This is a genomic window from Pseudoxanthomonas sp. LARHCG66, from assembly GCF_052871755.1.
The window spans coordinates 54,866-110,286 of record NZ_JBIXJW010000003.1; the positions used below are offsets into that span (position 1 = coordinate 54,866).

Below are 55,421 nucleotides of genomic sequence, written 5' to 3' on the forward strand. Positions count from 1 at the left end.
CCCTGCCCTCGCCTCTGATCGGCAAGCCGTCACCGGCCTTCGACCTGCCACTGCTGCACGAGCCCGGCAAGCGCGTGACCAACGCCGACCTCAAGGGCCAGCCCTACGTGATGAACGTATGGGGCAGCTGGTGCCCGGAATGCCGCGTGGAGCATCCCATCCTGACGAAGTTCGCGCTGACCAAGCGCGTGCGCTTCATCGGCTACAACCTCAAGGACGAGCGCCAGGATGCGCTGCGCTGGCTGGAGCAGTTCGGCAATCCGTACATGATGGTCATCGCCGACATCGAAGGCCGCGCGGCGATCGACTGGGGCATCTACGGCGCGCCGGAAACCTTCCTCGTCGACGGCAACGGCGTGATCCGCTGGAAGCACGTCGGCGCCATCGACCAGGCCATCATTGACCACCAGTTGATCCCCGCGCTGGAAAAAATCGAAGCCGGCCGATGAACGCGTCTCCGATGCTCCTGCTGCGCGCTTTGCTGCTGGCCCTGCTGGTCGCCGTCGCCGCGCCCTCCTTCGCCCAGGCCAGCGACCCCACGCCGCTGCAGTTCCGGGATACCGCCGAGGAAGCCCGCTTCCACACGCTGACCGCCGAACTGCGCTGCGTGATGTGCCAGAACCAGTCGCTGGCCGATTCCAACGCACAGATCGCGCACGACCTGCGGCGTGAGGTGCTCGACCTGATGCGCCAGGGCAAGGACGACGCGCAGGTGAAGCAGTTCCTGGTCGATCGCTACGGCGAGTTCGTGCTGTACAAGCCGGAGATGGCACCGGGCACCTACGTGCTGTGGTTCGGGCCGCTGCTGCTGTTGCTGGCCGGCGGCGTGTGGGTCGGCCGGATCGTCGCCAAGCGCGCGAAGCAACCCGCGCCGACCACCGACGACGACAACCAGGAGTGGTGATGACCACCTTCGTGATCCTCTCCATCGTGCTTTCCGCCGCCGTGCTGCTGGCGGTGCTGTGGCCGCTGTGGCGCGATGCACGCGGGCTGGTGCTGGGTGGCGTCGCCGCGCTCGGCATCGCCACGTTCGCGCTGTACCGCGTGGTGGGCACGCCTGCCGCGCTGTCGCCGCAGGCCACCGCCACGATGCCCACGACGCTGGACGATGCCGTGACCCAGCTCGAAGCCGAGCTCGCGAAGCAGCCCAATGAACCGGAAGGCTGGCGCCTGCTGGGCAAGTCCTACGCGGCGCTGCAACGTTACGACGACGCGCAGAAAGCCTTCGAGCGTGCCGTGCAGCTGCTGCCCACCGACGCCGACCTGCTGGTCGAAACCGCGCAGTCGCGCCTGTTCAACAATGCCGAACGCAAGCTCGACGCGCAGTCGATGGCACTGCTGGACAAGGCCATCGCCATCAATCCCGATCACCAGCGCGCGCTGTGGTTCCTCGGCCTCGCGCAGCGACAGGAAGGCAAGCACGCCGAGGCGGCGAAGACCTGGGAACCCCTGCTGGCCAAGGTCGACCCCAACACGGCCGCCACCCTGCGCACGCAGATCAACGAAGCCCGTGCCGACGCCGGCCTGCCGCCGCTTGCCGACACTGCGCCTGTCGCCGACGCGGCACCTGCATTGCTCACCGTCACCGTTGAGCTGGCCCCGGCACTGAAGGACAAGCTGGCGCCGGGCGACACGCTGTTCGTGTTCGCCCGCCAGATGGGCGGCCCGCCGATGCCGGTCGCCGCCAGGCGCCTGCCGGTGGATACCTTCCCGGTGACCGTGCCGCTCGGCGACGGCGACAGCCCCATGCCCACGCTCAAGCTGTCGCAGCTGCCGCAGGTGCACCTGGTCGCCCGCATCGCAAAGGGCAGCGGCCCCGCCGCCCAGACCGGCGATCTGGAAGCCGCTGCCGTCACTGCCGACGTCAAGGCCGGCAACAGCTACACGCTGACGATTGATCGCGTGGTGCCGTAAGGCCACGCCATACCGCGCTGCCGCCTCACCTTCTCCCTGCGAAGCGGGGAGAAGGTGCCGAAGGCGGATGAGGGGCGCTCTTCGCGCGAACCCTCCGCCTCGCGTTATTGAGGCACGTTGACCGCTGATCGTAACGCCGGCATCCCACTCCGTTCGCCCCTCACCCGCCCGTTGGGCACCCTCTCCCCGCTGCGCAGGGCGAGGGATACGGATGCTGCGTTGCGACGTATCCGTGCCCTGCCTGCACCTGCATGACATGGCATCGATAAACCGCCTTCCCTACACTCTGGCGATGATCCATCTCCCGCTCACTGCATGAAGCGCGCACGCGTCGTGTCACGGCCAGCTCTCTGGCTCTCCGCACCTGCGCTGCTCGGACTGCTGCTCCCGCTGCAACGCGCATGGATGCCGGGCCAAGGATCCATTGGCTGGGCGCTGGACCTGTTCGCGCACTGGCAGCCGCTCTATGGCGCAGCCTGGCTGATCGCCTGCCTGCTCGGCGCCCTACGCGACAGGCGCTGGCTCCTCGGCCTGCCACTGCTTGCCATGCCATGGCTTACCGCAAGTCCCGTCGCGCCGCACTCGGACGAGCCTCCACATCTCCTGGTCGCGGTCGCCAACGTCAACATCCATCAGCGCGATCCCGGCGCGCTGCTCGCCTGGCTGCGACAGAAACCGGCCAATCTCGTGGTGCTGACCGAGTTGTCGCCCCACTACGCTGAGGCGCTGGAAGACCGGAAATACGGCGGATTCGCCCACCAAGCGCTGCATCCGCTCGCGTCGCCGCCGGGCCTTGGGGTGTTGTCCGACCGTCCTCTCCGCAACGTGCGCGTGCTGCCCGACGGACTGGGTGCGCTGCGAATGGAGGCCGATCTCGATATCGGCGGCCGCACCGTCCACTTTATCGCCGCGCATCCCAAGCCACCCATGGCCACGCGCAAGTACCACGCGCGTGATCAGTTGCTGCGGGAACTCGCCACGACTGCCGCCACGCGGCCGACAATCGTCGCCGGCGACCTCAATGCCACGCCATGGTCCAGCGCACTGCTGGGCAGCGACATGCGCTCGCTGCGACGCGCTACCGGCTGGACACCCACCTATCCCAGCGAGGGCGGCGGCATGTTCGGCATCGGTATCGACCATGTCCTGGTCTCACCAGAGTTCGCACGCACCTGGGCGGAACGCGGCCCCTATATCGGTTCTGACCACCTGCCCTTGCGTGCCGGGATGCGCTGGCAGGGCGAATAGCGTCGCCCGGATCGCTACACTTCACCCATGACCGAATTCATCCCCCCCGGCACGCGCTTCCATCCCCTGCCCTCGCCGTTCCGCATGAAGCGCGGCGGTGCGCTGCACGGGGCGCGGATGGCGTATGAAACCTGGGGCACCTTGAACGAGCGCCGCGACAACGCGGTGCTGATCGTCACCGGGCTGTCGCCGGACGCGCATGCGGCGCGCAATCCGGGCAACGAGGCTGAGGGCTGGTGGGAGGGGATGCTCGGCCCCGGCAAGCCGATCGACACCGACCGCTGGTTCGTGGTCTGCGTGAACTCGCTCGGCAGCTGCAAGGGCTCGACGGGCCCGGCCTCGGTGAATCCGGATACAGGCGGCCTCTACCGCCTCGACTTCCCCGAGCTGTCGGTGGAAGACGGCGCCAATGCGGCCTTCGACGTGGTGCGCGGGCTGGGCATCGAGCAGTTGGCCTGCATCATCGGCAACTCGATGGGCGGGATGACGGCACTGGCCTACCTGCTGCTGCACCCGGGCGCGGCGCGCACGCACATCAACATCTCGGGCAGTGCGCAGGCGCTGCCGTTCTCCATCGCCATCCGTTCGCTGCAGCGCGAGGCGATCCGGCTGGATCCGCAGTGGAACCAAGGCCAGTACGACGACGAGACCTATCCGGAATCCGGCATGCGGATGGCGCGCAAGCTGGGCGTGATCACCTACCGTTCGGCGCTGGAGTGGGATGGTCGCTTCGGTCGCGTGCGACTCGAATCGGACCGTCCGGACGAGGAGCCGTTCGGGCTCGAGTTCCAGGTGGAGAGTTACCTGGAAGGACATGCGCGCCGCTTCGTGCGCCGCTTCGATCCCAACTGCTATCTCTATCTCAGCCGGTCGATGGACTGGTTCGACCTGGCGGAATACGCCGGTGAGGACCGCGCCGATGGCGACGTGATGAAGGGGCTGGCCAGGATCCGCGTGCAGCGTGCGCTGGCGATCGGGGCGGCCACCGACATCCTGTTCCCGCTGCAACAGCAGCAGCAGATCGCCGAGGGGCTGGCGGCCGGTGGGGCGCAGGCGGAGTTCCTGCCGCTGGAATCGCCGCAGGGGCATGATGCCTTCCTGGTGGATTTCGAGCGGTTCGGACCCGCAGTGGCAGGGTTTCTGGCGGGGGTCTGAGCACCCGCTGTTCCCTTCTCCCCGCAAGGCGGGGAGAAGGTGCCGAAGGCGGATGAGGGGCGTGCGCGGCAAACACCCGAGCGCACACCTGTCCGGTCTCCGTTCGCCCCTCACCCGCCCGCTGGGCACCCTCTCCCCGCTGGGCGGGGTGAGGGGGAACGTCCAACCCATCCCGCACCGCACGACACCCTCCCAGCCCCGCGCGGCTAAAATGGGCCCACACTTCCACCGGGCTCGCCCCATGACCCTCGATTTCCCCGGCGCCGACAAGCTGATCGCGTCGCTGGACGCCGCCGTCGCCCTCGGCGACGACCGTGCCGTCACCGATGCGCTGCGCAAGTCGCTGTGCGAACTGATCTGCGACGAGGACGTGCATCTGCCGTCCTGCGTGCTGGAGCCGATCTCCGACCATTACGCGCGCCGCGAGCTGTACACCAGCCCTGAGCATGGTTACAGCGTGATCGCTATGACGTGGGGCCCGGGCCAGGGCACGAAGATCCATGATCATTCGGGTATGTGGTGCGTGGAGGGCGTGTGGCGCGGGCGGCTGGAGATCACGCAGTACGAGCTGGCGGAGCACGACGATGTGCGCTATCGCTTCGTGCCGGCGGGCACCATCGAGGCCGGTACGGGCTCGGCGGGCAGCCTGATCCCGCCGCACGAGTACCACACCATCCGCAATCCGAGCGACAAGGCGATCGCGGTCAGCCTGCACGTGTACCAGCGCACGATGGTCCGCTGCGGGATCTTCACACCGGAGGAAGAGGCCGGCACCGACGGCTGGCAGCGCCGGGGTGAGCGGTTGCTGGGGACGGACCAGGTCAACTGAGGCGCTGCGGGACCCTGCCCCTGTCGGTGGGGGGCTGGGCTCGGCTATACTTCGCGTCCGCGCCGAAGTGGCGGAATGGTAGACGCAGCGGACTCAAAATCCGCCGCCCTTAAAAGCGTGTGGGTTCGAGTCCCACCTTCGGCACCAAGATCAAACCCCGGGCTTCCGGGGTTTTTTCGTTTTGGTCGGGCGCAGCTCACAGGATGGGTTAGGCGAAGCACCCTTCTCAAAATTTCAGACGATTGAATTCGCAAGCTCACCCTAACCTATTGCCCTGCTTTTGCAGCAAACGAGTTCGCCAACTCAGCATTTCGTCGCATGCTCTTTGAAGGCAGGCATAGTATCCCGCTGACGATAGAGTGACATCAGATAGATCGAATAGCCCTCCATCACCATGACGGAACGCTATCAACCGAACGCACTCACCAATATCGAACTGCAGGATGACGCTTCCATCGTCGAATGCCTCATCACCGTCAGGAGCCCAAGGTATGCTCTTCTTGAAAAGACTATCCAGAAAAGCCTCCCGCTCCATCTTCTGCAGTGGAAGGACACTTTCGGAGCCGAAAACTGCCAACAGGTACGCCTTCGCTACGTCCTCGGCGGAGGACTCCGCGTACTCTGCGGTGTGTGATCCACGTGATCGCACCCTGCGTTCCATCTCATCTCTCGAACATGCCAGAAGCGTTGCGTCCTCGCCCTTGACTCCAAACCAGAGGCCATTCACTGCGACCTGAAATGAGCCCAAACCGAACGTGCCGGCCTCTGGAAAAGCTTTGGACATGAAGAACGCGATCGACAAGCCTCTCTCCTCTTCAATCAGGGTGCTTTCTTCTGTTGGGCTATTTGAGCTGCTTGAGGACTTCATTGGGGATGTTTCTCATTTGAATAGGTTTGTCGCCACCCGTTGAACCATTCCAGTGCGTCTCGCCATTGCTTGGACGAGAGAACCTGTGAATGGTGCCGTTCTCATCGCGCGCCCAACGTACGCCATTGCGATCCAGGATCGACTGGCGATATAGCTCACGGACATTCTTGGGTTCAGGACTCTGTGAGTTCTGATGATGTTTTGGATTGTGCGTTAACGAAGGATCATCGTCATCATTGCCGTCTCCTCCTTCTGGGGGAGGGGCGGAACTCGTTGATGTGATGGGCTGCCCATCGCGACCTCGTCTTACGCTATCCCGACTAGTCGGTCTGGCCGGTCTCGCATTGTCGGGGCGCCCGTTTCCATCTGAATCGGTCCCAGAGGGACCGGGATCGACGATCCCTTGCTCCTGCTCATTCTTCGCGGACGTAACTATTGGAATGATTCTGCCGAGCTCCCGAACGATGGAGCTTTGTCGTCCGTCGGGATCATTGAATCTATACGGATTATTGAACGCATATGCGTACGCATTGAACTGCCGACTATCTCCAGTTGTATACATACTCACGGGATCGACGCTTAAGAATGCACCGACTTGAGGATCGTAATAGCGCTGCTGCATATACGTCAGCCCGGTGGCCGCATCCTGCACATGCCCCGTGAACCCCGGCCCATCCTTCACCGGTCCCGCCACCTGCGCCCCATAGGGCTCGTACTCCGTGGTCTCGATGACCACCTTGTTGGCATCGGTCACCGCGATGGGCGTACCCAATGCATCCGTGTGGATGTACTCCACCGTCGTCTGCGCATGCGCCGCCAGGCTGATCCCCAGCCACAGCAGCGCCGCCATCATCCCTCTCATATACCGGCTCATTCGATTGGCCCTCCACCGCCACCACCGGTCGCATACGCCGGCGGAGACCAGACAGAACACCCCAGCGCGTTGCAGGCGCGGACCTCGTACGGGGACACGCACGTGGGCGGCGAGTAACGCGACAGCCACGTATTGGGACCCTGGTACACCAGCCCGCCTGTGTTCGGCGCAGGTCAATGCGCTAGTGCCCGACTTATCAGGGGATTCTCAGATCGGCTTCTAACCCGCCTTACAAGGGTGGGCATTTACGTTGCTGGACAAGACTTCAAAACCACATTTGCAATCTCTTCTGTACAATCCTTCAACGTGCCCTCGCACTCGTCCATGATGGAGTTTCCGCTCGCGTCGACTTCATAGCGAAACCGCCCAACCGAAGACTGCTCTCCATCAGGCAAACGATCCAACTGGGCACTCACTAACCTCAAAGTTACCGGGCCATGCTCCGGAGGATCAAGGAGATCGACATGCGAGTGCTTTGAAAGATGCCCCTCTAGCCTGACAACCAATTTCTGCATTGACCCAATTCCTGCCGCTTCATTTTTCAGCTGCACTCCACAAGTCGTTCGTTCACTGCACCCAGCGATCACGAACGCCAATACGACGCACACCAGTCGAAGCTGACCAACAGGAACATGCAAGCACCGAGAGTTCGTCATTTCGACAGCTCCTTATCCAACTTCTTTGAGTCAAGCCGGCTTTCCACCCTGAATACACCTCGAAATTCACTCAAATTCGTTTTTATCGTCGTATCGTTTCTGATGATGTTGTCAACATCCCCCCCAGAAAGCCTGGTGCCACTTCGATCCGCCATTATGTGATCGTTCGTGTAACCAGGCTTGGGAGCCGAGGTCCTTCCTCCTCGCCATCCTTCGTCCTCGTACCCTTCTTGGGCCCCTGCCAAGTGAAGCAGGTCATGGACTGCAGCTCCAACCCATCCTGATTTCGATGTATTGATGTGCGCGCGATTTCCGCCAAAATCATTCGCGCCCTCTCCAGCTTTCGGATAGTTCCTAAAATCGTCAACCGGCGCCAAGCTCATACGGTTCGTTCCGAAGCCGCCAGGTGATTGGAGAACCTGCAGCCTGACTTTCATCCCACCCCAATCAGATTGAACAGCCTTCATCAGGTTACTGATCGCTGAAATGTTATCGCCTGTGGCGCCTGTCCCCGAAAAATACACGGGAATGACCAGCACGCGCACGTCCTGGAAGTAAATCGCATCCTTACCGTCAGGGTCAGCAAATGTGTAAGGGTTGTTCCTCGCGTAACAATAGCGGCAGAAGTTCGCAAGCGGCTGCTGATGGGCCGTCACCGGATCCACGCTGAGCATCCTCCCAACATCGGGGTCGTAGTACCGCTGCTGCATATACGTCAGCCCGGTGGCCATATCCTGCACATGCCCGGTGTAACCCGGCCCGTCCTTCACCGGTCCCGCCACCTGCGCCCCATAGGGCTCGTACTCCGTGGTCTCGATGACCACCTTGTTGGCATCGGTCACCGCGATGGGCGTACCCAAGGCATCCGTGTGGATGTACTCCACCGTCGTCTGCGCATGCGCCGCCAGACTGATCCCCAGCCACAGCAGCGCCACCATTACCCTTCTCATATACCGGCTCATTGGATCGGCCCTCCACCACCACCGGTCGCATAGGCCGGTGGAGACCAGACAGAACACCCCAGCGCGTTGCAAGCGCGGACCTCGTACGGCGACACGCACGTGGGCGGCGAGTAACGCGACAGCCACGTATTGGGACCCTGGTATACCAAGCCGCCTGTATTGCGCAGTTCATAGCTGGTGGCACCGCCCGACGGACTCCACGCGATCTCGCACGAATGACTGTCCTGGTACGCGGTCAGTCCCTGCGGCACCGGCGGTGTCGACAGCGTGATCGACTTGACCGCCGACATTCCACCGCAACCCGCCGAGTTGCATGCCATCACCTGGTACTCGTAGGTCCCCGGAGGCTTGCCCGTGACCTGCGTCTGGTTGAACGCCGCGTTGTAGATTTCCGTCCAGCTCCCGCCCGCCGGACGCTCCTGCAGACGGTAGGACGTGGCAACCGGCACAGTGGTCCAGTTGATAACGTATCCCCCCGTCTCGCTGCTGGACGGCAACGTCAAGGTGGGCACGCCCGTTGGCGGCAGGGTCACCAGCACGCTTCCGGTGGCGGAATAAGGACCGCAGCCGGCCACATTGCACCCCCTCACCCGGTAGCCGTGTGTACCTGCCGCCCGTCGCGCCCGATACCCAAGAGAAAACCGAAATCGAAGCTGAGAGACTCGTCGCCTGACTGCCGCTACCGTCGGCCCAGTGTCGGGTAATTACTCAACTTGTACAATTACCTCTTCCCCGGCTTGTTCGTTTCTCGGCAAGAGCTAGCCTCTTAACCTCAACAGGGCTAAGACGCTCCTTAATCCGACCATACAACTCGACCACCTTCGAGTAGTCCCTTCTACGGAACGCCTCTTCAGCCTGCGGCCGCAGCTGGCTCTCGATAACGTCGAGAGCATATTCCTTCGCCCACTGCTTTCGCTGCCCTTCGAGCATGGAGAAGTATCGTGAGTCGCCTCGCAATGCCGTTGCACCGTAGCGCTGCATCAATGCACTCAGTTCTTCCAGGCCAGCAACAATACCCTCGTGCGTTGTTGCCACCATATTGCGATAGGTCTTCGCTACCTCTGGATCTCCCGCACGCACGACTTCTGACATCGCATAACGGGTTCCTGAGATGGAAATTCCAGCTCCAATTTCATACGACTGCCGCCCATGATAGACATCAACTTCAACGCCGCCTTTTTGATACCGCACCAGCGTCGGCAGCGCCTCGACTTCCGTAAAACCCTCGTTAGCAAGGAATGAGAACGCCTTACGAACCTTTGTCGTAAAGTGCAACTGCGAACGGTCTGGCATATTCATGGCGTCTCTCGTCATGGCGTTGGTGGCATCCAGAAGTTGGTCTGCGAATCGAACGTCCAGCCCCGATCCCTCAGCAAGTTGCGCTCGGCGTTAAGGAACTGACCCGCTGTATCGCCAGGTGACGCATCGCGAATAGGCCTCCCAAGGCGCATCTCTTCACGCAAAACACCCGCATTTTGCCGCCAATTCGCTCTAGGGTTTCCAAGATTTGGCAAACGGGAGAGCAGCGATCTTTCGCCAGAACCAAGTCTTTGCAGGTCCTTGACACGACCGATAACCGTCGTCTCTGCATTTCTTGCACCGCCAAGCACCCCTCCGCCGGCGACAAAAGAGATGAGTGCATGAACGAAGCTCTTATGTGTTTCCTGCGCAAGCTTCAGTGTTTCGGTGTCGCCCCCGACGCTCTTAATGAGGCGTTCTTGACTCTCTGGCGTCTTGTGCCGCCTAAACAACCCTGCTGTTGTACTTTTCCCGCCAAACCCAACGTCGCCGAATCTCCCTCCTGACTGCTGTCGGCACCAATCGAGGTTGCACGAATCACCAATCCGCGGGAACCGTCCATCCGGGTCGGTGAACTTGTACGGATTGTTGTTGGCATACCAATAGCGATTGAAGTTGCCACCACTACTGCCATCAGCTGTCACCGGATCAACGCTGAGGAACCTTCCGATGGTGGGGTCGTAGTACCGCTGCTGCATATACGTCAGCCCGGTGGCCGCATCCTGCACATGCCCGGTGTAACCCGGCCCATCCTTCACCGGTCCCGCCACCTGCGCCCCATAGGGCTCGTACTCGGTGGTCTCGATGACCACCTTGTTGGCATCGGTCACCGCGATCGGTGTACCCAAGGCATCCGTGTGGATGTACTCCACCGTCGTCTGTGCATGTGCCGCCAGACTGATCCCCAGCCACAGCAGCGCCGCCATCGCTCCTCTCATATACCGGCTCATTGGATCGGCCCTCCACCACCACCGGTCGCATACGCCGGTGGAGACCAGACAGAACACCCCAGCGCGTTGCAGGCGCGGACCTCGTACGGTGACACGCACGTGGGCGGCGAATAACGCGACAGCCACGTATTGGGACCCTGGTACACCAGCCCGCCTGTATTGCGCAGTTCATAGCTGGTGGCGCCGCCCGACGGACTCCACGCGATCTCGCAAGAATGAGTGTCCTGGTATGCGGTCAGTCCCTGCGGCACCGGCGGCGTCGCCAGCGTGATCGACTTAACCGCCGACATCCCACCGCAACCCGCCGAGTTGCATGCCATCACCTGGTACTCGTAGGTCCCCGGGGGCTTGCCGATGACCTGGGTCTGGTTGAATGCCTCGTTGTAGATTTCCGTCCAGCCTCCACCCGCCGGACGCTCCTGCAGGCGATACGACGTGGCAGCCGACACCGTGGTCCAATTGATTACGTACCCCCCCGTCTCGCTGCTGGACGGCAACGTCAAGGTGGGCACGCCCGTGGGCGGCAGAGTCACCAGCACGCTTCCGGTTGAGGAGTAAGGACCGCAACCAGCGGCATTGCAGGCCCGCACGCGATAACCATGGGTGCCGGCAGGTCGCCCACCCACGGCGCTGCCGCCGCCCGCCGCATTGTGGATCAACGTCCAGGCGGCGCCAGACAGGCTTTCTTCCAACTGGTAAGTCGTAGCCCCGGTCACGCCACTCCACGACACGGTGTAGCTGCCTGTGTGGCTGCTGGCAGGCACCGTCAACGACGGGGCCGCGCCCGGCGCCAAGGTCACCGCGACCACACTGGTTGCCGAATAGGGGCCGCAACCCGCCGCGTTGCACGCCATTGCCCGGTACTCATGACTCCCGCTGGCGCGGCCACTGACCGTCGTGCTGGTACCGGACGTATCATGGATCACCGTCCATGCCCCACCGGACGGGCGCTCTTCCAGCCTGTAGCTTGCTGCCGCCGCCACCGCCGTCCAACTGAGGCTGTAGCTGCCCGAATAGCTGCTGGCGGGTGCGGTCAGGGTGGGTGCGCTCGCGGGGGCATGCACGGACTGGGTGGTTCCTGTGCCGGACACCGGCCCGCATCCCGCGGGATTGCATGCCTTCACCCGGTACGCGTAAGCGCCCGCCGTCTTGCCGCTGTATGCCTTGCTCAGCGCACCCGTGTTCTGCTCGACCGTCCAGCCCCCCCCGTTCGCGCTCTGTTCCAGCGTGTAGTTCGTCGCGCCTGCAATGGACGTCCAGCTCACGGTGTAGTTGCCGTTGAGCGCCGTGGCCGGCACCGTCAGGCCGGGTGCCGACGCAGGCGCCAGTTCCACCGTCACCGTACCGGTGTTGCTCCAGTTGCTGCAGGTGCTGGCCTGGCAGGCACGGACGCGATAGGCATAGCTGCCACTGCCCTTGCCGGAATAGCCACGCTGCACGGCACTCCCCGTGTACGCGGCCTGCCAGCTGCCGCCGCCGACCGACTCCTGCAATTCGTAGCCGGTCGCCGTCGCCGTGGCCGACCACGAAACCGTGTAGCTGCCGTTGCTGCTGTACGTCGGCACGGACAGGCTCGGCGTACCCGGCGCCACGATGGTGGTGACCCGCGCCACCAGGCTTCCCGCCAGCATCACGTACTCATGGTGCTTGCCGGTGCGCGCATCCTCCTGTCGGCGCAACGCGCCCTCCTGACCATACATGGAGCGGATACGCCCCAATGTGGGCGACGTCGCTTCGACGCGCCGACCATGACCGTCGTAGCGATAGGTTTCCTTGCCGGTCGCCTCTCGCAAACGGTTGCCGTAGTCGAACTGGTACAACTGCCCGTTCTTGTTGGCCAGATTGCCTTGCTCGTCGTAACCGAATCCCACCACGGTCACGCCACCGGACTTGATGTTGCCCAGTCGCATGCTGGTGTCGTACACGTACTGGTGATTCCGCGTGTTGTTGCCACCCGTAACCACCACCGAGGTCAGATTGTCCAGCGCGTTGTAGCCGTAGCTTGCCGTGCCGAACATCGGCGACACTGCCTGGGTCAACCGGTCCAGTCCGTCGTAAGTCATGCTGCGGGTTTGCCTGGCCGCCGCAGTGTGGTCGGTGATGCCGCTGACATTGCCGACGCCGTCATACGCGTATCCCAGGTCCAACGGCTTGGTCCCGCCAATGGAATCCGTGCTGCGCGCCGGCAGTTGGCGGGCGTTCTGCGTGAGCGTGTGGACGATGCCGTTGCCGTAGGTGAACTGCTTGACGGCGCCGTTGGGGTAGTAGCTTGCCGCAGTAGCGTATGTCCCCGCCTGCGTGGGCTGGCCCAGCGCGTTGGGAGCCTGATTGACGACCAACCCCGAGGGATAGGTCAGGGTGGACAGATGTCCATGGGTCTCATACGCATAGCCTATGCTCCAGGTGTAATCAGGCTGCGCGACGGACTCGCCCGTCAACAGGCGACGGCGGTTGTAGGTGTAGGCATTGACCACCTGCGTGCCCAGGTTATCGGATGGCGCACTGTTGTAGGTCGTGATGCTGGCGGGAAGCCCATCACGCGTATAACTCCACGACTGGTCACCCTTGCCATCAGGGAACACGATCATCTGGAGTCTGTTGCGGGCGTCATACATGCGATCGACCCGTCGACTGATCACGCCCGCCTTCGTGTGTTCGCAAGGCCCTGAAGGCGACCATGACAGTCCTGCCGCGCTCCAGCTCAGATTCCCGGCACCATCGTAGCCATAGGCGCTGGTACCGGTCTCGTTTTCACTGCTCTTGCACAGCTGCTGATGCGCGTCATACGCGTAGTAGCGGCGCTGCCAGGCAATGTTGTCGTTGCTGCGCCGGGTCAGCGTGAGTGGCTTGCCGAACACGTCACGCTCGATCTCCGTACGTGTGTTTTCCGGATGCTGGATCACGGTCGCCTGCTCGTAGCTTGGCTGATCGAACATCTGGTACCACGTGCTGGTCTGCCGCTGATGCGGATCCGTCACGCGGGTGTACAACCCATTGGCGTCGCTGAGGTACTGGGTCTGGGTGACCAGCACGCTGGGCGACAACTCGCTGTCCTGCGAAACCGATGTCGTCCTCCCCAAGGCATCGTAGTCGGTCCACGTGCCGGTATTCAGCACATCCGTCGTGCCGGGGTAGGACGCGAACGTCGTCCTTCCCTCGTGGTCGTAGGCGAATCGCTGGAAGCGCCTGGTACCCACCTCGTTGGCGGCGTCGTACTCGCGCTTGACCTGGGGCCGCCACAACGCATCGAAGTAGGTGATCTTGCGGGCATTGCCGGTGCTGACGGTCTGTCGCCAGTGGCCGGCAGGAATGCCGTACTCGGCCGTTGCCACGGGCTCGAATACCTGGGTGGTGACCGCCCACTTGCTGTCGTCGCAGGCCCCTGCCGTGGTTTCGGATGGAAAGGTGACCTGGGATATGCGCCCCATGGCGTCATACGCGTAGCAGGTCTTGTAGCCATTCTCATCGATCACCGACGTGATCCATCCGCTGTCGTCCACGACGGCCGATTGCACCGCGCCGGTGGAAGCTTCCGGCGTGGCCGGATACTGGATGGTCTGGGGGATGCCGCGCTTCCAGTTACTGGCGGTCGTGACGTTGTTGTTGCCGTCCTTGACCGTGGCGACCGTGCCGTCGGTGTTGTAGGTCAAGGTCTGCATGATTTTGCCGTATGACTCGCTGATCGACGGTCGTGCCAAGGTGTCGAACGTCGATTCGGAGACCTCATGTCCATTCACGACAAGCTTCTGTGTCTGGCCCAGCACCCAGAGCGACTGGTTGTCGTGGTAGGTCGTGGTCTCGATCTTGGCCTGACTTCCTGCGGCGGAGTTGGTCCGGGTAACCACCACCGGCCTGGCAAGCGAATCGAAGGCGACCGAGTTCGTGAAGTCGATGCCGCCCCGACTGGTCTTCGAGGTCTGGCGTGGCCTGTGATACTCCGAGGTGAAGCCATCGAAGTTGTGGCGCAGGCTCATGCCGAAGCGCTCCGGATAGACCTGCGGCGCCATGCTGAGGTCGTAGGTGAACGTTTGCACTTCCATCAATGGATCTGTGACGCTTCCCCTCTCGATCCGCAACAGCTTGCCTTCGTTGTAGCGGAAGCTGTTGCCGTGGTAATACTTGGTCCGCTCATTGTCGGGACCCAGCACGATGGTTTCCGCACTGCGCGCACAGGCATCGGACGTACACAACGGCTCACCACATGTACTGCCAACAGGGCACGGCGTCATCATGTCGCCCCCCGGATAGAAGTCATAGCTGATGTTGGGCGTGTAGCTGTAGTTCCATTCGCTGACCGGCATGCCGGGACCCGACATGGTCTTTTTCTTCAACGAGTACAACTCATAGGAAATCGCCCATTCGTTGACATCGTCGCTGGTGTTCGTGCCCGAGGAACCACCCCAGTCGAAATTGTGGCAACTGACGGGTACGTTGCTGCGACCATGCAGAAGCCACTCCAGCTCGAAAGTCCCCACCGCTCCTGAAGGATGCTGGATGGTTCCCGTGACAAGGGTAGGGCCGATCGGCATGTTGAAGCGCCAGAAGCAATCCCGCGTGGGTTCTGGAAATGGCTGCGATGACGGCGGCGGATAGTGCAGCGATGCCGAGGTGAAGGCAGCGAAATTGATGCTCCAGCTGCTCGCGTCGGGCTGGATCACAGCCGACAGGCTTCGATTGGCGCCCGTCCCGACGTACTGGTAGGTCCACGTGCGACTGCCTTGCGTAACCGTGGAAACGTGCCCTTGTGCGTTGTAGGCGATGTTCAGGGCTCGGCCGTCGCTGCCCGTGATGCTCGTCAGCCGACCGGGCGCATTCCATGCATTGGTGTACTGGTACAGGACCGTGTTGCCGAAGCGGTCCTGCACCTTCGTGGCGTACAGCACATTCTTGCGACGAGCGATCTGGCTGCCGCCGTTGGCGCTGCTCATGTCCGGCTCGTGATACTGCGCCATCCAGTCGAACCAATATTTGGTGCCGTCCGGCGTGATGGCCAGGAAGCCCTCGCCCGTCGTGTTCTTGATGGAGCTCAGGCAGGACACGTAAGCCTGTCCGGTCGTCATCCAGTGGAACGGGCCGCCCGTCGATGGTTGATACGCGCCACTGAGAACCTGCAGAAGCTCGCCCCCTGCCCCACCCGGGATATTGAGCGTATTGCCTTGCCAGAAATCGCTCAAATTGATATCCCATACAGGGGCATTCGGCGTTGCTTGATGCGCGGGAGCCGAACAGCGACGTCCCGGATCACCCGGCACGCCTGCCGTCCAGTTTGGCGCGAACGTGCCACTGATGCTGGGGACTTCCAGGTCCCAATCGGCCAACATCTTGTCCATTACGCGTCCGTACTGGTTCTGCACCGCGTAGGAGCGGGAGAACGCGACGGACAGACTGTTGTTGCCCGGAATCGCGACATCCGTTGCCGAGAACGACAATGAACCATTGGCTAGACTGACTTGATCGCCGAAGAGGTCGGACTTCAAGCTGGCGACTTGTTGCGCCGACTCGATGCGCTTGTCATGTTCATCCCACGGATATCTGGCCGTGGCGGATTGGGCAGCGGCTTCTCCACCGACCCCCAGAACCACTGCAATCATCCATCCCGCTGCCCGCTTGCGCGCAGTATCCATGGCGTCCCCGACATTCGTCTCCTTGGCGGATCCCGTCATGGAATCCGCACCCCTGTCACCGAACATACCGTCGGCGTGCGATGGAAGAAAGTGGCGGCACCACGTAAATGCATGAAGTTGATGTCACGCCTGTAACAACGCCCCCCCATCACTACAACCAGGCCTTCGATACGGCCCAAAACAAATGGGGCCATACGGCCCCATTTGCTCTGCGCTTACGCAACAAACATCGGCAACCCTCACCCCGACCCCCGCTCTCCTCCTCTGGCTCCCCCCTCCTCCGGCTCCACCCTCGCCCGCTTGCCTTGAACCGTACCGACAGCTGCTTGCGCAACGAATCCCGACCTCCGCTCTTGCCCGCCAGCTTGAACAACTCATAGCCCTCCACGCTGCCCGACATGATGTCGCTGCCCAGCGCCATCTCGGTGGCCAGCATCCGCTGGTACAGGCGCATCACCAGTACCGTGCGTGCCCGAGGCGCCCCTGCCTGCTGGGCGTATGGCATCCCGAGTCGCAGCTTTTCGAGATGCGCCACTTCGTACCGAGGCAGCGGCTGCGGGCTAAGTTCACGAACATCAGGTTCATCGCCGCGGGGGATATCTCGCCCATCCCCATAGGGAAATGCCCCCGCCACACGTCTACCGTCATGGATAGGCGCTGTTCGCAGCCCGTGCACTGTCGAGCGATGATCAAAGACCACCCGAATCCGTACCTCCAGGCCTCGCTCCACGAGCTATCCGCTGCCCTGCATCGGTGTGCAGGCCAACTGCAGACGGCGAATGGGACCGTAGAGCGCCAGGACGTGGCACACCTGCTCCTCGCCGTCGCCAAGCGCCTCGCCCCCAAGGACAAGCGCCTGGGAGAGCCGGCCAATCGCGTGCGTGCGGGTGCAGACGTCCTTACAGAGTTCTGGCCACGCTACGAACTCGAGAAGCGCGCAATTCGCTGGCACCTGTTCCACCAAGCCGCAGAGGCCGCCGGACTCACGCCTGCGGACTTCGGTGCGTACTTCACACTGACAGGGCGGCCCCTGACGGACCGCGTCCTGGAAAGCGAAGATGGCTACCGCGAAGCCCTGGATTGGATTGAAGAAGCCCGTCGTGCAGGTGGCTGGGCCTCTCGCCAAGTTGAGTAGAACCCCAAGTTGGGCCAGGAAACTGGAGTCAGAGTGCAATTGCTTCCGGACGACCGGTGAACCTCGCGACGCCGTAGCACCGCGCATGCCGGGTGTCAGTCATCAGCCAAGCGCCCTCTAAGGCTCGCCCTGGAACACCAGCGTCACCTTGGGCCTCGCCGGGTCACCCGCGCTGTACTGCGTCTGTGGAAAGTCGGGATAGTCCGGGTAGCTCGCATGCAACGTGTCGTTGGACCGCCAACGCAGCTTCAGCGGTGCGTGGTCGAAGGGGGCATCGAACCCGGCAACGCCGGTGGAGGCCATGCACTCGGCCTTGCGCGAAGACTCCAGCACCGTCACCTGCGTGCGCCGGTAGGTGGTCAGGCTGCAGCCGCAATGGCGCAGCTCGGCCTTCAGCGTACCGTCGGGAGATGGCAGCGTGTCGACGTATTCGTCCACACAACCGCAGGCGGTCAGGCCGCATAGCAACACACACGAAACCACGACGCGCGACAGCTGCTTCATGACTGACCGACTCCCAAGCGACACGACATTCCCGTCCCCATCCTGCCAGCCATTCGCGCCATCGCAAAGCGCACAAAAAAGGGAGACGCGCTGCGCCTCCCACCCTCAATTTATATAACGCCCGGGGGCTTGCGGCAAGGCCCGCCGCGGGCTGCAGTATCGCCGGCCTGTCGATACGGCAGGCCACCGGAACACCACCCCCATGCGCGATACCGAGATCCATTACCACGGCACCAAGGCGAAACTGGCGCCCGGAGATCTGATCGTCGCGGGCTACACTTCAAACTTCGGAAAGCGCCGCATCGCCAGGTACGTCTACTTGACCGCGATGCTGGAAGCAGCCACATGGGGCGCAGAGCTTGCGGCCGGCGAAGGCCGCGGACACATCTACATCGTCGAGCCGAGCGGCCCGTTCGAGGACGATCCCAACCTCACCAACCAGCGCTTCCCGGGCAATCCCACCCGGTCATATCGGACGCGCGATCCGCTGCGTGTGGTCGCCGAAGTGAAGGGCTGGATCGGCCACACACCCGAGCAACTCACCACCATGCGCGATCGCCTGGCGGAACTGGATCGACAGGGCGTGGAAGCCATCGAGGACTGAGGGCGACTGCCTCCGCATAGTGCGCGGCTAGCGGAAAACACACGCCATAGCCTGTGCTGAACGAAGTGAAGCCCAACATCGCGCATCGTCCGACGCTCCGATGTTGGGCTTCGCAGGCTCAGCCCAACCTATCCCGCTGACCGCGCGCCCACCGCCTCACGACGCCGGATCGAACATGAACACCCGCAGCTCCTGCTCGCATCGGCACGCCTTCGCGATGCGCGCCGCCCAGGCGATGGCCTCCTCGCGGGATGGCAGTTCGAGTACGGTGAAGCCGCCGTTGAGCGGCGGCGCCCATGGGTATCCGCCTTCGGCGAAAGCGCCATCGCCCGACACGAGTACCGGCGACACACTCTCGTCGATGCCTCCGCCGAAGACGTACACCCCCGCGACTTTCGCCTGCTCGATCACCGCGCGCGAATCGCGGCCGGCCGCTTCAAGTTCGTCGCCGGATACGACCATCGCAGCACTGGGAAAGGAAATCAGATACTTCATCGTGCGTCCTCTGCTGGGCGGGGTGACGGAACCGGTCGCACGTCGATCTACCCGCTGCGTGCACCACTGCGGCGCTTGCCGAGATACGGCAACGCGAACAGGTACAGGCCCGTGAGCAGCAGCAACGCCAACGGCAGCAGCGTGAACAGGCCGACATACAGCGCGATCTTTTCCTGCCCCATGACCAGCAGGTTGGCGATGACAGCCAGGGTGAAAGTGATGGACAGCCAACGATGGAACTGACGGATCCAGGCGTTCCCGTTCATTGCGATCTCCTGTGCAAGCGACACGATGGCGTGGACGCTCAGTGCGCCGCGCGCCGGGACTCGATCATCTTCCAACCGTTCCCCGAGGGGTCGCGGAAGTTGGCATCTACATTGCCGTAGCGCGCTTCCGGCGCCTGGGTGAACTCCACGCCGTTGGCGCGCATGCGCTCGTACTCGGCGTGGCAGTCGTCCACGTTGAGCACCAGCGGCGGCATGGCGCCCTTGGCGACGATGGCGTTGACCGCCTGCGCAGTGGCGTCGTCCAGCACCGGCGCCTGTGCCTTGAACAGGCCGAGCTGGACGGATGGCTGGTCGGGATGCTGCACGGTCAGCCAGCGGTAGTCGCCGTTGCGTACGTCGGTATGCACGCGGAACCCGACCTTGCCGACATAGAACGCCAGTGCTTCATCCTGATCGCGGACATACACACCGACCACCCCGATACCCTGACTCATGGAACCTCCTGCCTGGTTGAGGGCGCTTTTGTATCACCGCCCTCCTGCCGCCGCTTCTCCGAAACTGCGGTGGTGAGGCCGGGCCGGTAGGCGGCGCTGACATAGCAATGCGGCACGCATTCCAGCGCGTGGCAGGCGGCCTGTTCGCGTGCACGTAGTTCACCCGGGCTTTCGCCGGTGATGTCGCGGAAGGTACGGCCGAACGTGCCCAGGCTGTTCCAGCCGGTCTGCAGGGCGATGTCGAGGACGGGCGTATCGGTGTCGCGCAGCAGCGCCTTGGCGCGCTCGATGCGGCGCGTCAGCAGGTAGCGGTGCGGTGGAATGCCGAAGGCTTCCTTGAACGAGCGCGCGAAGTGCGCTTCGGACACATGGCTCACGCGCGCGAGGCGTTGCACCGGCCACGCCTCGTGCGAGGCGGCATCCATCCGGTCCTTCGCGCGCAACAGGCGGCGCAGCAGATCGGGATCCTGGCCCGTGCGGCCTTGTACCGGCGTGCTCACGTGTCGTGTTCCATGGCTGGCGGTTCCCTTTCCGGCGTTTCCGGGCGCACGATACTCCACCCCGCGCCCTGCGCGCCCACCTGCCCAGGCGCCACGCCATGACCCGGCCCTCCACGCCCTACGCACCGATCAACTGCGAATTCCACGACGTGTTGGAAGCCACGGCGACCCGGCGCAGCACGGCCTCGATCCGGTTCGTGGATGAAGACGGCGCGCAGCAGCAACGCAATGCACGGATCATCGCGCTGTATGCGAACGGGGGCAGCGAATACGCCGAACTCGACACCGGCGAACGCATCCGCCTGGACCGGCTGGTCTCGGTGGATGGCGAAGTGCTGGCGGACTACACGCCGCCGACGTGAGCGGGAGCGCGCGTTCAGGCGCGCGGGGCTCAGGTGAAGCCCGCGTTCCTGTGCGGTGCTGCGTGCTCTGCGGTGTGCGTCGTCACGCGTCAGGAACGCCATTCATGCGAGGGTGACGCACACCTGAGGGGAAATCACCGTGTCCACGCGCATATCAGCACCTTTGCCGGATGGCTTCTCGTGGCGAGTGGAGGATCAACGACGAACCCTCGTCTGCCACGGCCAACCCATCGTCGAGATCGGCCCCGAACGACAGGGATGGATGGCCAGGATCCTGATCTCCGGCAAGGGCATTTCGCAGGAGCAGGTCGCGGTACGCTCGCTGGATGCCGGTTCGGGCTGGGCCGCACGCTGGATGCTGGAACGCCAGACCGCCCTGCTCCGTGCGGTCGCGGAACTGCCCCCCGCGTCCTGACGCCAGTGCTCGCCGGCCATGCCCGACACGTCGAAATCCGCTGCCCGAACCGATCAGCGCGAAGCTCCCGATTCCTATCGCGACTCCGCGCATATGGATCCCATGCCGGACAGCGGGACCGCTGACCAGCTTCCGGACATCGAAGAAAGGCAACTCAAGCGCCTGATCGATGGCGTCGTCGACTTCGCCATCTACATGCTGGACACCGAAGGGTATGTGCGCAGCTGGAATACCGGTGGCGAGCGCATCAAGGGCTACACCCGGGAGGAAGTCATCGGCACCCACTTCTCGCGCTTCTACACCCCGGATGACATCGCCAGTGGCGCACCCGCGCGGGGACTTCGCATCGCACGGGCGGAAGGACGCTTCACCGCGGAGGGCTGGCGCGTGCGCAAGGATGGCTCCGCGTTCCATGCCAGCGTGGTGATCGACCCCATCTGGCAGGACGACGTGCTGGTCGGCTACGCGAAGGTCACGCGCGACATCACCGACCGCCTCGAACACCAGGAACGGCTGGAGCAATCCCGCGATGCCCTCCTGCAGTCGCACAAGCTTGAAGCCATCGGCAAGCTGACGCTAGGTCTGGCGCATGACTTCAACAACCTGCTCAACATCATCATCAACAGCCTGGAACTCGTGGATCACTACACTATGCAACCCAAGGCGAAGAAGCATCTGCAGGGCGCGATGCGGGCGGCGGAGCGTGGCGCGCTGCTCACCCGGCAGTTGCTGACCTTCGGCACCGGACGCGTGCTGGTATCGGAACGGCATTCGGTGGCCACCGTCATCCACGATGCGATGGATACGTTGCGGCGCGCATGCCACGACGGCGTGACCCTGCATGCCCGCTTCGATGACGACCTGCCCGGGATCGATGTCGACCGCGAACAACTGGAAGCCGCCCTGCTCAACCTGGTGTCCAACAGCCGCGATGCGATGCCCGCCGGAGGTCACATCGCGATCACGGCGACGCTGCGAGACTGCGCGCTCCCGCACGCTGCGGATGCGCCACCCAGTCGCTTCATCTGCATCCAGGTCAGCGACAACGGCGAAGGCATTCCGGTGGAAGACCAGGCACGCGTGTTCGAGCCTTTCTACACCACGAAGGAGGTGGGCAAGGGCAGCGGGCTGGGCCTGAGCCAGGTGTTCGGGTTCGCGCGCCAGTCCGGCGGATTCGCGGAACTGAAAAGCGCTTCCGGCGAGGGCACCACCGTTTCCCTTTGCCTTCCCGTCCCACGAGATTCCGAATGACCGACGCCAGACGCCTGCTGCTGATCGACGACGAAGCCGACCTGCTCGACATCCTCTCGGATGCGTTCGAGATCGCCGGGTTCGAGGTCGTGACGGCCATCGATGGCCAGAAGGCCATGGCATGCCTGCATGACGGGACGCACTTCGATGTCGTGATCTCGGACGTGGCCATGCCGGGCCACATCTCCGGCATCGATGTGGCCCGGGAAGCCGCTGCCCTGCATCCCGATGCCCGCGTGATCCTTGCCTCGGGCCATCCGCGCGCGGAACTGCCGCCGCTGCCGGACCGCGTGCGCTACCTGCCCAAGCCCTACCGGGTCACCCAGCTGCTGCAGACGATCAACGCTGCGGACTGAACACCGGGTCGCGGAGGCGCGCCTGCACGCAGGCTTTCGTCCAACGTACGCCGGACTTGGTCGCCCGTGCCGTGCTTTCGTCGCGCGCGCATTGTCCGCCGCACCCTGCCCCGGCACGCTGTCCGCATGCCGCCCGTTGGTGGCGCGCCGACAGAAGGAGCCTCTCCATGAAGACCCTCATCGCCCTGCTCGCCTGGTGCCTGCTGTTCGTGCTGTGGTGGCCGCTCGCCCTGCTGGCGCTGGTGGCGTGGCCGCTGGTGTGGCTGCTGTCGCTGCCGTTCCGTCTGGTGGGCATCACCTTCTCCGCCCTGTTCTCGTTCCTGCACGCCGTGCTGATGCTGCCGGCGCGGCTGCTGGGCGGACGTCCGCGCGCACCGTTGGTGTCGGCATGAGCATCGTTCGGTCACGCATGGCGAAGGCCGCGCTGTCCGGCTCGATGGGCACCGTGCTGCTGTTCGGCGCGGTGGAATCCGCCGCTGCGGCCGAGCGCACGCCCGAACAGCTCACCCAGGTGATCGATGCACTGGATACGGCGGTGTTCGATACCTTCAATACCTGCGCCGACCCCGCGCAACTGGTGAAGCACGCCGGCTACTTCGACGAGGCGGTGGAGTTCTACCACGACAACGGCGGCGTCACCTGGACGCGCGAGGACATGATCGGCCGGACCCGCGACAACGTATGCGGCCACTATCGGCGCGAACGAGTGCCGGGCACGCTGGAGGTATTCCCGATCAAGGGCTTCGGCGCGATCGCACAAGGCACGCACCGGTTCTGCGCGCTGTCGTCCGGCACCTGCGAAGGCGAAGCCGACTTCGTGATGGTCTGGCGCGAACGCGACGGCCGCTGGCAGGTCACCCGGGTGCTCAGCTATGCGCACCGTGCGGCGGCGGCGCCCTGACTTCGCACTGGCTTCACACAGCCTCCGCCAGCTGCCCATCACCCCGGCCCAGCATGTCCCCGCGACCTCGACGGGGTCCCGGGAGACATGACGATGACAAGCGACACCCTGCCTGACGCGACACACTGGATCCGCCTGCTGCGCTCCCTGGCGTGGGGTGGTGCCGCTGCACTGTTGCTGCTGCCCTGGGTGGCGATGCAGTTCACCGCCGACGTCGTGTGGACGGCATTCGATTTCGCACTGTTCGGCGCCATGCTGCTGACCGCCTGCCTCGCCTTCGAAGCCATGGCGCGGGGCGCGCGCGTGCCGGCCTACCTGGCCGCGAGCGTGATCGCGATCGGTGCGGCGTTCCTGCTGGTGTGGGCGAACCTGGCCGTGGGCATCGTGGGTGAACCGGAGGACCCGGCGAACCTGCTGTTCATGGGGGTGCTGGTGATGGGGGGCGTGGGCGCTCTCCTGGTTCGCCTGCAACCACGAAGGATGGCGCGCCTGTTGGTGGCCATGGCCCTGGCGCAGATGGCGGTGGGCGCCATCGCACTACTGATGCAGGCGCATGAGTCCGCGGTCTCCGTGCTGGCGGTTACCGGCCTCTGCACGGCCATCTGGCTACTGTCGTCCACACTCTTCAGAAAGGCCGCGCGCTCGCCCATCGGCGCACCATGATCCCGGCCACCGGCATGGCGCGCGTGCTGATGGCCATTACGATGATGGCATGCATGGGATGTGGTCGGGATCCCGCCTACATCGAGTACCACCCTGATGCGAATGGCGACAAGCCGGACATCTTCGAGTTGGGCCATGTGCAGGTCTGCACGCTTGAACCGCGCGACCTCCCTGCCCTCTTCGATCAGGTTGACGCGTTCGCGCGGAGCCGATCGATGTACCTGCACGGGATCGCGGCCCCGGATGACCGTGTCCTCCTGGTCTACACGCGGGGTACGCCCATGCGGATCCACCTGATGGTCGAACGGCTCACGCAGGAACACTACCGGGTGGGAATCTCTTCGCACCTAGGCGCCGGATGCGACGACGTCTGCCACCATGCCGTGCGGCACGATCTCTGTCCCTCCAACGCATCACCGCGCACGCCCGTCATCAGCGCGGCTTCGAATGCCACAGCGCATTGACGATGATCCAGCGTCCATCGAACCGGCCCATGTGGAAGTGGTCCACGAACCACGGGGTCTCCAGGCGCACGGCGGCAGTCTCGGCGGTGACATCGAGCACGCGGCAGGTGCGGTTCCACGCATCCTTCGGCGTTTTCAGCACGCCCTGCCGGGTCAGGCTGACCAGTTCTTCCTTCGACATGCGGCGCAGGCCGAGGCGCTCGTCCGGCGTATCGCCGATCACGGCGCGCTTGGCCAGGTCCGGATGCAGCGCGCGCGCCACGCGCGCCGGATCACCTTCCAGTTGGCCGTCGACGTAGTCGAAGCAGGTCGCCTCGATGGCGGCGAGCGTGGCGGGATCGGCTGCAGGCGCGGCCGGGGCGGAAGCACTGGCGGCAGCCAGGACGAGGGACAGCAGTGACATGGCGTTCGCCTTCGGTCGCGTCATCGATGGAAGGCGATCATGGGGGAGGTCCGCGCGCGGGACACGTGCCGGAAGTCCACGGCGGGCCGGCACCTACAGGTACGACGGCGATGCCGGCGGATGGTCCCAGTCGTCGTGGCGCCCATCCTCGTACTGCACGGGGATGGCAGCGAACCGTGCATCGTCCATTCCGTCCAGGGTGGCGACGTTGACCGCGTGGAACCAGCCGTTGAAGGGCGCCATCTCCAGGTATCCCCTGCTGAAACCGCGCACGCCGCAATGGCGGCAGAAGTAGTGGTGCACATGGCCGGCGGGCCATTCGGAAGCGTGGGCCTGGTAATCCGACAGGGCGTCGGCGCCGTGGAGCAGGCGGAAGCCCTCGCCGAGGGCGAACACCTTCCACATGCGCGTCTTCAGGCAGAAGCTGCAGTTGCAGCGACGCGTGCCGGCGGCGAGGTCGAGCTCGCACTCGAAGCGCACGGCGCCGCAATGGCAACTGCCGGTGTAGGTCTGCATGGAGCTTCTCCTCCGGTCAGCCGGCGATGAGGGCGTCGGCGGGCGGTTCCTCGATGGGGCGCACTTCGCATTCGATATCCCATTCATCGCCATGCACGTCGAGGAAACGGCGGGTGTGGGCGATGGCGTCGTCGAGCGAATCGGCACGCAGGATGGCATAGCCGCCGATGACCTCCTTCGCCTCGGTGAACGGGCCGTCGGTGACCCGGATGTCGCCGAAGCGCGAGCGGACGCGGGCACCTTGCGCGGTGGGCAGCAGGCCTGCGGTGTCGAGCAGGATACCGGCGGCGGACATCTCGCCGATCAGCGCCATCATGTCGGTCATCAGCCGCTCGCTGGGCTGCTGGCCGGTGGTTTCGTCGATCCGGATCATCGAAAGGAATCGCATGGTCTGCCTCCCGGGGCGTTGGACACTGACCTTGCGACGAACGGGCGCGGCCGGGATCGACAACGACGGGCGATCAGGGCAGCCAGAGTTTCTCTAGGTCGCGGAAACCCCACTTGGCGGGCGACTCCACGCCCACGATGCGCTCGCGCTCACCGGCCGTGGCCAGGTCCACGTCGACGCTCAGCAGGTGCGTGCGCGACTTGGCGGAATAGAACACCCGCACGCGCGGCGCCAGCAGCGTAGCCGGGTTCTGTTCCACCACCACCGCCAGCCGGTCGCTGGACAACCGCACCAGGGCGCCGATCGGGTAGATGCCGATGCTGCGCACGAAGGCCTTCATCAGCATCTCGTCGAAATGCCCCTGCCAGCTGGCCATGCGGCGCAGCGATTCAGCCGGGTCCCAGCCGGCCTTGTACGGGCGGTCGGAGGTGATGGCGTCGTAGACGTCGCAGATGGCGCTCATGCGGGTCAGCAGCGGCAGCTCCGCGCCGGACAGGCGTTGCGGATAGCCGCCGCCGTTGATCTTTTCGTGATGGTGGCGGGCGATATGCAGCACCGCTTCCTGGCTTACGCCGCCCTCGCGCAGCAGGCGTTCGCCCTGCACGGGGTGCTGGCGGACGATGTCGAACTCTTCGTCGGTCAGCTTGCCGGGCTTGTTCAGCACGTCCTGCGGCAGCATGGCCTTGCCCATGTCGTGCAGCAGCCCGCCCAGCGCCGCATCGCGCACCTGCTCCTCCGGCAACTGCAGCTGCCGCGCCAGCATGGCCATCAGCGCGCCGACGGCGACCGAATGCAGGTAGGTGTAGCTGTCCGCGTTCTTCAGCCGCGCCACGCTGACCAGCGCCGTGGGGTGGCGATCGACCGAACCGGTGATCTCGTCCAGCAGCGGCAGCACGCGGCCGGCATCCACGCTGTTGCCCAGCCGCACTTCACGGAACATGGCCTCCACGGCCTCGCGCCCTTCGTCGCAGATGCGGCGTGCGCGGGCCAGCTCCGAGGCCAGACTGACGGTGCTGTCGTGCACGACGGGGCGTCGCCGCGCTTCCGCAGGTCCGGCGACGGGTGGGGCGTCGACGGTCCCGGGAACGGCCTCTTCTTCGCCTCCGTCCTCTCCGTCTCCCTGACTGCGCGACAGGTCGACCACCACCTGCTCCACACCGCTGTCCTGCAGTTGCGCCAGGCGTGCCTCGTCCAGGACGAACGAGGTGCGCCAGAACGGGTGCTGCATCCACGGGCCGAGCAGCTTCTGCACATACATGCCGGGCCGCAGCTCGGCAACGTCGACGGTTTGCAGCATGCACGGCTCCGGGAGTGGAGGGGTCCGGTATGCTCCCGCCCATCGGCCAGGCACGGCGGGGCGACCCCGTCAGCCCCCGGAACGATATCGGCACGGGAGGCCGCATGCTGAAGACCTATCGGGGAAGCTGCCATTGCGGCGCGGTCCGCTTCGAGGCGGACATTGACCTGACCCGGCCCACTTATCGCTGCAACTGCTCGGTGTGCCGGCGCAACCGGTTCTGGCCGGCCATCGTGATGCCGGACGCGTTCCGCCTGCTGGCGGGCGAAGGCGAGCTGGTCGAGTACCGGTTCAATGCGTTGCGCAACTCGCACCATTTCTGCCGCACCTGCGGCGTGCGGCCGTTCGGGATCGGCAACAACGTGCCGGACGGGCAGCGGATCTACGGCGTCAACCTGGGGTGCCTGGAAGACGCCACGCCCGAGGAACTGGACGCCGCGCCGATCACCTACGTGGACGGGGCGCACGACAACTGGCAGCAGGCACCGGCGATCACGCGCTACCTCTGAGCCGAGCGCGGTTGCTCGGCGGCTTCGTACTGGATCTCACCCGCGCGCATCACCCGCACCACGTCGGCCAGCGCCAGCACATCGGTGGCAGGGTCGTGCCCCGGCAGCGCCAGGTCCGCATCCATGCCCGGCGCGATGCGGCCGTCGGGCCATGCCACCCCGGTCGCCCGCTCGATCACCCAGGTCTGCGCCCGCGCCGGCTCCGTGGTCACGCAAATGCCCCACAGGCAGCCCAGCACCCATCCCGATATCCGCCGCATCTCCCCTCCCGTCTGTCGGCCCGTCGGCCCCGACACCCCGTCCAGGTCAAGCGCGCGAGGCGTCGCGCCCGCCGACGGGTGCCGGGATGCCATGCCGATGTCACGCGGTTGCAACAGTCGCATGACCTTTTTGCTAGGCTGCGAAGATCGTCGCAACCGGACGTGCGCAGGGAGTTCCCATGAGCATTTCTTCCGAATATCTGGAAAACGTTTTCAACGATGCATCCTCGACGGCTTCGCCGTTGCGTCCCCGCCCACAGGTGGACCTGTGCCGGCGTGGCGAGATCCGTGCGGAGAAGTTCCTCGACGCCGCCACCGAAGTCTTTGCCGAGAAGGGTTACCAGCATGCGCGACTGAGCGAGATCGTCGCCCGCGCCGGTGGCTCGCTTGCCACCCTGTACCGGATCTTCGGCGACAAGGAAGGCTTGGCCAGCGCGATCCTCGAGCGCCGGCTGGACATGCATATCCACCTGCTCAGCGACCTCAACCTGACCGAGCTGCCCCCCGAACAGGCGCTGCGCCGGGTGGCGATCCGCATGGCACAGGTGATGGCGCGTACCGATTCGCAGGTGGTCTACCGCATCGTGATCGGCGAGGGACAATCCTTCCCCGCCCTGCGCGACTGGTTCCTGGACCACGCGGTGGCGTCCATCCGCGCCACGCTTGCGGACTATTTCGAACAGCAGGTGGCCGCCGGACGCATGCAACTGGCGTCGCCCAAGGCGGCGGCGGCGCAGTTCTACATGAGCCTGTTCGGCGACCAGATATTCCGGCTGGCGGCCGGCAGCCCGCAATTGCCGGATGTCGACACGCTGGAAGCCCAGGCGCTCGCGTCGGTGGAGCTGTTCCTGCAGGGCGCATTGCCGCGCTGACGGAACACCACGCCTTCACCGTTCCGTCCCGCCTTGCCTGCCAGCATGGCGTCGTCGTCACGGCGCGGGACAGGCATGGATCTCAAGAGCGGGTACCCCTTCTGGGCGGTCAGCAATGGCCTGATGCAGGCGTTCCCGCCGCTGGCGTCCGACCATCGCTGCGATGTCGCCGTGCTGGGTGGCGGCATCACCGGTGCGCTGATCGCGGATGAACTGGCGCAGCATGGTTTCGATGTCGCGGTGCTCGAGCAGCGGGACATCGGCTGGGGCAGCACGGCCGCCAGCACGGCGCTGCTGCAGTACGAAATCGACACCCACATGGTCGACCTGGCCAAGCGCTATGGCGAGGACGATGCCGCCCTCGCCTACCTTGCCTGCGCCAAGGCCATCGACCAGCTGCGCGAGGTCGCCGCGCCGTGGCGCGATGTCGGCTTCGCGCGCAACAAGAGCCTCTACTACGCCAGCCGGCGTCGCGATGTGCGGCCGATGGAAGACGAGCATGCCCTGCGCCTGCGCCACGGACTGGAGGTGGAACTGCTGTCGGCGGACCGGGTGCGGGAAGACTACGGCTTCGAGGCGGCAGCGGCATTGCTCAGCACCCAGGCCGCGCAGGTGGATCCCTACCGCCTGACCCACCGGTTGCTGCAACGCCTGCATCGCCAGGGCACCGCGGTATTCGACCGCACGCGCGTGATCGACCTGCATGCGACGTCGCGCGGCGTGACACTACGCACGGTGACGGGTTTCAGCGTACGCGCCGCGCATCTCGTGGTCGCGGCCGGGTATGCCAGCCAGCACTGGTTGCGGCGGAACGTGGCGCGCAACCACAGCAGCTATGCGGTCATCAGCGACCCCTTGCCCGACGAGCAGCTCGGCTTCCTCCGGGACACGCTGCTGTGGGAAACCGCACGCCCCTATCTGTATGCGCGCAGCACCGCTGACGGTCGCCTGCTGCTGGGCGGCGAGGACGATGCCGTGGACATCCCGGCCAAACGCGATGTGCGCGTCGAGAAGAAGGCACGGACACTGCTGAAGCGGCTGCACCATCTGTTCCCGGAGTGGGAGGTCACGCCGGCTTTCTCATGGGCCGGCACGTTCGCCGAGACCGCCGACGGCCTGCCCTTCTTCGGCCCGCACAAGCAATGGGGGCCGCGCGTGCACTTCGCCATGGCCTACGGTGGCAACGGCATCACCTACAGCATGCTCGGTGCCGGCCTGCTGCGCGCGCTGATCGAACGCCGCAAGCATCCACTGTGGCCGTTGTTTTCCTTCGAACGCCTGGAACGGTGACCCGGGGCAGCGATGTTGCGCACCGTTGACGTGGCCGTCATGCGGCGATTACGCGGGAAGCCGCACGCTGGCCATTCATCCACACCGGAGCACCGTCATGCCCCGTGGCGACAAATCCGCCTATACCGGCAAGCAGAAACGCCAGGCGGAACACATCGAGGAAAGCGAACGCGAACGCGGCCGTTCAAAGGAAGATGCGGAACGCATCGCATGGGCCACCGTGAACAAGCTGGACGGTGGCGGCAAGAAGTCCGGTTCCGGTCGCGCGAAGCCCCACTGACCTAGGGAGAACGCGAAGGCCACCAGCCCTCGCCGGTCAGCGCGTAGCGGTCGGCGGCACGTTCGAAGGGATTGCGTACGCTGACGCCGCCGCACAGCAGGTACACCGGCAGGAACAGCGGGCCCAGCACCATGTACTGGTAGACGTGCGCGCGCTCGTGGTCGCCCAGGCGGATGGGCGGATGCTGCATGCGGCCGGCGCGGTGTTCGTAGGTGATGCATTCCGCCTCCAGCGTGTCACCGGTGTGCAGGATGCTGTTGCCGAAAGTGATGGCGCCCCCCGGGCCCCACGGCCAGCGGTGGAACACCAGCGCGAAATCACGCCGGCTCCATTCGACACGTGCCCCGAACGCCATGCCGACAACGCCGGCAACGGCCCCGATGAGCGTGTTGGGAACGGCCCAGACGATGCCGAGCGCACGCGCGACCCAGAGCATCGTCGAGGCCACGGTTCAGTCCTGTTCGTTGGGCATCAACAGCCAGAGGATCAGGTAGACCAGCATGCCCGGAAACGCCGCGGACGCGATCGACACGATCACGAAGATCACCCGCAACAGCGTGGGGCTCCATCCATAACGGTGCGCAATGCCCCCCATGACGCCCGCGATCATGCGATCGTTCAGCGAGCGCGCGAAGGGCTTGGAAGTGGTGTTGTTCATCGCCGGCAACTCCCCACGGTTGTTCGCGGCCAGTCTATCGCGTCAGCGGCCGGGGCCGCCTGAACCACGCAGCGCGTCCAGCTTCAGCCGGAACCACGTCGCCGCCGGTTGCGCCGGTTGTCCCGGACAACGCACCTGGTAGGCACGCCCGCTCATGCTGCTCTTGCTGGCGGCGCGCTCGATGAACTGCTCGGCGGTATCGACCAGGTCACGCTTCAGCAGGTAGTCGTACTTGCGCTGCAGGTGCTTGCGCGCTTCCTCGCGCCCATGCCACGCACCATTGCGCTGGAATTCGCAGGACGAGGCCGACAGCGCATCCATCAATCCCTGGATCTCGCGCTTGGCGGTCGCAGAAGGTGCAGAGAGTGCCGGGCCGACGACGGCGAGCAGAACGGCAGCGACAGTGCAGCGTGACAGCATGTGGTTACCCTACCGCAAGACAAGTGAAGCAAGCACGCCGTTTTCTTTTGTGGGAGCGACGTGAGTCGCGACCGCACGGCCCGATGCTCCAGTATCCCATCGTTCGCCTACCGGTCGCGTTGCGACGCGTTCATCATCGCGATACCCGGGATCCATCGGGGCGCGGTCGCGACTTGCGCCGCTCCTGCAAAAAGCGCAGCGCGCGCGGTCAGCGCGCGCGCTGGCCCAGCCAGTGGTGGATGGCCGAAGGCACTTCGCGTTGTGCACGACTGGACACGTAGATGCCGATGTGGCCACCCTTGAAGCTCAGTTCGGTGTAGTCGGCGGTGCCCACCACGTCCTTCAAGGCACGCGACGCATCCGGTGGCACCAGATGGTCCTGTTCGGCATAGATGTTCAGCACCGGCATGTCGACGAAGCCCAGGTCCACGGCCTCGCCACCGATCTCGATGCCCCCTTTGATGAAGCCGTTGCGCTGGTAGAACTGCTTGATGAACTGGCGGAAGGCCTCACCCGCCAGGTCCGGAGAATCGAAGATCCATTTTTCCATCCGCAGGAAGTCCTCGATGGCGCGCTTGTCGTCGAGGATGTCGACCAGTCCGACGTACTTCTGCAGGTTCAGACGGAACGGCTTCAGCATCAGGTAGCAGGCATTCATCATGTCCGCCGGCACATTGCCCAGCGCATCCACGAACAGGTCCACGTCCAGCTCGCGGGTCCAGTGCGAAAGCATGTTGTCCGGCGTATGGAAGTCCACCGGCGTGACCATGGTGATCAGGTTCTTGACCTTGTCCGGGTGCAGCGAGGCATAGCACAGCGAGAAGGCCCCGCCCTGGCAGATGCCGAGCACGTTGACGGCATCGCGTCCGCTGCTGTCGCGCAGGTGGTCCACCGCACCGTCGATGAAGCGGTTGATGTAGTCGTCGAGTTCGAGATAGCGGTCCGAGCGGTCCGGATAGCCCCAGTCGATGACGTAGACATCCTCACCCTGCGCCAGCAGGCCCTTCACCAGCGAGCGATCGTGCTGCAGGTCCACCATGTACGGCCGGTTGACCAGCGCGTAGACGATCAGCAGCGGGACCTTCGCGGTGGGGGCCTTCTCGCCTATGAAGCGGTACAGGACCACTTTGCCATCGCGCCAGACTTCCTGCTTCTGGGTGGCCCCGTAGTGCACATCCTCCACCTCCGGCAGCGTGTGCAGGCCGGCGGAGAGCTTCTGCGTCAGTGTGGTGGCTTCGTGGGCCAGGGCCTCGGCGGTGAAGTTGAGCGGTCCGTTCACTTGCGGCTACCCCGCTTGGTCTTCCTGCCGGTCTTGGGCGCGTCGACGGTCGCGTCGCGCGCGGCGTTGCGTGCCACCCAGTCCTTCATCGATACGACCGAGGTCGAAGGTGGTTTCGCACGCGCCGTGGGGGCAGGTTTTTTGGGGGCAGGTTTCGCCGCGACCGTCCTCGGTGTTTTCCTGGCGGGCGCCTTCTTCGTCCTGGCTGGCGTCCGCGCGGCCGCCTTGGCCACCGCGGGTACGGGTTCCTTGCGGGTGGGGGCCGGCGCCGCCGCAGCGACGGCCCGGCGTGCGCGTTTCTTCGGCGCTGTCTTCTTGGCGACGACGCGTTTTTTCGGCGCAGCCTTCGCTGGCGTGCGGCGGGGAAGCGTGCGCGCCTTAGCGGCTTTCGGCTTTGCGGGCGCGGGCGCTGGGGCCGGTGCCGGTTCCGCGATGACGGGGGCTTCGACCGGCGCAGGCGCATGCCGTGTCTCGGCACGGCGCGCGGGCGAGACCTGCGCGCGCGTCAGCTTGCGCAGCGCGCGCTCGAGTTCGACGATCTTGCGATGCGCGGAATCGACTTCCGTCCGCGTCGGCATGCCGAACAGCGTGCAGACCTGCTCGACTTCGCGCTGCACGCCCAGTCGCAGGCGCGCCTGCGCATTCGCCAGTCCACCATAGACGTGGCGGAAATCATCGGACATCGCGACCTGCGCATAGGCCTCTTCGGCCGCATCGATCCAGAGGTCGAACAATGCGCGTGCATTCTGCAACTGGCGGCCGGGCTCGGCATGCTGCTCCAGCTTGCGCTCGAAGCGCACGAACGCATCCTGCGCCACCTTCAGCATCAGCTGGTCGTAATCGCGCAGTTGCTGCTGGTAGTCCTTCTGCGCCTGCACCAGGTGCTGCCAGCGTTCCTGGTGCTCGCGCGCCAGGCCGAAGGTCGGCAGGTGCAGCCAGCGGTCGCCATCGCGCTGCAGGCCTTCCAGCCAGGGCTGCATCTGCTGCATCCAGCCATCCATGCCATGCGCGCCACCCTGCATGCTGCGGAAGATGTCCGCGAACGGATTTCCGGCAGGCGTGGGCGTGGCCATGCCCAGCGCCTCGCGCCAGGCACGGCCGATATCGGTGGCGTCGTGGTCGCGGCCGGTGAACTGCGCGGCCACCTGCTGCATCTGGCCGAACCACTGGCTGGCCTGCCGCTGGAAGCGCCCGACCGCTTCGTCCACCTGGGGCTGGCCACCCGGCACCAGCTTCGACCACCAGTCGACGGTCTGCTGCCAACCCGGCACGGCGCCCGGCATGGACATGGTCGGCGCACCGCCGGCCCGTCGCAGGGCATCACCCCAGAGACTCCAGTACTGCTGGGCCACCGACTCGAAGTCGCCCGGCCACGGTGGAACGGAATTCGTCATGTGCCCTCCCTTCCCGACCGATTCTAGCCGCGGCAGGCGGCGCGTGCATGACGCACCTTCACCTCACGATCAGGGCTTGGGGATCCGCAGCGTCTTGCTGATCATCAGCGTGCCGGAAATGGCGTACAGCAACACCAGCGGATGCAGCTGCCACGGACCGAGCTTCAGCGCACCCAGCCACAGGTCGGGCCCCACATGGCCCAGGTATGCCGCGACCGCCAGCACGATGACCAGCGCCAGGCTGGTGGGAATGGGCGTGCCCTCGAAGAACTTCACCTTGTCGCCACCATCGGCGAGCGTCTCGGCGGTGACGTTGTAGCGCGCGAGCCGGCTGACACCGCAGGCGACGAAGTACGACAGCACCAGCCAGTCCCAGCCACCCTGCATGCCGCAGGCATAGGCCAGCGCCGCCGGCGCCACGCCGAAGGAGATCACGTCGGCCAGCGAGTCCAGTTCACGCCCCAGCACCGAGGCCTGCTTGCGCCAGCGGGCCACGCGTCCATCGAGGGCGTCGAAGATGAAGGCCAGCGGGATCAGCGCCATCCCGATCATCAGGTCGCGCAGGATGCCCTCCTGCAGGAAACGCATCGACGCGAACACCGCACCGGTGCCGCAGAAGGCATTGCCCAGCGTGAACCAGTCGGCCAGCTGGAAGTCGCGGATCATCGAAAAGTGTCGGGACATGGCGGCGTACGTGTCGGGCCAGTCTCAAGAGTAAGGCCAAGCGGGTGAAGGCGCCGCAGCATTCCTTCTCCCCGTGAACGGGGAGAGGGTGCCAAAGGCGGGTGAGGGGCGAACGGAGACCGGATGCGCGTGCGCCAGGATTGTTGCCGCGCTCGCCCCTCACCCCCCCTCCGGGTACCTTCTCCCCGCATGCGGGGAGAAGGATTCATCAGCGCGGAATCGCCAGCTGACTGAGCTCGACGCTCCCCGCGCCCCGCGGATTGGCATTGATCAGCGCATTCGCCGGCAGCTCCCGGCTTCCATCCAGCGTGGCGTTGACCTGGTCCAGCGCGGCATAGACGTACGGCAGCAGGGGCACGTACCGCGCGCCGTAGGCCGGCAGCGCCAGGAAACCGTCGAAATGCTGCGCATGCCGCACCTGCCAGTAGCGCACGTCGGGATTGGCGGCGCGCGCCGCTTCCACATACGGCGCGCTGGAGAACGCCGGCGGCACCAGCCCGTCGTCCAGTCCATGGATCACCACCACCGGACGGCGCGTGCGCGGGAAGCGCGCGGCGGTCTGCGCGATGCCGGCCTGCACGCGACGCGCATCCTCGCCGGTACCGGTCTGCAGCGCACGCAGGCATTGCAGCCCCGGCAGAGTGAAGTCCGGCGCGGCCAGCTTCGTGTCGACGATGCCCACCCCGGCACCCGGTGGAATGCCGCTGCCATCGGACCACCACGCGGCCCGCTCGGCGGCGCTGGCAGTGCGCGCCGTGAAGTCGGCGTTCTGCGCGGAGAACGCGAAGCCGCACGGATGCTCGGCCACGCCATAACGGCCGTACGCGGAGGCATACGTCACCGCCACCGCCCGCCACAGGTCGAAGCCCACGCTGAGCGCGCCGGCCACCAGCGCCTCGTCGGTCCAGCCGTTCGCCTTCAACTGCGCATGCGCCGATGCCGCCTGCGCCTTCGCATCCGCGCCACCGACCAGGCCGGCCGCTTTCAGCATGGCGCAACGCGCCGTCCACACCGGTTCCACCTGCCCGCGCAGGGGCGGCTGCGGCAGGGTGTCGGCTGGCAGGTGCAGCAGCGCGCACGGCATCAGCAGCGCGGCTTCCGTGGTGTAGTCGTACAGCGAACGAGCGCCCGGTGCATCCGCCGCAAGGATGTTCGGCTCGCCCGCGACCACCGCATCCAGCCACTCGCCTTCTTCCTCGCTGGCACGCAGCACGGCACCACCGCCATTGGAAATGCCGACGGCGATGACGCGTGTATTGTCGAAGCGGAATGGCGCTGCCTGCGGAAACGCCTGGTCCAGCGCTGCCAGCGCGAACTCCGCGGCCTGCTTCACGTGGCGGCCCCAGTCTGCTTCCGGGTTGTCCTTGGAATGCGCATGCTTGACGGCAACGCCGCCGGCACCGACCGGCGCATCCGGCACGAACGCCAGCGGATCGACGCCAAGTTCGCCAACGGTGCCTTCCTCGCGCGCGCCCTTCTGCTCATCCAGATCGAAGTAATCCGTGCCGGCGCCCTTGTCGGTGTAGGCCACGGCGCAGCCCTTGGGCAGGCCCCACGGCGCGGCGACCGCGATGGCGCCGTAGATGCCGCGCGAGCCGGACGAGGCGGTGACGACAACGCAGCGCCTGGTGGCATCGAAATCGTCCGGCACCTGCACCAGCACGCGGTGCGGCTGCGCGGCGCCGGGGACCTTCGCCAGCGCCGAATACTCGCGACCGGGTACTGCAGCCACGCTGCCATAGGCCTGGCCGTAGCCGCCCGTCAGCGAGAGGTCGGCGATGCCACGCCAGTTGCCCCAGATCGCGCGGCGGCGCAGCTCGGCGGACGTGGGATTGGCGGGATCGGCGAACGCAGGCGCCGCCATCGCGCGCAGGCCGTGGAGGCCCAGGCCCGCCGTGAGCAGGTCGTCGGTGCCACGGTGCTCGGTGACGCGCTGCGGTTGGATCATGTGGGCCACGGCCTCGGGCTTGGGCGGCGTGCTGCTGCAGGCGGTCAGCGCCGCGCCGAGCAACAGTCCGCAGGACATTCGCAGGTTCGCATTCATGCGTGGAGGGCGCCCATGGTTCCGGTCATTGCCACGAAACTACCCTGTGCGGGAATCCCCGTCATCGTACTTTGGTACCACGAACCCGTCGCGCCTGCCTGCTACCCTAGCCGCAGCACGCAGGAGCCCCCATGCAACAGACCCATACCCTCCTCATCACCGGTGCCGCCAGCGGCATCGGCGCCGGCATCGCCGCGCAACTGGCCGAAGCCGGACGCCACGTGATCGTCAGCGACCTCAATCTCGACGCCGCCGAAACCGTGGCCACGCAGATCCGCGCCGACGGCGGTTCCGCCGAAGCGGTCGCCCTCGACGTGACGTCGCAGGAGAGCATCGATGCCGCCCTGGCGACGATCTCGCGCCCGGTCGATGTGCTGGTGAACAACGCCGGCCTGCAGCATGTCTCGCCGCTGGAGGATTTTCCCATCGAGACGTGGGACTTCCTGGTGCAGGTAATGCTGGTGGGCGTGGCGCGCCTGACCCGTGCGGTGATGCCGGGCATGCGCGAACGCGGTTTCGGCCGCATCGTCAACATCGGCAGCATCCACGCACTGGTAGCCAGTCCGTACAAGAGCGCCTACGTGGCCGCCAAGCACGGCCTGGTCGGTTTTTCGAAGGTCATCGCGCTGGAAACCGCCGACACCGACATCACCATCAATACCGTGTGCCCGAGCTACGTGAAGACGCCGCTGGTGGACAAGCAGATCGCCGACCAGGCGCGCACGCGCGGCATCTCCGAGGCCGACGTGGTCAGCCAGGTGATGCTGAAGCCGATGCCGAAAGGCGTGTTCATCGGCCTGGACGAACTGGCCGGCATCACCGCCTTCCTCACCTCGCCCGCCGCGCGCAACATCACCGGCCAGACGATCGTGGTGGACGGCGGCTGGACGGTGCAGTGAAAGCCGGGAGTCGAGGACCGGAAGTGGAGAAGGGAAGCGCCTGTATCCGTTCTGTTGCCCCGCTCAAGGCAACCCGCTCGGTCGATCCACGATTGCCCCTCCCCGATTCCCAGCAACCCCCATGCCCAACCTGCTGATCGCCGATGACCACCCGCTGTTCCGCGCCGCATTGCGTGGCGCGGCGGCGGATGCCGTGGCGCAGCTGTCGGTGCGCGAAGCCGAATCGCTGGACGGCGTCATCGCCACGCTGGAAGCGCACGACGACATCGACCTGGTGCTGCTCGACCTGCACATGCCGGGGAACCATGGGCTCGCAGGCCTGGCTGCGATCCGGGCACAGTTCCCGGCCGTGGCGGTGGTGGTGGTATCGGCCAATGACGATCCGCGCGTGGTGCGGCGTGCGCTGGACCACGGTGCGGCCGGCTACCTGCCGAAGAGTTCCGGCCTGGACGAACTGCGGGATGCGATCCGCAGTGTGCTGGCCTGCGAGCAATGGCTGCCGGCCTCGCTGCGCGGTGCGGTCGCCCGCGCCCAGTCATCCGAACACGACACCGATCTCGCCGGCCGCCTGGCCAGCCTGTCGCCGCAGCAGTTCCGCGTACTGACGCTGGTGGCGCAGGGCCTGTTGAACAAGCAGATCGCGGATCGCCTCGACGTGCAGGAACGCACGGTGAAGGCACATCTGTCCGCGATCTTCGACCGCCTGGGCGTGCGCAACCGCACCCAGGCCGGCGTGGTGCTGCGCGAGCTCGAGCTGGCGGATCCGGCGCGGCATATCGAGTAATCCCGTACGTAGCATGCGGAGACAGTCCCTTAGTCCCCGACGTCATCCCAGCGCACGCTGGGATCCCTCTTGACTCCCCAGTTGCTTCACCTCCGCGTGCTGCCCGGCAAAAGCAACATGGGTCCCAGTGTTCGCCGGGACGACGAAACCCTCTGCCACCCCTGGCCGTCATCCCAGCGCATGCTGGGATCCATCTTGACTCTGCATTTGCTTCGCTTGGGCTGTACTGCCAAGCAAAGGCAACACGAGTCCCAGTGTTCGCCGGGACGACGACCCCCTTCGCGTGGAACATGCAGCTGACGCGAGCCCCGACGAGGTGCGGTCATTTTTTCGCCACACACCTTGACAGCGTTGCGCCGCAACGCCTGCTACCGCTTATCCACATGTTGATCGACAGACCATCCACACCGGGTGTGGACAACCCGGACACCGACCCGTCACCGCCTGGTCAAAAATTCGCCACACATCTTGACAGGCCCGCAGCACAAGGCGTCGACGCGGTTATCCACATGGTTTCCCAAACCCGATCCACACGGCATGTGGACAAGCCGGAGCGTGGAACATGCGACCGCCCTCTGCAGGAGCGATGTAAGTCGCGACCGTGGACCCTAACCTCCTGCGTTCCATGGATAACAGGAACGAGGAGGAACATGCGTCGTAGGAATCAGCGCTCATCCAAGGTGCAGTGACCCCTTCGCATTCCGGTCGCGACTTACATCGCTCCTACAGGGTCAAGCAGCGAGGCCTTCAGATCCGCGAGTAGTCCCACGAGACCATGCGACCCTCGTGGTACGGCATGACGCCGTGGAATCCGCGCGGGTCGTCGTCGAACACCAGCGGCAGGAAGTGGCGGTCGCCGTCCCACAGCGGCAGGTCCAGGATCTTCTCCACCGGCACCCATTCCAGCGTGCCTTCGGGATTGGAGGCGAAGGGTGTGCCGCTGTAGGCCGTGATGACGAAGACGAACCCGAGCCAGTCCTCGCCTTGCTTGCCGAAGCCCGGCCAGCTGATCGTGCCGCGCAACGCCATTTCCTCGCAGTCGATCCCGGCCTCCTCGTGGATCTCGCGACGCATGCCGGCCACCACGTCCTCGTCCCGTTCGATCTTGCCGCCCAGGCCGTTGTACTTGCCCAGGTGCTGGTCGTCCGGACGCGCATTGCGATGGATCAGCAGTACCTGCGAACGATCGGGCGACAGCACATAGCCGAGGGTGGCGACGATGGGGGTGTAGGGCATGCGCGGGTTCCTGTGCAACGGCCGTGCATTCTAGCGTTGGCTGTCGTGGGAGCGACGTGAGTCGCGATGGCCGCACCCGCAAACCCACTTCGCGAACTACGTCGCTCCCACGGCCGCGGACGCCCGCGCGGCCAACAACCGATCCAGCACCGACTTCAGCGCCAGCGGGCGCACCGGCTTGGCCAGCAGCGGCAGTTCCGCATCACGGACGGCACGGCGCACGGCATCGGTCTGGTCGGCGGTCAGGATCAGGCATGGACGGTGCCCATACGAGGCACGCAGGCGTTCGACCAGCGCGACGCCGGTATCGCCCGCATCCAGGTGGTAGTCGAACAACCAGAGATCCGCATTCCGTTCGCGCAATGCGGCATCGGCTGCTGCGCCATTGTTGGCGGTCGCCACGCTGCACCCCCAGCCTTCCAGCACCTGGCGCAGCGCAGCCAGTGCCGCGGGATCGTTGTCGACCGCCAGCACATGGCGGCCGGCCAGGCCGGGCTTGCCGGCCAGCGAGGGCATCGCCACCGGCGCCGCCACGCGCACCAGGTCGACCGCGAAGACGGCGCCGCGCCCCACCCGGCTGCGCAGCGACAGCGGTGCATCGAGCAGCACGGCGATGCGGTCCGCGATCGACAGGCCCAGGCCCAGGCCCTGCCCGGGCACATCGTCGCCGCGACGGAATTCCTCGAAGATCCGGCGCTGGTCGGACTCGGCAATGCCCGGCCCCGTGTCCCACACCTCGATGCGTACATGCGTGTGGCGCCAGCGCACGCCGAGACGCACGCCGCCGCGTGCCGTGTAGCGCACGGCATTGGCCAGGAAGTTCTGCAGGATGCGGCGCAGCAGTTGCGGATCGGTATGCACCCACGCGCGCGTCGGCACAGTGTCGAACGACAGGCCGCGCTCATGCGCGAGCACGCGGAACTCGGAGGCCAGCGGCTCCAGCACTTCCATCAGCGGCAGGTCGCGCGGCTCGGGCAGCAGGCCGCCGGCTTCCAGCCGCGACATGTCCAGCAGGCCGGTCAGCAGATCGGTGGTGGAATCCAGCGCACCACGCACCTGCAGCGCCGTCTCGCGCTGCCGTGCTTCCGGCAGCTGCTGCGACAGCGCGTCGGTGAACAGCTGCGCCGCGTGCAGCGGCTGCAGCAGGTCGTGGCCGATCGCGGTCAGGAAGCGGCTCTTCGCATCGTTCGCATGCTCGGCCTCGCGCTTGGCGGTCTCCAGCAGCGCGGTGCGTTCGACCACGCGCTGCTCCAGCGTCTCATTGGCCTGCTTGAGTTCGCGCTCGGCCTGGCGTGATGCGGTGACGTCGGTGTAGGTGGCCACGAAGCCGCCGCCCGGCATGGGATTGCCGCGCACCTCCACGATGCTGCCATCCGGGAACACGCGTTCGGTCAGATGCGGCGTGCCGGCGCGCATGAAGGCCAGCCGCCGGTCCAGCGCACGCTCGTCGTGTCCGCGCTGCGGCATGCGCTGCAACGCCCAGCGGGTCAGGTCGGCGATGGGACGCCCGACCTGCAGCAGATCGGACGGGAAACCGAACATCTGCGCATAGCGCCGGTTCCATGCCACCAGCCGCTGCTCGCGGTCGATCACGCTGATGCCCTGGCTCATGTTCTGCAACGCGGCCTCCAGCACCTGCTGGTTGAAGCGCAGGTCCTGCGATGCTTCGCCGACGATGGCCGCCACCGTCTCCAGGTCGCCGGTTTCGCGGCGTGCCGCATCCAGCAGGAGCCGTGCGGACGCAGAGCCCAGCACCGCCGACAGTTCGCGCTCAAGCCGGGCTTCGATGATCGCCGGCACCGTTCCGTTGCGCGGCGCGTCGGCCAGCAGTTCCTCCACGCGCTCGCGCGGCAGGAAGCGACGGCCGGCATCGCGCAGCGTCTTCGCATCGAAGCCCCGGCTGTCGGCGCGGCGCGGCGCCGCACCGCGCCAGCTGGCCACCAGCAGCGTGACCACGGTGCCTGCGAACAGGCTGACACCCACGGCGCGGCCCAGGCGGCTCCACCCTGTGAGGCCGAAGAAGCCGTCGGGCGACAGGCCAGCCAGACCGAACGGCCCCGTCTGCAGCCATGCCGGCGAAACGCCGCGTGCGTCCATCGCCACCGGCAACAGCAACAGCCATGCCCATACCAGGAACCCGGCCACGATGCCGGCAATGACGGCCCGCGGCGATGTCTGCGGACGCCAGATGGCAAATGCGAGCGCGGGCGCCAGCGTAGCCAATGCGGAGAACGACACCGCGCCCACATCCGCCAGCGCGTCGTTGCCCGCGATCAGGCGGCTGTACGCCCACGCCAGCAGCATCACCGCCACGATCCCCACGCGCCGTTGCGTCAGCACGGCCCCGCGCAGGTCGCGTCCGGTACCGCGCACCCAGCCGCCCCGCAACAGGCCCGGCGCCAGCCAGTGGTTGCCGATCATCAGGCTGAGCGTGAGCGTGCTGACCACCACCATGCCGGTGGCCGCGCTCAGGCCGCCAAGGAACGCCAGCAGCGCCAGGCCCTGGTGCCCCTGCGACAGTGGCAGCGCCAGCACGTAGAGGTCGGAGGGCACCGCATCGCCGAACATCGCGCCGCCCGCGCGCGCCAGCGGCAGCAGCGGTGCCGCCATCAGCACCATGTACAGCGGAAACAGCCAGCGCGCGGTACGCACGTGGCGTTCGTCCCGGCACTCCACCACGCCCACGTGCACCTGGTGCGGCAGGGTGAACATCGCCAGCACGCCCAGCGCCACCAGCGGCAGGAAGCCGTAGGTGGTGGAGGCAGGCGCCGGTGCCGGGGGCGGCACCTCCAGGTCGGGCAGGCCGAACCACACGAACAATCCCAGCGCCAGCATCGCCGCCAGCTTGAACAGCGACTCGAACGCCATCGCCAGGATCAGGCCGCGGTTGTGCTCCACCGCGCTCGCGCGGCGCGTGCCGAACAGCATCGCGAACACCGCCATCGCCAGGGCCACGTACAGCGCGCTGTCCTGCCACGCCGGCAGCGCATCGTTGCCCGGCGAACGGGTGAGCAGCGCGAAGCTCATCGCCACCGCCTTCAGCTGCAGCGCGATGTAGGGAACCAATCCGAGCGCGGCGATCAGCGTGACCGTGGCCGCCAGCCAGCCGTCCTTGCCCAGTCGCGTGGCGATCAGGTCGGCGAGCGACGTGGCATTCGACTCGCGCGCCATCCGCACCAGCCGCACCAGCAGGAACGCACCGAAGACGTACAACAGGATGGTGCCGACGAAGGTGGGCGGCAGTGGCCAACCGTAGCGAGCGGCCTGGGTCACCGTGCCGAAGAACGTCCACGAGGTGCAGTACACCGCCAGCGACAGCGCATAGATGTACGGCCACTGCACCGCCAGCACGCGCGGATGGCGCTCGGCATACAGCGCGGATCCGAACAGCACGCCGAGCCACAGCAGGCCGGCCAGCACCACCATGCCGACGCTCAGCATGAGGCCCCCCGTGGCAGCGGCCTCAGCCGCGACCGTGGAAACGAAGCGTCCGGGAAGACGACCCGCCGCGCGGGCGGGCTGCGGCATGTCATCTGCCGCAAGGCGACGCGTTCATCGAGCATGCGGTCACGGCTGAGGCCGCTTCGACAAGAAGATACGGATGTCGGGCGAAGCATCGGCATGGGCCGGAGCATAACGCAGCAACGGCGGGCCTTCGCCCGCCGTTGCCGTTCCCGCATCATCACCGGTGTCGCGCTCAGAAATCGTAGCGCGCGGTCAGGCTGTACTGGCGCGGTGGACCGTAGAAGCCGGTCAGCACGCCGTAGGCCCCGATGTTGTAACCGGTGGTGCGGTATTCCTCATCGGCCAGGTTTGAACCCTGCAGCGACAGGCTCCATGCATCGTTGACCTTCCAGATCACGCCGGCATTGACCAGGCCGTAGCCCTCCTGCTTGATCAGCGGGCTCAGGTCGGTGGTGGGCCAGACTTCCGACTGGTAGGAATAGCCCACGCGCGCCGACAGGTTGCCGCCGTTGGCCAGGTCCGTGCGGTACTCCACGTTGATCGCACCGGAGAACTCGGGCGCGTTGGTGAAGTACTGCGTATCGGCGATATTGACGCCACTGGTGAAGAACTCGTCGTATTCCGCGTCCAGCCAGGCCAGGTTGCCGCTGATCAGCCAGTTCTGCGTGGGCAGGAACTGGTACTCCACTTCCACGCCCTGCACGGTGCCCTTGCCGGCGTTGGTGAAGTCGCCGAAGAAGCTCTGCGACCCGTTCGGCAGCGTGTACGAGGTGAACACCGACAGCTGGATGTCCTCGTACTTGTTGTGGAAGTACGCCAGGTTGAGGAACAGCCGCTGATCCAGCAGCGACATCTTGCTGCCGACCTCGAAGCTGTCCACCTGTTCGTCATCGAACGGCTCGCCCGAACGCGGCACCGACGTGGTGTTGGCGCGGATGTTGTACCCGCCCGACTTGAAGCCGCGCGAGGCCAGGCCGTACACCATGATGTCAGGCGTGATCTGGTAGTCCAGCGAGATCTTCGGCGAGGTGTTCTTGAAGTTGACGGTCTTGTCGAAGTTGGCCGCAGTGCCCCACGAAGTGGCGTAGTCCAGGCCGGTGTAGAACCGGTTCAAGGCCACCGCATGCTTGTCCTCGTCGGTGTAGCGCGCGCCCACGTCCAGCTTCAGGCGGTCGGTCAGGTCGAAGGTCCAGTCCGCGTACAGCGCGATGCTCTTGGTGTTGACCACGCCCTGGGTGTCGCCGAACAGCGGATTGGTCAGGCTGTTCGCCAGTGCCGGGTTCCAGAAGTGGTTCAGCACCTGGCCGCCGGCATCGCCGTTGAACCAGTACAGGCCCATCACGCCGCGGGCACGGCCGCCGCCGTCGTAGTTCGCCTGCAGTTCCTGGCTGACCTGGCTGTCGCTGTAGAACGCACGCACGTCCACCAGCGTCAGCGGCGTGGTGTCGAAGTCGATGTTGGTCTCGGTGTCGGATTCGCGCTTGGCCGCTACGTATTTGAACGCCCAGTCGTCGTTCGGACGCCAGTTGACGGTCGCCGAGGCGCCCTTCATCTCGGTGTCGTTGATGTTCTTCATGCCGCTGCGGATGTCGTAGCGGTCGCTGGTCGGCGGATAGGCCGGGGCCAGCGGATTGGGGGCCAGCATCTTCGCGCCGCGCACGCCGGACTGGTCGTCCATGTAGTCGAAGGCGAACTGCACGTCGAAATCATCCTGCGAGAACGCACCCAGCTGCATGCGGAGCGCGTTGATCTCCTTGTCGCTGACCTCCTGGCCGGTATGGGTGTTCTCGCCGAAGCCATCGCGGTTCATGCTGGCCACCGACACGCGGCCACGCAGGCCGCTGTCCTGGCCGCCGATGGACCCGCCCAGTGCCGCCTTCACGTCCAGCTGGTTGTAGTTGCCCACGGTGACCGAGGCGAAGCCGGTGGTTTCCTCCGGCAGGCCGCGCGAGATGTACTTGATCGCACCGCCGATGGTGTTCTTGCCGTACAGCGTGCCCTGCGGGCCGCGCAGCACTTCGATGCGCTCCACGTCGAACACGTCCAGCAGCGCACCCTGCGGGCGGGCGATGTAGACGTCGTCCAGGTAGATGCCCACGCCCGGGTCCACGCCCCACAGCGGATCGGCCTGGCCAACGCCGCGGATGTAGGCGGTCACTGTGCTGGTGGAACCGCGCGCGGCATAGATGGTCAGGTTCGGCACCTGCGCGTCCAGGTCGCCGATGTCCTTGATCGCCATCTTGTCGAGGGTCTCCGCAGTGAAGGCGGTCACCGCCACCGGCACGTCCTGCAGGGTTTCCTCGCGCTTGCGTGCGGTGACCTTCACCGCATCGAGCGTGGTGGCGGACGTGGCTGGCGTTTTGGCGGCCGTGGTGCCGTCCTGCGCCCACGCCATTGGCGCGGACGACAACAGGACACAACCGATGGCCAGGCTCAGGTGCTTGCGCTTCATGGGTCTCCCCTCCTCCCGGGTATGACATGGCGGCGGACGGATGCCGCCGATTGAAGCGAACACTAGGGGGCGGGCCGCGCGGGCGGCATCGTACCTTCGTACAGTGGGCCGCCCGGCGTGCGGCTGCGGATACTCGCCGCACTTGCAAGCGGCGCTGGCCGAGGAGTTGTGGATGTCGTTCCTGATCGTGCTGGCCGCGCTGTGCTTCCTGATGTTCGTGGCCTATCGCGGCTACAGCGTCATCCTGTTCGCGCCCATCGCGGCGCTGGGCGCGGTGCTGCTGACCGATCCCTCGCTGGTCGCACCGATGTTCACCGGCCTGTTCATGGACAAGATGGTCGGCTTCCTGAAGCTGTACTTCCCGGTGTTCCTGCTGGGCGCGGTGTTCGGCAAGCTGATCGAGATATCGGGTTTCTCCAAGGCGATCGTGCAAGGCACCATCAAGGTGGTCGGCGCGCAGCGCGCGATGCTGTCGATCGTGCTGGTGTGCGCGCTGCTGACCTACGGCGGGGTGTCGCTGTTCGTGGTGGTATTCGCGGTGTATCCGTTCGCAGCGGAACTGTTCCGCCAGAGCAACATCCCCAAGCGGCTGGTGCCGGGCACCATCGCGCTGGGTGCCTTCACCTTCACCATGGATGCGCTGCCCGGCACGCCGCAGATCCAGAACATCATCCCCACCTCGTTCTTCGGCACCACCGCATGGGCCGCACCGGTGCTGGGCATCCTCGGCGGCGTATTCATCCTGACCGTCGGCATGTGCTACCTGGAATGGCGCCGCCGCGTGGCCGCGCGCAACGGAGAGGGCTATGCCGGCAACGACGATCTGCGCAATGAACCGGAACCCTTCAAGGGCGACAGGCTCGCGCATCCGCTCATCGCCATCCTGCCGCTGCTGCTCGTCGGCGTGGCGAACTTCCTGTTCACCCGATGGATCCCCGGCTTCTACGGCGAAAGCCAATCGTTCGTGCCGGCGGTGATCGGCAGCCCGGCACCGGTGGTGCAGGACGTCTCGAAGGTGGCCGCCATCTGGGCCGTACAGGGCGCGCTGCTGATCGGCATCGTGGCCGTGATCGCATTCGCGTGGAAGCCGGTGTTCGCCAGTTTCGCCGAGGGCACGAAGAGCGCCATCGGTGGCGCGCTGCTGGCGTCGATGAACACGGCGTCGGAATACGGCTTCGGCGCCGTCATCGCTGCCCTGCCCGGCTTCCTCGTCGTAGCCAACGCGCTGCAGGCCATCCCCAACCCGCTGGTCAACGAGGCGATCTCGGTGACCGCGCTGGCCGGCATCACCGGCTCGGCGTCCGGCGGCATGAGCATCGCACTGGCCGCGATGGCGGACAGCTTCATCGCCAATGCCAACGCGGCCGGCATCCCGATGGACGTGCTGCACCGCGTGGCCTCGATGGCCTCCGGCGGCATGGACACCCTGCCCCACAATGGTGCCGTCATCACCCTGCTGGCCGTCACCGGCCTCAGCCACCGGCAGTCGTACAAGGACATCTTCGCCATCACCCTGATCAAGACCACCGCCGTGTTCGTGGTGATCGGCGTGTTCTACGCCACGGGTCTGGTCTGACGCCACGCATGGCGTGACCGGCCTGTGCGCACGGTCCCAAACGCCGGGCGGCGCTTGGCCAATACTTCCCGCATTCCGGGGAAGGCAGGGAAATCCGCATGGCGTACTACACCGTCCCGTGGCGTCGGCTGTTCGCGCGTGGCCCGTGGCGACGCAAGGCCGTGGGCACGCGTGCACGCCTCGACGCCCGCGTCCAGGCAAAACCGTACGTCGCAGCGCCCGATCTTGGCGCCCAGGTCCGGGAACGCCTGAACCGCCTGTACGGCTGGAAGGGCGGCGAACGCGCCAGTCGGAAGGACACCACGCCCGCACCGGAGGCGGCAGCCGTCGCCGCACCCGGCGGTGGCCGCGTGATGATGGGGCAATCGAACCCCTCCCTGATGACGATGGCGCGGCCGCCGTTCGCCGTGCAGGCGCTCAACAACCTCAGCTACGGCGCCACCGCCGCCAGCATCGCCGAATTCAACGCGCTGGGCAGTAGCGACCGCCAGCGCCTGGCCAACTACGTGGACTGGCAGCTCAACTGGGACGCCATCGACGACAGCGCCGTCACCAACCGGCTCACCGCCGGCGGCTACATCACCCTCAACAAGTCGCTGACCCAGCTGTGGGCCGACCACGTGGTGACGGACCCCGAGCACAACATCCGCATGCGCCCGGCCAATGAGGTGCAGCGCGCGGCCTTCGTGCGCGCGGTGTACTCGCGCAGGCAGTTGCGTGAAGTGCTGGTCAACTTCTGGCACGACCACTTCAACGTGCTGGGTACCGACTTCAGCGTCGGCCCGGTGTTCGTGCACTACGACCGCGACGTGATCCGCGCCAACGCCAAGGGCAATTTCCGCACGATGCTGGAAGGCGTGGCCCAGAGCACGGCGATGCTCTACTACCTGGACAACATCAGCAATTCGCGTTCGGGCCCGAATGAAAACTTCGCCCGCGAACTGCTGGAACTGCACACCCTGGGCGCTGAGAACTACCTCGGCTTCATGGACCCGTTCCAGGTGCCGCCCTGCCCCGAGGATCCGGCGTATCCCATCGGCTACACCGACATCGACGTGTACGAAACCTCGGCCGCCTTCACCGGCTGGTCGGCGAAGAACGGGCACTGGCAGTTCCCCACCGAGAACGACGGCACCTTCGTCTACCGGCAGTCGTGGCACGACGCCGGACCGAAGTTTCTGCTCGGCATGCTGATCTATCCCGAACAGCCCGCGCTGAAGGATGGCCGCGATGTACTGGACCGCTTGGCCAGCCACCCGCGCGTGGCCAAGTTCATCTGCAAGAAGCTGATCCGCCGCTTCATCAGCGACACGCCGAAGCAGGCGCTGATCGACAGCGCGGCGGCGATCTTCCGTGCGAACTGGCGGGCCCCGAACCAGATCGAACTGGTGTTGCGGCATATCCTGAATTCCGACGACTTCATCAACAGTTTCGGCCAGAAGAACCGGCGCCCGTTCGACTGCGCGGTGGCCGCGATGCGCACGCTGGGAGGCGACTGGACGATCCGGCTGGACCATGGCCGCAGCGGCGACTTCATGTGGCTCTACGGATTCACCGGCCACACGCCGTACAACTGGCCGGCGCCGAACGGCTACCCCGACAGTGGCCTGGCGTGGTCGGGGTCGAACTCGTACGCGATGACGTGGCGCCTGCTGGGCTGGCTGACCGAAAGCAAGGACGGCGAGGTGCCGCTGCACCCGATCGTGGACACCACGCGCGCCAACGTGCCGGTCGCCAACTGGACCGCGAACACACTGGTCACCTGGTGGTGCACGCGCCTGCTGGGCTACCAGCCCGAAGCCGCGCGCAAACAAGCGCTGGTGGCGTTCATGGCGCAGAACGGCGATCCGAACACCTATGTCATCACCGACACCAACACGTGGCAGGGCAGCGACCTGAAGCGGCACTACAACCACGAGCGCCTGCGCAGCCTGGTGGCGCTGATCCTGATGACTCCCGAATTCATGAGCCGCTGAGGCCCCGATGACCGACTTCCGACTGACCCGACGCGAGTTCGTCAAAGGCTGCGGCGCAGCCGCCATCGTCGGCACTGCGGGCGGCAGCCTGATGTTCGCCGATCCCGTCGATGCCGCCGTCAACAGCTACGACACCGTCGTGCATCTGTTCCTGCGGGGCGGCATCGATGGCCTGAACCTGGTCGTGCCGATCGACGGCGTGGACCGCGGCTTCTATGAGGAAGCGCGTCCCAGCCTGAAAATCGAGACCAGTGGTGCCTACGGCGCCTTGCCGCTGACGCTATCCGGCGGTGCCGGCACCGGCTTCGGCCTGCACCCGTCCGCCAGCGGCCTGCGCGACCTGTGGAACGACGGCAGGATGGCCATCGTGCATGCCTGCGGCATGGCGACCACGGTCACCCGCAGCCACTTCGACGCGCAGCTGTACATCGACTTGGGCACGCCCGGGAAGTACGGCTCGCCGACCGGTTGGATGACGCGCGCCTGGGAGACCCGGCCCAACGGCACCGGTACGCTGCCCGCGCTGGGCGTCAGCGGCACGCAACCGGCGGGCCTGATGGGCGCGGTGGATGCGCTGACGATGAGCAGTCCGTCCGACTTCTCGCTCAACACCACCGCATGGAGCTGGCAGCGCACGCGCAGCGATTCGCCCAGCGGCCTGCGCGGCGTCAGCGAAACCGTCGCGTCGCTGTGGAACGGCCAGACCGGCATGGAGACCAGCGGTCGACGCGCGGACGGCGCGCTGCGCCTGATCGGACAACAGGGCTATGCCAGCCTGCCGGCCAGCTGGCCGACCGGCAACTTCGCGCAACAGCTGTGGACCATCGCGCAGACCATCCGCTTCAACCTGGGCCTGCGCTACGCGACGCTGGACCTGGGCGGCTGGGACACGCACGAAGGCCAGGGTACCGCCGGCAGCGGTTACCACTACTACCAGAACAAGATCAACGAACTCTCCGCCGCGCTGGCCGCGTTCTACGCCGAGCTCAACGGCACCGGCGAAATGGCGCGCGTGACGGTAGTGGTGCAGTCCGAGTTCGGCCGCCGCGTGCGCGCCAATGCCAACGGCGGCACGGACCACGGTTACGGCAACCCGATGCTGGTGCTGGGCGGGCCGGTGAACGGGCGCCGCTTCTACGGCAGCTGGCCCGGACTGAATCCGGAAATCCTCTCGCCCACGTTCGGCGACGTGCCCGTGACCACCGACTACCGCCGCGTGATGTCGGAAATCCTCATCCGTCGCATGGGCAACGCCAACCTCAGCCAGGTCTTCCCCGGCTACACCGGCTACGCCCCACTGGGCCTCATGCAGGGCACCGATCTGGCTCCGAAGTCGGAAGGTGCTGCGACCACCGCCACTTCGATCCCGTCGCTGGTGGTGCCGGATACCGTCACTGGCGCACCCACACCGGTAACGGCCGCCGAACGCGCCGTCCCCGACTGGCAACTTCGCGGCCCGGTGGACCGGATGCTGGTGCGACGGGAGCGCTGAGGGCACAGCGCCCGCAGGTGGGGCGTCGGCCCCGATGCTGGCCGGTCTCGAACGGCAGGCACCCGCGCGGCGTGCAAGCGCTCACGTCCGTCCGCAGCGTCGGCCTGCGGTGACGGGTCGGTCGGGGCTGAAGCCCCTCCTACAGGGACAGCGGCGCGCTCAGCCGTTGCGCGCGTGCCACGCCTTCAGCAACTCGGCTTCCTTGTCGCGGGTGAGGCCGGCATTGAGCTTGGCCTGGCGCTCGGCCGGCAGGCCGCGGAACCAGGCCAGCAGGTCGGCAACGGTCGTTGCGAGCGGGCGGAAGGTCAGGCCCGCCGCGATCGCGCGCGCATTGCTGACCGCGCCGTAGCCGCCGTAGTGCGGGTGGCTCGGCGACACCCAGATCGGCAGGCCGACCTGCTGCTGCTCGAGGAACCCGGGCGTCACGTGGGTCAGCGTCATGCCGCCGCCGGTCACGGCCTGGCAGCCATGCAGCATGGCATCCATGCCGAGCGTGTAATCCGGGCCGCAGGCGTTGAAGGTGCCGATGGTCTTCGCTTCGGCCAGGCGGATCATCCATTCGCCAAGGTCGCGGCCGTCGATGATCTGGACGGGATCGTTGCCCTGGCCGGGCACCAGTATTTCGCCGCCCTGCGCCACCCGGTGCGGCCAGTAGGTGAAACGATCGGTTTCGTCGCGCGGACCGACGATGTAACCCGGGCGCACGATGGTGACGTTCCTGCCGAACTGCTTGCGGGCTTCGGCTTCGCTCAATGCCTTCAATGAGCCATAGAGGTTCTCGATGTCGGCACGCAGGGTCTCCTGGGTTTCAGCCATCGCATCCTTGCCCTTGTAGACGGCGAGCGGCGAATCCTCGTTGATGCCCGGCTTGCCGCCATCGGCGTATACCGAAATGGTGGAGATGAAGAGGTAGTGCCCCACGTTGCCTTTCAGCACCTGGCCGGCATCGCGCACCCAGAACGGCAGGCTGGTGGGGTTGTCGATGCAGACGTCCCACGTGCGCCCTTTCAGTGCGGCCAGGTCGCCGGTATTGCGATCGCCGTGCAGTTGTTCGACGGCGGCGGGCCATTCCGGCGACGGCCGCTTCCCGCGGTTGAACAGGGTGACCTTGTGCCCGCGCTTGAGCGCGTAGTCGACCTGGAACGGACCCGTGAAGCCGGTGCCGCCGAGGATCAGGATGTTCAGCGGCTTGGCCGCCTTCCCCACCGGCTTGCCCTCGCTGGCAGCGGAGGCGAAGGACGGCAGCGCGGCCGCGGCGGCGGCCAGCGCGCCCAGCTTGAACAGGTCACGACGGGTGGTCATGCGGATGCTCCCCAGCAACGGTCAGGAAAGCGACTAGATAGCACTGCCGCGGCCCGCAAACCCCTGCCGGAAGTCGTTGTGACTTCCTGTAAGCCGTCGACATGGGCGAGACGATGGTGTCGGCGAGCGCCCGGAATTCGGCGCACATCATCCTGCCCACTAGTGCCAAGTATCTTCCAGATAGCGCGGCCGGCAGGCCAGGTAGCCGCCGACCAACAGCACGCCGACGCAGGCGGCGAGGAACGCCATCGGCCATGACCAGCCGAGCGTGTATTCGTGCAGCAGTCCGAAGGCGAGCGGTCCCGCGCAGGACAACGTGTAACCCACCCCCTGCATGAAACCGGACAACGCCGCCGACCCCTCTGGCGTGCGCGTGCGCAGGTTGATCATCGTCAACGACAGCGGGAACGTACTGGGCCCCAGGCCAAGCAACGCCACCCATAGGGCAGGTGCGGCCATCGGTGCGAGCAGCAGGCCGGTGAACGCCGCCGCGTAGAAGCCCGCGCAGACCACGACCACGATGAAGGGATTGCGCATGCGTACCGCGATCAGCGGCATGGTGAGCGAGGCCGCCAGCCCCAGCGTGGAGAACAGTGCGACCATCGTGCCGCCCAGCGCGGGCGTACCCCCGGCTTCGACCAGCAGCTTCGGCAACCAGGTGAACATCGAGTACGTCACCAAAGAGGTCATGCCGAACATCAGCGCCATGCCCCACGCCACCGGCGAGCGCCATGCGCGACCCTGCGGTCGCGGCGCGGCCAGCTCGGGCGCTTCGTCGTCGACGGTGACGGCAGCATCGTGCGTGCGCGCCAAAGGCGAGGCCTTGCTGCGTTCCTGCCACAGCACCAGGCACCACGGTACCGCCGATGCGGCCGCAAACACGGCCCACAGGCCCAGCGAGATGCGCCAGCCGGCGGCTTCCATTACCGGCACCGCGATCAGCGCGGGCAGGATGGTGCCCGCCTGCAGCACGGTGATGTAGAGCGTGCTGACAGTACCCACGCGATCGGCGAAATAGCGCTTCACCAGCGGCGGCAGCACGATGTTGCCGATGCCCATGCCCGCCAGCGCGGTGAGCGAGGCCGCCACCAGCGCCGTCGTGTCGCCCGCCGCACTGCGCAGCAGCAGGCCGAGCATGGCGAGCAGCATGGCGAGCAACGCCGTCCGCTCCAGGCCGATGCGGTGCGCCAGTGCCGGCGTCGCCACACCGAACAGCGCGAATGCGGCCGTCGGCAGCATGCCGAATACGCCTGTCATGGTGGCGCCGAAGCCGAACGTATCGCCCAATGTATCGAGCAGCGGTGTGAGCGAGGTCACCGCGGTGCGCAGGTTGAATGCGGACAGCACGATGCCGAGCAGCACCAGGCCGCGGCCAGACCAGAGGGAAGCCGGTGCGGCGGCGCGTGTATTCGTCGAATCCATGGCAGCCATTATCGGTGATGGCATGCGACAGGACGTCGCAACCGCGGGGACGGTGTGTCCCGATCACGGCCAGCCGGTATGCTGGCAGCGGTCTACATGCGAGGGGTTGCATGACAACGTCAGCCAGAATCCTGGTGGTGTCCCTGCTTGCACTGGCCGTGGCTGGATGCGGCAGCGAGAGTCCAGCGAGGGCCTGCCGTACGGCGGCGCAATGCCTTGACGACTGGCGCCAGCACTACAACAACCCGGCGCTTGAATGGCTGCAAGCCAACCCGGCCCCCTCCCGCAGGCTGGCGATCAAACTTTTGTTGAGCTCACGCCATCAGGACAGGGATCTCGGGGTGTGGCTGGTGAACCTGGCGGGTCTTGATGACGACGCTGGCATCCATCGCGTGGTCGCATCGAGCCTGGAACTAGGTCCAGAGGCTGCAGCAATCTACAAGACGCCACTGGAACTGCGTCCATCACTTGAGAGAACGATGCAGCTGCTGATGCAGGCACCGCGACGGAGCAAGGTCTACGCCGGACTTGCCAGCAAGTTCGGCATGGATGCGGTCCTGGCCGTCGAACAGCAACTACGTTGCCGTCCCGCATGCGAACGCCTTGACCCCGCACAGGCGTCGGCGATCCTTTCGTCCGTACGCTCGAGGGGCACCAGAGATCTTCCTCTCGGCGACCCCGGGCGCGACGGCGCCGAACAACGCGTGATTGCCCCCTTCATCGCACTCGCCGAAGATGAGCAAGCTTCAGACATGGCACGCATGGAAGCGGCGTTGCTGGTTGCACGACAGACTTGGGATCCCCGCACCTTCACGGCGTCGCCTTCCCTGTCCGCGTTTCTGCGCAACCACCTCGCCACTGCCAACATAGGCATGCGCAGGGATGCCGCGCTGTCCATCCTGTCGTTGGTCAAGCCTCTCACCGATGACGATTGGGAACACATTGCCGGCGTACTGGACGAGCAAGCACTCTCCTTGGACGTCCTGCCCCTCAATCTAGTCCACGATAGCCCGCCGGATGGTGCGTTCGAGACACTTCTTTTGAGGCGACTCGGCGGCAAGGACACGCGTGAAGCTTCAATCGCCCTGCGGCTGCTTTCCGATTTTGAATCACGTGCGATTACAACGCACGACGCGATCTGGCCACTTCTCTCGAATGCTGATCCCGAGCTGGCGGAACTCGCGGCGAGAGTTCTCTTCCGTTCCGGTAGGCCTGCAGCCAGCCTCGAAAAGGCACTTGCATCGCACTGGTTTCCCGCGACCCTCCAAATGTTCGGGGGTAGCGCGCCTTGGAGGGAACGCCAACGGAATGCCCGCAATTCAACCTGCCTCGTCAAGGCTCAGCGCATGAGCGAGGTTACGGTCAATGACACCTCGAATGGCAGGCATCGGCGCAAGGCATCGCGTCGACTGCAGACCGACGTGAGTCATGCCGTCGAACACGACGGCACGCTCGTGGCCGCTATCTCTCATGGGGAGTTCGGTGGCTATCTCGCGGTGCTGCGTGATGGCCAATCTGCAGAGATCCTCGGGCACGAACCTTTCGGGCCCCTGCTGCATCTGGGTGACAATCGTTTCCTGGTGACCTCCGGCGTCGCCCACATGGGCAGTCTTGCAGGCGACGTTTACGAGCTGCAAGTCGGGCCCCTGTCATCCACGTTGACGCATCGACTGGGGGGACTGTCGATGCCGCTGGCGATTGAAAGGCGGAACAAGCGCATCCTGTTGTCCACTTATGCGTTTGGTGTGATCGATCTTACGAATTTGTCCGCAC

At 65.7% G+C, this 55,421-nt stretch carries 55 protein-coding genes and 1 tRNA gene (2 of these 56 running past the window's edge); 27 read left to right on the top strand and 29 right to left on the bottom strand.

Annotation, left to right across the window (positions count from 1 at the left end; genetic code table 11):
- The 7 genes from ACIPRS_RS10345 to ACIPRS_RS10375 all read left to right on the top strand — a co-directional run.
- Positions 1 to 449 carry the 3' portion of a DsbE family thiol:disulfide interchange protein gene (locus ACIPRS_RS10345; protein ID WP_446538495.1) on the top strand. The gene continues 148 nt to the left of window position 1, outside the view, so the window shows 449 of its 597 coding nt (coding positions 149-597); its start codon lies beyond the left edge, outside the window; it ends in the stop codon at positions 447 to 449.
- A gap of 17 nt (positions 450 to 466) precedes the next feature.
- Complete coding sequence (locus ACIPRS_RS10350) at positions 467 to 904, top strand: cytochrome c-type biogenesis protein (RefSeq protein ID WP_337731885.1); 438 nt, start codon at positions 467 to 469, stop codon at positions 902 to 904.
- The gene (locus tag ACIPRS_RS10355) at positions 904 to 1,914 is read left to right on the top strand and encodes a tetratricopeptide repeat protein (protein ID WP_446538496.1); all 1,011 of its coding nucleotides are present in this window, start codon (positions 904 to 906) and stop codon (positions 1,912 to 1,914) included. Before ACIPRS_RS10350 ends, ACIPRS_RS10355 begins: the two co-directional genes overlap by 1 nt.
- A 315-nt stretch (positions 1,915 to 2,229) precedes the next feature.
- Complete coding sequence (locus ACIPRS_RS10360; RefSeq protein WP_446538497.1) at positions 2,230 to 3,162, top strand: endonuclease/exonuclease/phosphatase family protein; 933 nt, start codon at positions 2,230 to 2,232, stop codon at positions 3,160 to 3,162.
- A 27-nt stretch (positions 3,163 to 3,189) separates the two neighbouring features.
- Entirely contained in the window at positions 3,190 to 4,317 is a 1,128-nt protein-coding gene (metX, locus tag ACIPRS_RS10365; protein ID WP_446538498.1) for a homoserine O-acetyltransferase MetX, read from the top strand.
- A gap of 241 nt (positions 4,318 to 4,558) precedes the next feature.
- Positions 4,559 to 5,146, top strand: coding sequence for a cysteine dioxygenase family protein (locus ACIPRS_RS10370; RefSeq protein WP_192201358.1), 588 nt, complete (start codon positions 4,559 to 4,561; stop codon positions 5,144 to 5,146).
- A 61-nt stretch (positions 5,147 to 5,207) separates the two neighbouring features.
- A tRNA-Leu gene (locus ACIPRS_RS10375) sits at positions 5,208 to 5,293 on the top strand.
- A gap of 109 nt (positions 5,294 to 5,402) precedes the next feature.
- Here ACIPRS_RS10375 and ACIPRS_RS10380 read toward each other — a convergent pair.
- From ACIPRS_RS10380 to ACIPRS_RS10410, 7 genes are all read right to left on the bottom strand, one after another.
- On the bottom strand, positions 5,403 to 5,948 hold the full coding sequence (locus ACIPRS_RS10380; RefSeq protein ID WP_446538499.1) for a hypothetical protein: 546 nt from the start codon (positions 5,946 to 5,948) through the stop codon (positions 5,403 to 5,405).
- A 40-nt stretch (positions 5,949 to 5,988) separates the two neighbouring features.
- Positions 5,989 to 6,864, bottom strand: a complete 876-nt coding sequence (locus ACIPRS_RS10385) for an RHS repeat-associated core domain-containing protein (RefSeq protein ID WP_446538500.1) — start codon at positions 6,862 to 6,864, stop codon at positions 5,989 to 5,991.
- Between the two features lie 676 nt (positions 6,865 to 7,540).
- Entirely contained in the window at positions 7,541 to 8,482 is a 942-nt protein-coding gene (locus ACIPRS_RS10390) for an RHS repeat-associated core domain-containing protein (protein WP_446538501.1), read from the bottom strand.
- Between the two features lie 20 nt (positions 8,483 to 8,502).
- Complete coding sequence (locus tag ACIPRS_RS10395) at positions 8,503 to 9,039, bottom strand: hypothetical protein (protein WP_446538502.1); 537 nt, start codon at positions 9,037 to 9,039, stop codon at positions 8,503 to 8,505.
- 175 nt (positions 9,040 to 9,214) lie between these two features.
- Entirely contained in the window at positions 9,215 to 9,805 is a 591-nt protein-coding gene (locus tag ACIPRS_RS10400) for a hypothetical protein (protein WP_446538503.1), read from the bottom strand.
- Positions 9,806 to 9,816: 11 nt separating this feature from the next.
- A complete protein-coding gene (locus ACIPRS_RS10405) occupies positions 9,817 to 10,731 on the bottom strand; it encodes an RHS repeat-associated core domain-containing protein (protein ID WP_446538504.1) in 915 nt (304 codons plus the stop codon).
- A gap of 20 nt (positions 10,732 to 10,751) precedes the next feature.
- The gene (locus tag ACIPRS_RS10410) at positions 10,752 to 16,232 is read right to left on the bottom strand and encodes an RHS repeat protein (RefSeq protein WP_446538505.1); all 5,481 of its coding nucleotides are present in this window, start codon (positions 16,230 to 16,232) and stop codon (positions 10,752 to 10,754) included.
- Between the two features lie 949 nt (positions 16,233 to 17,181).
- On the opposite strand from ACIPRS_RS10410, the gene ACIPRS_RS10415 reads away from it, so the two are divergent.
- Positions 17,182 to 17,514, top strand: coding sequence for a hypothetical protein (locus ACIPRS_RS10415; protein ID WP_446538506.1), 333 nt, complete (start codon positions 17,182 to 17,184; stop codon positions 17,512 to 17,514).
- Between the two features lie 117 nt (positions 17,515 to 17,631).
- Here ACIPRS_RS10415 and ACIPRS_RS10420 read toward each other — a convergent pair whose 3' ends face one another.
- On the bottom strand, positions 17,632 to 18,018 hold the full coding sequence (locus ACIPRS_RS10420; protein WP_337730967.1) for a hypothetical protein: 387 nt from the start codon (positions 18,016 to 18,018) through the stop codon (positions 17,632 to 17,634).
- 202 nt (positions 18,019 to 18,220) lie between these two features.
- Here ACIPRS_RS10420 and arr point away from each other — a divergent pair, with 202 nt between their 5' ends.
- Positions 18,221 to 18,622: an NAD(+)--rifampin ADP-ribosyltransferase gene (gene arr / locus ACIPRS_RS10425; protein ID WP_446538507.1), complete on the top strand. Its 402-nt coding sequence runs from the start codon at positions 18,221 to 18,223 to the stop codon at positions 18,620 to 18,622.
- Positions 18,623 to 18,778: 156 nt separating this feature from the next.
- Here the strand turns inward: arr and ACIPRS_RS10430 are convergent, their stop codons facing one another.
- Genes ACIPRS_RS10430 through ACIPRS_RS10445 form a run of 4 tightly spaced genes read right to left on the bottom strand, consistent with a single transcriptional unit; the run spans position 18,779 to position 20,263 of the window.
- Positions 18,779 to 19,117 (bottom strand): YciI family protein, encoded by a 339-nt coding sequence (locus ACIPRS_RS10430; protein ID WP_446538508.1) that lies wholly within the window; start codon positions 19,115 to 19,117, stop codon positions 18,779 to 18,781.
- 47 nt (positions 19,118 to 19,164) lie between these two features.
- The gene (locus tag ACIPRS_RS10435; protein WP_192201365.1) at positions 19,165 to 19,383 is read right to left on the bottom strand and encodes a hypothetical protein; all 219 of its coding nucleotides are present in this window, start codon (positions 19,381 to 19,383) and stop codon (positions 19,165 to 19,167) included.
- A gap of 38 nt (positions 19,384 to 19,421) precedes the next feature.
- Entirely contained in the window at positions 19,422 to 19,838 is a 417-nt protein-coding gene (locus ACIPRS_RS10440) for a VOC family protein (protein ID WP_446538509.1), read from the bottom strand.
- Entirely contained in the window at positions 19,835 to 20,263 is a 429-nt protein-coding gene (locus ACIPRS_RS10445; protein ID WP_446538787.1) for a helix-turn-helix transcriptional regulator, read from the bottom strand. Before ACIPRS_RS10445 ends, ACIPRS_RS10440 begins: the two co-directional genes overlap by 4 nt.
- Before the next feature lie 173 nt (positions 20,264 to 20,436).
- On the opposite strand from ACIPRS_RS10445, the gene ACIPRS_RS10450 reads away from it, so the two are divergent.
- From ACIPRS_RS10450 to ACIPRS_RS10485, 8 genes are all read left to right on the top strand, one after another.
- Positions 20,437 to 20,700: a hypothetical protein gene (locus tag ACIPRS_RS10450; protein WP_446538800.1), complete on the top strand. Its 264-nt coding sequence runs from the start codon at positions 20,437 to 20,439 to the stop codon at positions 20,698 to 20,700.
- 262 nt (positions 20,701 to 20,962) lie between these two features.
- On the top strand, positions 20,963 to 21,115 hold the full coding sequence (locus ACIPRS_RS10455; protein WP_337730972.1) for a hypothetical protein: 153 nt from the start codon (positions 20,963 to 20,965) through the stop codon (positions 21,113 to 21,115).
- Between the two features lie 102 nt (positions 21,116 to 21,217).
- Positions 21,218 to 22,366 carry a two-component system sensor histidine kinase NtrB gene (locus ACIPRS_RS10460; RefSeq protein WP_337731887.1) on the top strand — a complete coding sequence of 383 codons (1,149 nt, stop codon included), beginning with the start codon at positions 21,218 to 21,220 and terminating at the stop codon, positions 22,364 to 22,366.
- Positions 22,363 to 22,722 (top strand): response regulator, encoded by a 360-nt coding sequence (locus tag ACIPRS_RS10465; protein WP_192201371.1) that lies wholly within the window; start codon positions 22,363 to 22,365, stop codon positions 22,720 to 22,722. Before ACIPRS_RS10460 ends, ACIPRS_RS10465 begins: the two co-directional genes overlap by 4 nt.
- Before the next feature lie 167 nt (positions 22,723 to 22,889).
- Positions 22,890 to 23,114, top strand: a complete 225-nt coding sequence (locus ACIPRS_RS10470) for a hypothetical protein (protein WP_446538510.1) — start codon at positions 22,890 to 22,892, stop codon at positions 23,112 to 23,114.
- Positions 23,111 to 23,623 carry a nuclear transport factor 2 family protein gene (locus ACIPRS_RS10475; RefSeq protein WP_446538511.1) on the top strand — a complete coding sequence of 171 codons (513 nt, stop codon included), beginning with the start codon at positions 23,111 to 23,113 and terminating at the stop codon, positions 23,621 to 23,623. Before ACIPRS_RS10470 ends, ACIPRS_RS10475 begins: the two co-directional genes overlap by 4 nt.
- A gap of 93 nt (positions 23,624 to 23,716) precedes the next feature.
- Entirely contained in the window at positions 23,717 to 24,286 is a 570-nt protein-coding gene (locus tag ACIPRS_RS10480) for a hypothetical protein (RefSeq protein WP_446538512.1), read from the top strand.
- 14 nt (positions 24,287 to 24,300) lie between these two features.
- Positions 24,301 to 24,750, top strand: coding sequence for a hypothetical protein (locus ACIPRS_RS10485; protein ID WP_446538513.1), 450 nt, complete (start codon positions 24,301 to 24,303; stop codon positions 24,748 to 24,750).
- On the opposite strand, the gene ACIPRS_RS10490 is transcribed toward ACIPRS_RS10485, so the two are convergent.
- From ACIPRS_RS10490 to ACIPRS_RS10505, 4 genes are all read right to left on the bottom strand, one after another.
- Positions 24,719 to 25,153 carry a nuclear transport factor 2 family protein gene (locus ACIPRS_RS10490; RefSeq protein ID WP_192201377.1) on the bottom strand — a complete coding sequence of 145 codons (435 nt, stop codon included), beginning with the start codon at positions 25,151 to 25,153 and terminating at the stop codon, positions 24,719 to 24,721. The two genes, ACIPRS_RS10485 and ACIPRS_RS10490, sit on opposite strands and share 32 nt — an antisense overlap.
- A gap of 93 nt (positions 25,154 to 25,246) precedes the next feature.
- Positions 25,247 to 25,669 (bottom strand): GFA family protein, encoded by a 423-nt coding sequence (locus ACIPRS_RS10495; protein ID WP_446538514.1) that lies wholly within the window; start codon positions 25,667 to 25,669, stop codon positions 25,247 to 25,249.
- Between the two features lie 16 nt (positions 25,670 to 25,685).
- On the bottom strand, positions 25,686 to 26,057 hold the full coding sequence (locus ACIPRS_RS10500; RefSeq protein ID WP_446538515.1) for a YciI family protein: 372 nt from the start codon (positions 26,055 to 26,057) through the stop codon (positions 25,686 to 25,688).
- Positions 26,058 to 26,130: 73 nt separating this feature from the next.
- The gene (locus tag ACIPRS_RS10505; RefSeq protein WP_446538516.1) at positions 26,131 to 27,354 is read right to left on the bottom strand and encodes an HD-GYP domain-containing protein; all 1,224 of its coding nucleotides are present in this window, start codon (positions 27,352 to 27,354) and stop codon (positions 26,131 to 26,133) included.
- Positions 27,355 to 27,458: 104 nt separating this feature from the next.
- On the opposite strand from ACIPRS_RS10505, the gene ACIPRS_RS10510 reads away from it, so the two are divergent.
- A complete protein-coding gene (locus tag ACIPRS_RS10510; RefSeq protein ID WP_446538517.1) occupies positions 27,459 to 27,863 on the top strand; it encodes a GFA family protein in 405 nt (134 codons plus the stop codon).
- On the opposite strand, the gene ACIPRS_RS10515 is transcribed toward ACIPRS_RS10510, so the two are convergent.
- The gene (locus ACIPRS_RS10515) at positions 27,854 to 28,123 is read right to left on the bottom strand and encodes a hypothetical protein (protein WP_446538518.1); all 270 of its coding nucleotides are present in this window, start codon (positions 28,121 to 28,123) and stop codon (positions 27,854 to 27,856) included. The two genes, ACIPRS_RS10510 and ACIPRS_RS10515, sit on opposite strands and share 10 nt — an antisense overlap.
- A 179-nt stretch (positions 28,124 to 28,302) precedes the next feature.
- Here ACIPRS_RS10515 and ACIPRS_RS10520 point away from each other — a divergent pair, with 179 nt between their 5' ends.
- The 3 genes from ACIPRS_RS10520 to ACIPRS_RS10530 all read left to right on the top strand — a co-directional run bounded on the left by ACIPRS_RS10520 (position 28,303) and on the right by ACIPRS_RS10530 (position 30,565).
- Positions 28,303 to 28,995 carry a TetR/AcrR family transcriptional regulator gene (locus ACIPRS_RS10520; RefSeq protein ID WP_298122995.1) on the top strand — a complete coding sequence of 231 codons (693 nt, stop codon included), beginning with the start codon at positions 28,303 to 28,305 and terminating at the stop codon, positions 28,993 to 28,995.
- Between the two features lie 75 nt (positions 28,996 to 29,070).
- Complete coding sequence (locus tag ACIPRS_RS10525) at positions 29,071 to 30,285, top strand: NAD(P)/FAD-dependent oxidoreductase (RefSeq protein ID WP_446538519.1); 1,215 nt, start codon at positions 29,071 to 29,073, stop codon at positions 30,283 to 30,285.
- A gap of 97 nt (positions 30,286 to 30,382) precedes the next feature.
- Positions 30,383 to 30,565 carry a hypothetical protein gene (locus ACIPRS_RS10530; RefSeq protein ID WP_446538801.1) on the top strand — a complete coding sequence of 61 codons (183 nt, stop codon included), beginning with the start codon at positions 30,383 to 30,385 and terminating at the stop codon, positions 30,563 to 30,565.
- Position 30,566: 1 nt separating this feature from the next.
- Here the strand turns inward: ACIPRS_RS10530 and ACIPRS_RS10535 are convergent, their stop codons facing one another.
- The 7 genes from ACIPRS_RS10535 to ACIPRS_RS10565 form a co-directional block, all read right to left on the bottom strand.
- Positions 30,567 to 31,001, bottom strand: coding sequence for a hypothetical protein (locus ACIPRS_RS10535; protein WP_446538788.1), 435 nt, complete (start codon positions 30,999 to 31,001; stop codon positions 30,567 to 30,569).
- 15 nt (positions 31,002 to 31,016) lie between these two features.
- On the bottom strand, positions 31,017 to 31,223 hold the full coding sequence (locus tag ACIPRS_RS10540) for a PspC domain-containing protein (protein ID WP_192201385.1): 207 nt from the start codon (positions 31,221 to 31,223) through the stop codon (positions 31,017 to 31,019).
- 42 nt (positions 31,224 to 31,265) lie between these two features.
- Positions 31,266 to 31,643, bottom strand: a complete 378-nt coding sequence (locus tag ACIPRS_RS10545; protein ID WP_446538520.1) for a DUF5329 domain-containing protein — start codon at positions 31,641 to 31,643, stop codon at positions 31,266 to 31,268.
- 208 nt (positions 31,644 to 31,851) lie between these two features.
- Positions 31,852 to 32,922, bottom strand: coding sequence for a class III poly(R)-hydroxyalkanoic acid synthase subunit PhaC (locus tag ACIPRS_RS10550; protein ID WP_337730985.1), 1,071 nt, complete (start codon positions 32,920 to 32,922; stop codon positions 31,852 to 31,854).
- On the bottom strand, positions 32,919 to 34,316 hold the full coding sequence (gene phaE, locus ACIPRS_RS10555) for a class III poly(R)-hydroxyalkanoic acid synthase subunit PhaE (RefSeq protein WP_446538521.1): 1,398 nt from the start codon (positions 34,314 to 34,316) through the stop codon (positions 32,919 to 32,921). The genes ACIPRS_RS10550 and phaE overlap by 4 nt, the downstream gene beginning before the upstream one ends.
- 69 nt (positions 34,317 to 34,385) lie before the next feature.
- A complete protein-coding gene (locus ACIPRS_RS10560; protein ID WP_192201389.1) occupies positions 34,386 to 35,000 on the bottom strand; it encodes a CDP-alcohol phosphatidyltransferase family protein in 615 nt (204 codons plus the stop codon).
- 208 nt (positions 35,001 to 35,208) lie between these two features.
- A complete protein-coding gene (locus tag ACIPRS_RS10565) occupies positions 35,209 to 37,026 on the bottom strand; it encodes a 3-hydroxybutyrate oligomer hydrolase family protein (protein ID WP_446538522.1) in 1,818 nt (605 codons plus the stop codon).
- Positions 37,027 to 37,175: 149 nt separating this feature from the next.
- Here ACIPRS_RS10565 and ACIPRS_RS10570 point away from each other — a divergent pair, with 149 nt between their 5' ends.
- Together ACIPRS_RS10570 and ACIPRS_RS10575 are read left to right on the top strand one after the other, a co-directional pair.
- On the top strand, positions 37,176 to 37,943 hold the full coding sequence (locus ACIPRS_RS10570; protein ID WP_446538523.1) for a 3-hydroxybutyrate dehydrogenase: 768 nt from the start codon (positions 37,176 to 37,178) through the stop codon (positions 37,941 to 37,943).
- A 121-nt stretch (positions 37,944 to 38,064) separates the two neighbouring features.
- A complete protein-coding gene (locus ACIPRS_RS10575) occupies positions 38,065 to 38,727 on the top strand; it encodes a response regulator (RefSeq protein ID WP_192201391.1) in 663 nt (220 codons plus the stop codon).
- A 747-nt stretch (positions 38,728 to 39,474) separates the two neighbouring features.
- Here ACIPRS_RS10575 and ACIPRS_RS10580 read toward each other — a convergent pair.
- The 3 genes from ACIPRS_RS10580 to ACIPRS_RS10590 all read right to left on the bottom strand — a co-directional run bounded on the left by ACIPRS_RS10580 (position 39,475) and on the right by ACIPRS_RS10590 (position 45,880).
- The gene (locus tag ACIPRS_RS10580) at positions 39,475 to 39,963 is read right to left on the bottom strand and encodes an NUDIX hydrolase (protein WP_446538524.1); all 489 of its coding nucleotides are present in this window, start codon (positions 39,961 to 39,963) and stop codon (positions 39,475 to 39,477) included.
- Between the two features lie 96 nt (positions 39,964 to 40,059).
- A complete protein-coding gene (locus ACIPRS_RS10585; RefSeq protein ID WP_446538789.1) occupies positions 40,060 to 43,404 on the bottom strand; it encodes a PAS-domain containing protein in 3,345 nt (1,114 codons plus the stop codon).
- A 256-nt stretch (positions 43,405 to 43,660) separates the two neighbouring features.
- Positions 43,661 to 45,880, bottom strand: coding sequence for a TonB-dependent receptor (locus tag ACIPRS_RS10590; protein ID WP_446538525.1), 2,220 nt, complete (start codon positions 45,878 to 45,880; stop codon positions 43,661 to 43,663).
- A 172-nt stretch (positions 45,881 to 46,052) separates the two neighbouring features.
- Here ACIPRS_RS10590 and ACIPRS_RS10595 point away from each other — a divergent pair, with 172 nt between their 5' ends.
- The 3 genes from ACIPRS_RS10595 (at position 46,053) to ACIPRS_RS10605 (ending at position 50,924) form a co-directional block, all read left to right on the top strand.
- On the top strand, positions 46,053 to 47,456 hold the full coding sequence (locus tag ACIPRS_RS10595; protein WP_446538526.1) for a GntP family permease: 1,404 nt from the start codon (positions 46,053 to 46,055) through the stop codon (positions 47,454 to 47,456).
- 98 nt (positions 47,457 to 47,554) lie between these two features.
- Positions 47,555 to 49,432 carry a DUF1800 domain-containing protein gene (locus ACIPRS_RS10600; protein ID WP_446538527.1) on the top strand — a complete coding sequence of 626 codons (1,878 nt, stop codon included), beginning with the start codon at positions 47,555 to 47,557 and terminating at the stop codon, positions 49,430 to 49,432.
- Positions 49,433 to 49,439: 7 nt separating this feature from the next.
- Positions 49,440 to 50,924 (top strand): DUF1501 domain-containing protein, encoded by a 1,485-nt coding sequence (locus ACIPRS_RS10605; protein ID WP_446538528.1) that lies wholly within the window; start codon positions 49,440 to 49,442, stop codon positions 50,922 to 50,924.
- Positions 50,925 to 51,083: 159 nt separating this feature from the next.
- Here ACIPRS_RS10605 and ACIPRS_RS10610 read toward each other — a convergent pair whose 3' ends face one another.
- Positions 51,084 to 52,226, bottom strand: a complete 1,143-nt coding sequence (locus ACIPRS_RS10610) for an NAD-dependent epimerase/dehydratase family protein (protein ID WP_446538529.1) — start codon at positions 52,224 to 52,226, stop codon at positions 51,084 to 51,086.
- Positions 52,227 to 52,385: 159 nt separating this feature from the next.
- Positions 52,386 to 53,648 (bottom strand): CynX/NimT family MFS transporter, encoded by a 1,263-nt coding sequence (locus ACIPRS_RS10615; RefSeq protein WP_446538530.1) that lies wholly within the window; start codon positions 53,646 to 53,648, stop codon positions 52,386 to 52,388.
- 110 nt (positions 53,649 to 53,758) lie between these two features.
- Here ACIPRS_RS10615 and ACIPRS_RS10620 point away from each other — a divergent pair, with 110 nt between their 5' ends.
- Positions 53,759 to 55,421, top strand: partial view of a hypothetical protein gene (locus tag ACIPRS_RS10620; RefSeq protein WP_446538531.1) — the 5' portion only. 50 nt of this gene lie beyond the right edge of the window; only the first 1,663 of its 1,713 coding nucleotides appear in the window; the start codon lies at positions 53,759 to 53,761; its stop codon lies off the right edge, out of view.

What these genes read in the sequence shown, in the direction of transcription:
- ACIPRS_RS10530 (WP_446538801.1), top strand. Translation starts at nt 30,383, where the DNA reads ATGCCCCGTGGCGACAAATCCGCCTATACCGGCAAGCAGAAACGCCAG.
- ACIPRS_RS10405 (WP_446538504.1), bottom strand. Translation starts at nt 10,731, where the DNA reads ATGGCGGCGCTGCTGTGGCTGGGGATCAGTCTGGCGGCACATGCACAG.
- ACIPRS_RS10470 (WP_446538510.1), top strand. Translation starts at nt 22,890, where the DNA reads ATGAAGACCCTCATCGCCCTGCTCGCCTGGTGCCTGCTGTTCGTGCTG.
- ACIPRS_RS10370 (WP_192201358.1), top strand. Translation starts at nt 4,559, where the DNA reads ATGACCCTCGATTTCCCCGGCGCCGACAAGCTGATCGCGTCGCTGGAC.
- ACIPRS_RS10575 (WP_192201391.1), top strand. Translation starts at nt 38,065, where the DNA reads ATGCCCAACCTGCTGATCGCCGATGACCACCCGCTGTTCCGCGCCGCA.
- ACIPRS_RS10585 (WP_446538789.1), bottom strand. Translation starts at nt 43,404, where the DNA reads ATGCTGAGCGTCGGCATGGTGGTGCTGGCCGGCCTGCTGTGGCTCGGC.
- ACIPRS_RS10435 (WP_192201365.1), bottom strand. Translation starts at nt 19,383, where the DNA reads ATGAACGGGAACGCCTGGATCCGTCAGTTCCATCGTTGGCTGTCCATC.
- ACIPRS_RS10465 (WP_192201371.1), top strand. Translation starts at nt 22,363, where the DNA reads ATGACCGACGCCAGACGCCTGCTGCTGATCGACGACGAAGCCGACCTG.
- ACIPRS_RS10540 (WP_192201385.1), bottom strand. Translation starts at nt 31,223, where the DNA reads ATGAACAACACCACTTCCAAGCCCTTCGCGCGCTCGCTGAACGATCGC.
- ACIPRS_RS10515 (WP_446538518.1), bottom strand. Translation starts at nt 28,123, where the DNA reads ATGCGGCGGATATCGGGATGGGTGCTGGGCTGCCTGTGGGGCATTTGC.
- ACIPRS_RS10490 (WP_192201377.1), bottom strand. Translation starts at nt 25,153, where the DNA reads ATGTCACTGCTGTCCCTCGTCCTGGCTGCCGCCAGTGCTTCCGCCCCG.
- ACIPRS_RS10510 (WP_446538517.1), top strand. Translation starts at nt 27,459, where the DNA reads ATGCTGAAGACCTATCGGGGAAGCTGCCATTGCGGCGCGGTCCGCTTC.
- ACIPRS_RS10485 (WP_446538513.1), top strand. Translation starts at nt 24,301, where the DNA reads ATGGCGCGCGTGCTGATGGCCATTACGATGATGGCATGCATGGGATGT.
- ACIPRS_RS10390 (WP_446538501.1), bottom strand. Translation starts at nt 8,482, where the DNA reads ATGGTGGCGCTGCTGTGGCTGGGGATCAGTCTGGCGGCGCATGCGCAG.
- ACIPRS_RS10480 (WP_446538512.1), top strand. Translation starts at nt 23,717, where the DNA reads ATGACAAGCGACACCCTGCCTGACGCGACACACTGGATCCGCCTGCTG.
- ACIPRS_RS10500 (WP_446538515.1), bottom strand. Translation starts at nt 26,057, where the DNA reads ATGCGATTCCTTTCGATGATCCGGATCGACGAAACCACCGGCCAGCAG.
- ACIPRS_RS10580 (WP_446538524.1), bottom strand. Translation starts at nt 39,963, where the DNA reads ATGCCCTACACCCCCATCGTCGCCACCCTCGGCTATGTGCTGTCGCCC.
- ACIPRS_RS10505 (WP_446538516.1), bottom strand. Translation starts at nt 27,354, where the DNA reads ATGCTGCAAACCGTCGACGTTGCCGAGCTGCGGCCCGGCATGTATGTG.
- ACIPRS_RS10445 (WP_446538787.1), bottom strand. Translation starts at nt 20,263, where the DNA reads ATGGATGCCGCCTCGCACGAGGCGTGGCCGGTGCAACGCCTCGCGCGC.
- ACIPRS_RS10610 (WP_446538529.1), bottom strand. Translation starts at nt 52,226, where the DNA reads ATGACCACCCGTCGTGACCTGTTCAAGCTGGGCGCGCTGGCCGCCGCC.
- ACIPRS_RS10355 (WP_446538496.1), top strand. Translation starts at nt 904, where the DNA reads ATGACCACCTTCGTGATCCTCTCCATCGTGCTTTCCGCCGCCGTGCTG.
- ACIPRS_RS10360 (WP_446538497.1), top strand. Translation starts at nt 2,230, where the DNA reads ATGAAGCGCGCACGCGTCGTGTCACGGCCAGCTCTCTGGCTCTCCGCA.
- ACIPRS_RS10605 (WP_446538528.1), top strand. Translation starts at nt 49,440, where the DNA reads ATGACCGACTTCCGACTGACCCGACGCGAGTTCGTCAAAGGCTGCGGC.
- ACIPRS_RS10615 (WP_446538530.1), bottom strand. Translation starts at nt 53,648, where the DNA reads ATGGATTCGACGAATACACGCGCCGCCGCACCGGCTTCCCTCTGGTCT.
- ACIPRS_RS10495 (WP_446538514.1), bottom strand. Translation starts at nt 25,669, where the DNA reads ATGCAGACCTACACCGGCAGTTGCCATTGCGGCGCCGTGCGCTTCGAG.
- ACIPRS_RS10455 (WP_337730972.1), top strand. Translation starts at nt 20,963, where the DNA reads ATGGCCAGGATCCTGATCTCCGGCAAGGGCATTTCGCAGGAGCAGGTC.
- ACIPRS_RS10595 (WP_446538526.1), top strand. Translation starts at nt 46,053, where the DNA reads ATGTCGTTCCTGATCGTGCTGGCCGCGCTGTGCTTCCTGATGTTCGTG.
- metX (WP_446538498.1), top strand. Translation starts at nt 3,190, where the DNA reads ATGACCGAATTCATCCCCCCCGGCACGCGCTTCCATCCCCTGCCCTCG.
- ACIPRS_RS10475 (WP_446538511.1), top strand. Translation starts at nt 23,111, where the DNA reads ATGAGCATCGTTCGGTCACGCATGGCGAAGGCCGCGCTGTCCGGCTCG.
- ACIPRS_RS10460 (WP_337731887.1), top strand. Translation starts at nt 21,218, where the DNA reads ATGCCGGACAGCGGGACCGCTGACCAGCTTCCGGACATCGAAGAAAGG.
- ACIPRS_RS10565 (WP_446538522.1), bottom strand. Translation starts at nt 37,026, where the DNA reads ATGTCCTGCGGACTGTTGCTCGGCGCGGCGCTGACCGCCTGCAGCAGC.
- ACIPRS_RS10525 (WP_446538519.1), top strand. Translation starts at nt 29,071, where the DNA reads ATGGATCTCAAGAGCGGGTACCCCTTCTGGGCGGTCAGCAATGGCCTG.
- arr (WP_446538507.1), top strand. Translation starts at nt 18,221, where the DNA reads ATGCGCGATACCGAGATCCATTACCACGGCACCAAGGCGAAACTGGCG.
- ACIPRS_RS10440 (WP_446538509.1), bottom strand. Translation starts at nt 19,838, where the DNA reads ATGAGTCAGGGTATCGGGGTGGTCGGTGTGTATGTCCGCGATCAGGAT.
- ACIPRS_RS10535 (WP_446538788.1), bottom strand. Translation starts at nt 31,001, where the DNA reads ATGCTCTGGGTCGCGCGTGCGCTCGGCATCGTCTGGGCCGTTCCCAAC.
- ACIPRS_RS10560 (WP_192201389.1), bottom strand. Translation starts at nt 35,000, where the DNA reads ATGTCCCGACACTTTTCGATGATCCGCGACTTCCAGCTGGCCGACTGG.
- ACIPRS_RS10430 (WP_446538508.1), bottom strand. Translation starts at nt 19,117, where the DNA reads ATGAAGTATCTGATTTCCTTTCCCAGTGCTGCGATGGTCGTATCCGGC.
- ACIPRS_RS10450 (WP_446538800.1), top strand. Translation starts at nt 20,437, where the DNA reads ATGACCCGGCCCTCCACGCCCTACGCACCGATCAACTGCGAATTCCAC.
- ACIPRS_RS10590 (WP_446538525.1), bottom strand. Translation starts at nt 45,880, where the DNA reads ATGAAGCGCAAGCACCTGAGCCTGGCCATCGGTTGTGTCCTGTTGTCG.
- ACIPRS_RS10545 (WP_446538520.1), bottom strand. Translation starts at nt 31,643, where the DNA reads ATGCTGTCACGCTGCACTGTCGCTGCCGTTCTGCTCGCCGTCGTCGGC.
- ACIPRS_RS10600 (WP_446538527.1), top strand. Translation starts at nt 47,555, where the DNA reads ATGGCGTACTACACCGTCCCGTGGCGTCGGCTGTTCGCGCGTGGCCCG.
- phaE (WP_446538521.1), bottom strand. Translation starts at nt 34,316, where the DNA reads ATGACGAATTCCGTTCCACCGTGGCCGGGCGACTTCGAGTCGGTGGCC.
- ACIPRS_RS10570 (WP_446538523.1), top strand. Translation starts at nt 37,176, where the DNA reads ATGCAACAGACCCATACCCTCCTCATCACCGGTGCCGCCAGCGGCATC.
- ACIPRS_RS10420 (WP_337730967.1), bottom strand. Translation starts at nt 18,018, where the DNA reads ATGAAGCAGCTGTCGCGCGTCGTGGTTTCGTGTGTGTTGCTATGCGGC.
- ACIPRS_RS10385 (WP_446538500.1), bottom strand. Translation starts at nt 6,864, where the DNA reads ATGGCGGCGCTGCTGTGGCTGGGGATCAGCCTGGCGGCGCATGCGCAG.
- ACIPRS_RS10520 (WP_298122995.1), top strand. Translation starts at nt 28,303, where the DNA reads ATGAGCATTTCTTCCGAATATCTGGAAAACGTTTTCAACGATGCATCC.
- ACIPRS_RS10400 (WP_446538503.1), bottom strand. Translation starts at nt 9,805, where the DNA reads ATGAATATGCCAGACCGTTCGCAGTTGCACTTTACGACAAAGGTTCGT.